The sequence below is a fragment of the Bacillus mycoides genome (genome assembly GCF_001757995.1).
Taxonomy (GTDB): domain Bacteria; phylum Bacillota; class Bacilli; order Bacillales; family Bacillaceae_G; genus Bacillus_A; species Bacillus_A mycoides_B.
In genome coordinates this window covers 1-57,671 of the sequence record NZ_LXLV01000062.1, presented here as the reverse complement: position 1 = coordinate 57,671, position 57,671 = coordinate 1, and the positions used below count along the sequence as shown (strand labels likewise).

At 33.9% G+C, this 57,671-nt stretch carries 58 protein-coding genes (1 of these 58 running past the window's edge); 51 read left to right on the top strand and 7 right to left on the bottom strand.

What is annotated here, in order from left to right; translation table 11 throughout:
- Positions 1-598, bottom strand: the 5' portion of a protein-coding gene (locus BWGOE10_RS18665) for a formate/nitrite transporter family protein (RefSeq protein WP_070144512.1). 218 nt of this gene lie to the left of the window's left edge; 598 of the gene's 816 nt are visible here — the first part of the coding sequence; it begins with the start codon at positions 596-598; its stop codon lies beyond the left edge, outside the window.
- A 196-nt stretch (positions 599-794) separates the two neighbouring features.
- Between BWGOE10_RS18665 and BWGOE10_RS18660 the strand changes: the two genes are divergently transcribed.
- The 8 genes from BWGOE10_RS18660 (at position 795) to entD (ending at position 9,370) form a co-directional block, all read left to right on the top strand.
- Complete coding sequence (locus BWGOE10_RS18660; RefSeq protein WP_070144511.1) at positions 795-1,688, top strand: metallophosphoesterase; 894 nt, start codon at positions 795-797, stop codon at positions 1,686-1,688.
- A 197-nt stretch (positions 1,689-1,885) separates the two neighbouring features.
- Positions 1,886-2,224 (top strand): hypothetical protein, encoded by a 339-nt coding sequence (locus tag BWGOE10_RS18655; protein WP_070144510.1) that lies wholly within the window; start codon positions 1,886-1,888, stop codon positions 2,222-2,224.
- A 317-nt stretch (positions 2,225-2,541) separates the two neighbouring features.
- A complete protein-coding gene (locus BWGOE10_RS18650; RefSeq protein WP_000228315.1) occupies positions 2,542-3,084 on the top strand; it encodes a DUF420 domain-containing protein in 543 nt (180 codons plus the stop codon).
- 116 nt (positions 3,085-3,200) lie between these two features.
- On the top strand, positions 3,201-4,364 hold the full coding sequence (locus tag BWGOE10_RS18645; protein WP_070144509.1) for an iron-containing alcohol dehydrogenase: 1,164 nt from the start codon (positions 3,201-3,203) through the stop codon (positions 4,362-4,364).
- 158 nt (positions 4,365-4,522) lie between these two features.
- Positions 4,523-5,275: a DeoR/GlpR family DNA-binding transcription regulator gene (locus BWGOE10_RS18640; RefSeq protein ID WP_070144508.1), complete on the top strand. Its 753-nt coding sequence runs from the start codon at positions 4,523-4,525 to the stop codon at positions 5,273-5,275.
- Complete coding sequence (gene pfkB / locus BWGOE10_RS18635) at positions 5,272-6,183, top strand: 1-phosphofructokinase (protein WP_070144507.1); 912 nt, start codon at positions 5,272-5,274, stop codon at positions 6,181-6,183. Before BWGOE10_RS18640 ends, pfkB begins: the two co-directional genes overlap by 4 nt.
- A gap of 13 nt (positions 6,184-6,196) precedes the next feature.
- Entirely contained in the window at positions 6,197-8,053 is a 1,857-nt protein-coding gene (locus tag BWGOE10_RS18630) for a PTS fructose transporter subunit IIABC (RefSeq protein WP_070144506.1), read from the top strand.
- A gap of 348 nt (positions 8,054-8,401) precedes the next feature.
- Complete coding sequence (entD, locus tag BWGOE10_RS18625) at positions 8,402-9,370, top strand: cell wall-binding protein EntD (RefSeq protein ID WP_070144505.1); 969 nt, start codon at positions 8,402-8,404, stop codon at positions 9,368-9,370.
- 61 nt (positions 9,371-9,431) lie between these two features.
- Here the strand turns inward: entD and BWGOE10_RS18620 are convergent, their stop codons facing one another.
- Positions 9,432-9,677: a hypothetical protein gene (locus BWGOE10_RS18620; RefSeq protein WP_002199601.1), complete on the bottom strand. Its 246-nt coding sequence runs from the start codon at positions 9,675-9,677 to the stop codon at positions 9,432-9,434.
- A 182-nt stretch (positions 9,678-9,859) separates the two neighbouring features.
- Here BWGOE10_RS18620 and miaA point away from each other — a divergent pair, with 182 nt between their 5' ends.
- Complete coding sequence (miaA, locus tag BWGOE10_RS18615) at positions 9,860-10,813, top strand: tRNA (adenosine(37)-N6)-dimethylallyltransferase MiaA (protein ID WP_070144504.1); 954 nt, start codon at positions 9,860-9,862, stop codon at positions 10,811-10,813.
- A 21-nt stretch (positions 10,814-10,834) separates the two neighbouring features.
- Complete coding sequence (hfq, locus tag BWGOE10_RS18610; protein WP_000813896.1) at positions 10,835-11,059, top strand: RNA chaperone Hfq; 225 nt, start codon at positions 10,835-10,837, stop codon at positions 11,057-11,059.
- An 80-nt stretch (positions 11,060-11,139) separates the two neighbouring features.
- Here the strand turns inward: hfq and BWGOE10_RS18605 are convergent, their stop codons facing one another.
- Together BWGOE10_RS18605 and BWGOE10_RS18600 are read right to left on the bottom strand one after the other, a co-directional pair.
- Positions 11,140-12,954, bottom strand: coding sequence for a Gly-Xaa-Xaa repeat protein (locus tag BWGOE10_RS18605; RefSeq protein WP_070168351.1), 1,815 nt, complete (start codon positions 12,952-12,954; stop codon positions 11,140-11,142).
- 116 nt (positions 12,955-13,070) lie between these two features.
- Entirely contained in the window at positions 13,071-14,033 is a 963-nt protein-coding gene (locus tag BWGOE10_RS18600; RefSeq protein WP_070144464.1) for a tyrosine-type recombinase/integrase, read from the bottom strand.
- A gap of 113 nt (positions 14,034-14,146) precedes the next feature.
- Here BWGOE10_RS18600 and spoVK point away from each other — a divergent pair, with 113 nt between their 5' ends.
- Positions 14,147-15,103, top strand: coding sequence for a stage V sporulation protein K (gene spoVK, locus BWGOE10_RS18595; RefSeq protein WP_070144463.1), 957 nt, complete (start codon positions 14,147-14,149; stop codon positions 15,101-15,103).
- A gap of 32 nt (positions 15,104-15,135) precedes the next feature.
- On the opposite strand, the gene BWGOE10_RS32945 is transcribed toward spoVK, so the two are convergent.
- Complete coding sequence (locus BWGOE10_RS32945; protein ID WP_171903129.1) at positions 15,136-15,273, bottom strand: hypothetical protein; 138 nt, start codon at positions 15,271-15,273, stop codon at positions 15,136-15,138.
- A 99-nt stretch (positions 15,274-15,372) separates the two neighbouring features.
- A complete protein-coding gene (locus BWGOE10_RS18590) occupies positions 15,373-15,996 on the bottom strand; it encodes a trimeric intracellular cation channel family protein (protein WP_070144462.1) in 624 nt (207 codons plus the stop codon).
- 92 nt (positions 15,997-16,088) lie between these two features.
- Here BWGOE10_RS18590 and hflX point away from each other — a divergent pair, with 92 nt between their 5' ends.
- The 38 genes from hflX (at position 16,089) to BWGOE10_RS18415 (ending at position 55,615) form a co-directional block, all read left to right on the top strand.
- Complete coding sequence (gene hflX / locus BWGOE10_RS18585) at positions 16,089-17,363, top strand: GTPase HflX (RefSeq protein WP_070144461.1); 1,275 nt, start codon at positions 16,089-16,091, stop codon at positions 17,361-17,363.
- A complete protein-coding gene (locus BWGOE10_RS18580; RefSeq protein ID WP_070144460.1) occupies positions 17,356-18,627 on the top strand; it encodes an aminotransferase class I/II-fold pyridoxal phosphate-dependent enzyme in 1,272 nt (423 codons plus the stop codon). The genes hflX and BWGOE10_RS18580 overlap by 8 nt, the downstream gene beginning before the upstream one ends.
- A 175-nt stretch (positions 18,628-18,802) precedes the next feature.
- Positions 18,803-19,192, top strand: a complete 390-nt coding sequence (glnR, locus tag BWGOE10_RS18575) for a transcriptional repressor GlnR (protein ID WP_002014475.1) — start codon at positions 18,803-18,805, stop codon at positions 19,190-19,192.
- A 48-nt stretch (positions 19,193-19,240) separates the two neighbouring features.
- Positions 19,241-20,575 (top strand): type I glutamate--ammonia ligase, encoded by a 1,335-nt coding sequence (gene glnA / locus BWGOE10_RS18570; RefSeq protein ID WP_070144459.1) that lies wholly within the window; start codon positions 19,241-19,243, stop codon positions 20,573-20,575.
- Between the two features lie 268 nt (positions 20,576-20,843).
- Positions 20,844-21,584: a YveK family protein gene (locus BWGOE10_RS18565; protein ID WP_070144458.1), complete on the top strand. Its 741-nt coding sequence runs from the start codon at positions 20,844-20,846 to the stop codon at positions 21,582-21,584.
- Positions 21,533-22,195, top strand: coding sequence for a CpsD/CapB family tyrosine-protein kinase (locus tag BWGOE10_RS18560; protein WP_070144457.1), 663 nt, complete (start codon positions 21,533-21,535; stop codon positions 22,193-22,195). Before BWGOE10_RS18565 ends, BWGOE10_RS18560 begins: the two co-directional genes overlap by 52 nt.
- Positions 22,196-22,498: 303 nt before the next feature.
- Positions 22,499-24,325 (top strand): polysaccharide biosynthesis protein, encoded by a 1,827-nt coding sequence (locus tag BWGOE10_RS18555; RefSeq protein WP_070144456.1) that lies wholly within the window; start codon positions 22,499-22,501, stop codon positions 24,323-24,325.
- A 33-nt stretch (positions 24,326-24,358) separates the two neighbouring features.
- Positions 24,359-25,516 (top strand): glycosyltransferase family 4 protein, encoded by a 1,158-nt coding sequence (locus tag BWGOE10_RS18550; RefSeq protein ID WP_070144455.1) that lies wholly within the window; start codon positions 24,359-24,361, stop codon positions 25,514-25,516.
- A complete protein-coding gene (locus BWGOE10_RS18545) occupies positions 25,501-26,610 on the top strand; it encodes a glycosyltransferase family 1 protein (RefSeq protein WP_070144454.1) in 1,110 nt (369 codons plus the stop codon). The genes BWGOE10_RS18550 and BWGOE10_RS18545 overlap by 16 nt, the downstream gene beginning before the upstream one ends.
- A 5-nt stretch (positions 26,611-26,615) precedes the next feature.
- Positions 26,616-27,509 (top strand): glycosyltransferase family 2 protein, encoded by an 894-nt coding sequence (locus BWGOE10_RS18540; protein WP_070144453.1) that lies wholly within the window; start codon positions 26,616-26,618, stop codon positions 27,507-27,509.
- Positions 27,510-27,544: 35 nt separating this feature from the next.
- Entirely contained in the window at positions 27,545-28,606 is a 1,062-nt protein-coding gene (locus BWGOE10_RS18535) for an EpsG family protein (protein WP_070144452.1), read from the top strand.
- Between the two features lie 42 nt (positions 28,607-28,648).
- Entirely contained in the window at positions 28,649-29,416 is a 768-nt protein-coding gene (locus tag BWGOE10_RS18530; RefSeq protein WP_070144451.1) for a glycosyltransferase family 32 protein, read from the top strand.
- A gap of 219 nt (positions 29,417-29,635) precedes the next feature.
- Positions 29,636-30,025 (top strand): acyltransferase, encoded by a 390-nt coding sequence (locus tag BWGOE10_RS33555; RefSeq protein WP_236736040.1) that lies wholly within the window; start codon positions 29,636-29,638, stop codon positions 30,023-30,025.
- 43 nt (positions 30,026-30,068) lie between these two features.
- Positions 30,069-31,238: a glycosyltransferase gene (locus tag BWGOE10_RS18520; RefSeq protein WP_070144450.1), complete on the top strand. Its 1,170-nt coding sequence runs from the start codon at positions 30,069-30,071 to the stop codon at positions 31,236-31,238.
- A 56-nt stretch (positions 31,239-31,294) separates the two neighbouring features.
- A complete protein-coding gene (locus BWGOE10_RS33550; protein ID WP_236735994.1) occupies positions 31,295-31,621 on the top strand; it encodes a glycosyltransferase in 327 nt (108 codons plus the stop codon).
- A 39-nt stretch (positions 31,622-31,660) separates the two neighbouring features.
- Positions 31,661-32,326 (top strand): hypothetical protein, encoded by a 666-nt coding sequence (locus tag BWGOE10_RS33545; protein ID WP_236735993.1) that lies wholly within the window; start codon positions 31,661-31,663, stop codon positions 32,324-32,326.
- Between the two features lie 16 nt (positions 32,327-32,342).
- Positions 32,343-33,503, top strand: coding sequence for a polysaccharide pyruvyl transferase family protein (locus BWGOE10_RS18510; protein WP_070144449.1), 1,161 nt, complete (start codon positions 32,343-32,345; stop codon positions 33,501-33,503).
- A 13-nt stretch (positions 33,504-33,516) separates the two neighbouring features.
- Entirely contained in the window at positions 33,517-34,707 is a 1,191-nt protein-coding gene (locus BWGOE10_RS18505; protein WP_070144448.1) for a glycosyltransferase, read from the top strand.
- Positions 34,708-34,719: 12 nt separating this feature from the next.
- Entirely contained in the window at positions 34,720-35,913 is a 1,194-nt protein-coding gene (locus BWGOE10_RS18500; RefSeq protein ID WP_070144447.1) for a glycosyltransferase, read from the top strand.
- Between the two features lie 131 nt (positions 35,914-36,044).
- Positions 36,045-37,241, top strand: a complete 1,197-nt coding sequence (locus BWGOE10_RS18495; RefSeq protein WP_070144446.1) for a glycoside hydrolase family 88 protein — start codon at positions 36,045-36,047, stop codon at positions 37,239-37,241.
- Positions 37,238-37,741 carry a glycosyltransferase family 2 protein gene (locus BWGOE10_RS33540; RefSeq protein WP_236735992.1) on the top strand — a complete coding sequence of 168 codons (504 nt, stop codon included), beginning with the start codon at positions 37,238-37,240 and terminating at the stop codon, positions 37,739-37,741. Before BWGOE10_RS18495 ends, BWGOE10_RS33540 begins: the two co-directional genes overlap by 4 nt.
- A gap of 105 nt (positions 37,742-37,846) precedes the next feature.
- Positions 37,847-38,170, top strand: a complete 324-nt coding sequence (locus BWGOE10_RS33535; protein WP_236735991.1) for a hypothetical protein — start codon at positions 37,847-37,849, stop codon at positions 38,168-38,170.
- Between the two features lie 121 nt (positions 38,171-38,291).
- Positions 38,292-39,845 carry a lipopolysaccharide biosynthesis protein gene (locus BWGOE10_RS18485; protein ID WP_070144445.1) on the top strand — a complete coding sequence of 518 codons (1,554 nt, stop codon included), beginning with the start codon at positions 38,292-38,294 and terminating at the stop codon, positions 39,843-39,845.
- A 244-nt stretch (positions 39,846-40,089) separates the two neighbouring features.
- Positions 40,090-42,522, top strand: coding sequence for a right-handed parallel beta-helix repeat-containing protein (locus BWGOE10_RS18480; protein WP_070144444.1), 2,433 nt, complete (start codon positions 40,090-40,092; stop codon positions 42,520-42,522).
- Positions 42,523-43,063: 541 nt separating this feature from the next.
- Positions 43,064-43,669, top strand: coding sequence for a sugar transferase (locus BWGOE10_RS18475; protein ID WP_070144443.1), 606 nt, complete (start codon positions 43,064-43,066; stop codon positions 43,667-43,669).
- Positions 43,656-44,633, top strand: coding sequence for an ATP-grasp domain-containing protein (locus BWGOE10_RS18470; protein ID WP_070144442.1), 978 nt, complete (start codon positions 43,656-43,658; stop codon positions 44,631-44,633). The genes BWGOE10_RS18475 and BWGOE10_RS18470 overlap by 14 nt, the downstream gene beginning before the upstream one ends.
- A 1-nt stretch (position 44,634) precedes the next feature.
- A complete protein-coding gene (locus BWGOE10_RS18465; RefSeq protein WP_070144441.1) occupies positions 44,635-45,330 on the top strand; it encodes an HAD family hydrolase in 696 nt (231 codons plus the stop codon).
- A gap of 30 nt (positions 45,331-45,360) precedes the next feature.
- On the top strand, positions 45,361-46,524 hold the full coding sequence (locus BWGOE10_RS18460) for an aminotransferase class I/II-fold pyridoxal phosphate-dependent enzyme (RefSeq protein WP_070144440.1): 1,164 nt from the start codon (positions 45,361-45,363) through the stop codon (positions 46,522-46,524).
- 292 nt (positions 46,525-46,816) lie between these two features.
- Positions 46,817-48,754 (top strand): lasso peptide isopeptide bond-forming cyclase, encoded by a 1,938-nt coding sequence (locus BWGOE10_RS18455; protein WP_070144439.1) that lies wholly within the window; start codon positions 46,817-46,819, stop codon positions 48,752-48,754.
- A gap of 15 nt (positions 48,755-48,769) precedes the next feature.
- A complete protein-coding gene (locus BWGOE10_RS32445) occupies positions 48,770-48,895 on the top strand; it encodes a paeninodin family lasso peptide (protein ID WP_000712621.1) in 126 nt (41 codons plus the stop codon).
- Between the two features lie 76 nt (positions 48,896-48,971).
- Positions 48,972-49,943: an HPr kinase/phosphorylase gene (locus BWGOE10_RS18450; RefSeq protein WP_070144438.1), complete on the top strand. Its 972-nt coding sequence runs from the start codon at positions 48,972-48,974 to the stop codon at positions 49,941-49,943.
- Positions 49,906-50,214: a lasso peptide biosynthesis PqqD family chaperone gene (locus BWGOE10_RS18445; RefSeq protein WP_002111222.1), complete on the top strand. Its 309-nt coding sequence runs from the start codon at positions 49,906-49,908 to the stop codon at positions 50,212-50,214. The genes BWGOE10_RS18450 and BWGOE10_RS18445 overlap by 38 nt, the downstream gene beginning before the upstream one ends.
- 36 nt (positions 50,215-50,250) lie before the next feature.
- The gene (locus BWGOE10_RS18440; RefSeq protein ID WP_070144437.1) at positions 50,251-50,724 is read left to right on the top strand and encodes a lasso peptide biosynthesis B2 protein; all 474 of its coding nucleotides are present in this window, start codon (positions 50,251-50,253) and stop codon (positions 50,722-50,724) included.
- A gap of 1 nt (position 50,725) precedes the next feature.
- On the top strand, positions 50,726-51,913 hold the full coding sequence (locus BWGOE10_RS18435) for a nucleotidyltransferase family protein (RefSeq protein WP_070144436.1): 1,188 nt from the start codon (positions 50,726-50,728) through the stop codon (positions 51,911-51,913).
- An 11-nt stretch (positions 51,914-51,924) separates the two neighbouring features.
- Positions 51,925-53,724, top strand: a complete 1,800-nt coding sequence (locus BWGOE10_RS18430; protein WP_070144435.1) for an ABC transporter ATP-binding protein — start codon at positions 51,925-51,927, stop codon at positions 53,722-53,724.
- Between the two features lie 228 nt (positions 53,725-53,952).
- The gene (locus BWGOE10_RS18425) at positions 53,953-54,276 is read left to right on the top strand and encodes a PadR family transcriptional regulator (RefSeq protein WP_070144434.1); all 324 of its coding nucleotides are present in this window, start codon (positions 53,953-53,955) and stop codon (positions 54,274-54,276) included.
- Complete coding sequence (locus BWGOE10_RS18420; protein ID WP_070144433.1) at positions 54,269-54,811, top strand: DUF1700 domain-containing protein; 543 nt, start codon at positions 54,269-54,271, stop codon at positions 54,809-54,811. The genes BWGOE10_RS18425 and BWGOE10_RS18420 overlap by 8 nt, the downstream gene beginning before the upstream one ends.
- On the top strand, positions 54,812-55,615 hold the full coding sequence (locus BWGOE10_RS18415) for a DUF4097 family beta strand repeat-containing protein (RefSeq protein WP_070144432.1): 804 nt from the start codon (positions 54,812-54,814) through the stop codon (positions 55,613-55,615).
- 103 nt (positions 55,616-55,718) lie between these two features.
- On the opposite strand, the gene lexA is transcribed toward BWGOE10_RS18415, so the two are convergent.
- Complete coding sequence (lexA, locus tag BWGOE10_RS18410; protein ID WP_070144431.1) at positions 55,719-56,339, bottom strand: transcriptional repressor LexA; 621 nt, start codon at positions 56,337-56,339, stop codon at positions 55,719-55,721.
- A 141-nt stretch (positions 56,340-56,480) separates the two neighbouring features.
- Between lexA and BWGOE10_RS18405 the strand changes: the two genes are divergently transcribed.
- Both BWGOE10_RS18405 and BWGOE10_RS18400 read left to right on the top strand, forming a co-directional pair.
- A complete protein-coding gene (locus BWGOE10_RS18405) occupies positions 56,481-57,137 on the top strand; it encodes a recombinase family protein (protein ID WP_070144430.1) in 657 nt (218 codons plus the stop codon).
- A 45-nt stretch (positions 57,138-57,182) separates the two neighbouring features.
- Complete coding sequence (locus BWGOE10_RS18400) at positions 57,183-57,422, top strand: DUF896 domain-containing protein (protein ID WP_001139098.1); 240 nt, start codon at positions 57,183-57,185, stop codon at positions 57,420-57,422.
- Positions 57,423-57,671: the final 249 nt, after the last annotated feature.

Genomic DNA, 57,671 nt, shown 5'->3' with positions numbered 1-57,671 from the left:
ATCCAATCGCAACAAAAGTCATAACAGGGAACCAAATACCGACAATCTTTCCGATAAATTCTTTACTTCCCATACTGATCCAAACAGCTAAACAAACGAGCCAATTACACCCGATTGCAGAAATGAAGGCTTGTAGTGGTGTATCTTGTAGTTTAGCTTGTGCAATAGAAACTGTTTTTGCTAAAAAAGCTCCCTCCATTAAGCCGACGATATGACCAAAAAAATAAGCGACGAATATAGCACCTATGAAGTTGCTAAACGTAACAATAACTAAATTTCGTATGAAGTGAAATAAGTCGATTTTTTTGTGAAGCCATGCCATTGAAATGGTCATCATGTTGCCAGTTACTAATTCACCGCCTGCAAGGATAACGAGTATAAGACCGATAGGGAATACGGCAGCACCTAGAAAACTAGTAAATGATCCCCAAGATTTTGGCATTGTTCCGATAACATGGATATCAAGTAAATATCCTAATGCTATGAAAGCACCACCAAAAAAACCGAGAATTAGCATAGGGAGCAATGATAAATGAGCTTTTTTTCTTCCAGAATTAGCAGCAAGTTCCGTAATTTCTTCTGGTGTAAATACAGACATAAATAACCTCTCCTTAATAAAATGATGGAATAAACAGAAGGAATATTTTAAATAATCTATGTATTATAAAAATACGTTATGACTTCTGTATAAATTTATCAAAGTGAGTGGGGATAAAATTGGATATAACGAACATTGTTCATGTTGTCACATTAATGTAACAATAAGGCTTTAAAGTAATTTTAGAGGTGAAAACATGAATACGCATCATGTAAAAAAAGAACGGAAAAAATCAATCGTAAAGATATTTATTATTAGTTTCATAAGTATATTAATGATACCAGTAAGTTTGTATTTCTATGCGACTGAAATAGAAAGAAGACTAGTAACAGTTACGTGGAATGAAATAGAAGCTCCTACAATTCCTAAAGAGTTTAATAATAAAAAAATATTGCAGTTCTCAGATGTACATTTAGGACCAGATTTTACATTGAAACAACTAGAAAATTTGGTGGAGAAGATGAATGAATTACATCCAGATATAGTAGTTTTTACAGGAGATTTAATAGATAAGTTTGGATCTTATAATGCGGAAAGGGAAGAAGCGAACGGTATTTTGCAGAAAATCCATGCCCCCCTAGGAAAATATGCTGTGTTTGGGAATCATGATAGAGGTGGGGGCGGTAGTTTATTTTACAAAAAGTATATGGAGGAAGCTGGTTTTTCTGTGTTAGTAAATGAAGTGCAGAAAGTTAAAGCGGAAAACGGCAAGTATATTACAATATCAGGTTTGGATGATTTTTTATTAGGGAAGCCACAAATAGACTCGACTTTAAAAAACTTACGACAACAAGATTTCAATATGCTATTAATACATGAGCCGGATGTTGTAGATAAAGTATCTCGTTATCCAGTCGATTTTCAAATGTCAGGACATAGTCACGGAGGACAAGTTCAGATTCCTTTTGTAGGTCCTTTAATTACTACAAAATTAGCTGAGAGCTATGTTGAAGGTATGTATGAATTAGAAGGGAAGAGTAAGCCGTTACATTTATATGTAAATCGAGGTATTGGAACGACTCGAATGCCTGTCAGGTTTTGGAGTGTACCTGAACTTTCAGTTTTTGTATTGAAGCAAAGTAGTAATTAGAATAGAAAGAAAAATAATACGGTTAGGATTTCTGAAAATAGGAATAAAGAATCAGTTTGACTCGAGTCTCTTGTTTACAAAGAAAATCACATCCAATCATTGCTAGAAAAGATTCATATATAAGTAAAAACAAGTAATTACTATTAGCATAGTGAAAATAAACTTTTTTCTTGACTTTTTATATGAAGGAGAGCAAAATGATAAAAAAGGAAGGGGGGATGATGATGGAAGAGTACGTATTAGAGCTGTATAATCTGTTATATACGACAGAATGGCAAGATATTGTTTCGTTTCTTGGGATAGTATTTTGTATGAAAATTGTAATCGTATATATGGAAGAGCAAGGTATGTTCTATTCCTTCTCATCTCCGTTCGATTTGCAACGAGAGCCGTTGCTAAACTATGCCAATATAAATGATGAACAAATTCCTTTTGTTATATTCTTTATGATTCGCTTTATAACGGCGATTGTGAAGAAGAAAGAAAGTGATGAAGAAGAGTGCCACTTAACTTGTAAGATAGCTAATGTTTTTTAAGCTAAATACAAGGAGGAGATTTATATGTGGTTTCGATTTCTTATGATTGGTTTCTTTTCATTAACAGCAATTACATTAATGGGATATCAAGTGTCTGAAATTTTTCAAGCATATAGCAATACGTTTTTTAACAAAAACTAATCGCATTGCTATTTGAATAATAAAGCGATAAAATCCTTCTTAAGAAGCATTGTTAAGAAGGGTTTTTTTCTTTGCCCCGTCTTACTGTGTCAAACTATTGTCACATTTACACTGTGAATAATATGTTAAAATAGTGAGGTTACGTATACATATTTGAAAGAAGAGGAGTGACCATATTGGTGGATCAATCAACAAATCAGAAAAGCTATGCTCCTATTGTGATAACGCTTTCTGTAATTGTAAATGCGATTATTTTATTTTTGTTCTTTGGACCTGTTGGCTATGAAGGAGAAGTACATTTTGATGTAACTATCTTACCAATGTTAAATGCAATTTTTAATAGTTTTACGTTTGTATTTTTATTAGCAGCTTTATTCTCTATCATTAAAAAGAATGTGAAAATGCACCGTGGCTTTATTCTTGCAGCATTTACAACGACTTTACTATTTTGTGTTTCATATTTATCGTATCATTACTTGGCGCCAGCCACACATTTCGGTGGAGAAGGATTCATTAAGTATGTGTATTTCATCATTTTAATTACACATATTATCCTTGCGGCGATTATTGTGCCACTTGCATTGTTCGCACTTGTATTTGGTTTTACGAATCAATTAACACGTCATCGTAAAATTGTACGTTGGACGATGCCGATTTGGTTATATGTAAGTTTATCTGGTGTTATTGTTTACTTAATGATCTCACCTTATTATCAATAAAAAATCTCAGCCTAAAGGCTGGGATTTTTTTGTTAAGCAAATTTGTTTGTGAAATTAAAAAAGTGTGGTATACAAAAGTATAGTTGCTTTTTATATGGAAGGGATGGTAAAGGTATATGCAAAATTTTGTATTTCGTAATCCAACAAAACTTATTTTTGGTAAAGGACAATTAGAGCAGTTAAAAACTGAAATTCCACAGTTCGGTAAAAAGGTTCTTCTCGTATATGGAGGAGGAAGTATTAAAAGAAACGGTATTTATGATAATGTAATTTCTATTTTAAAGGATATAAATGCGGAAGTGTTTGAGTTGACAGGTGTTGAACCGAATCCTCGTGTATCAACTGTAAAGAAAGGGGTTCAAATTTGTAAAGATAATGGAATCGACTTTATTTTAGCAGTTGGTGGAGGAAGTGTAATTGACTGTACGAAAGCGATTGCTGCTGGTAGTAAGTACGATGGAGATGTGTGGGATATTGTAACGAAAAAAGCATTTGCTAGTGAGGCATTACCATTTGGTACTGTGCTTACTCTTGCGGCAACAGGATCTGAAATGAATGCTGGTTCTGTAATTACAAACTGGGAAACGAATGAAAAATATGGCTGGGGTAGCCCGGTTACTTTCCCGCAGTTTTCGATTTTAGATCCAGTTCATACTGCGTCTGTACCGAAAGATCAAACAATTTACGGTATGGTAGATATTATGTCACATGTATTAGAGCAATATTTCCATCATGGAATAAATACAGAATTACAAGATCGTTATTGTGAATCTGTTTTAAAAACAGTAATTGAGACAGCTCCTAAGCTTTTAAGTGATCTAGAAAATTATGAGCATAGAGAAACCATTTTATATTGCGGTACTATGGCGTTAAACGGCATTTTAGCGATGGGAGTAAAAGGAGACTGGGCAACTCATAATATTGAACATGCAGTTTCAGCTGTTCATGATATACCGCATGGAGGCGGTTTAGCAATTCTATTCCCGAACTGGATGAAGCATGTTGTAGACGAAAATGTAAGTCGTTTTAAACAGTTCGCTATTCGCGTATTTAATGTAGAAACAGATGGAAAGACTGATCGAGAAGTAGCGTTAGAAGGAATTGAGGCGTTACGTCAATTTTGGACTTCAATTGAAGCGCCGGTAACATTAGCGGATTATGCTATTGGAGAAAATGAAATTGATTTAATGGCGGATAAAGCGATGGCTTATGGTGAATTTGGTAACTTTAAAAAATTAAATAAAGATGATGTTCTTGAAATTTATAAAGCTTCTTTATAAGTGAATTGAGAGTAGAAACCTATTTGATTATAATGTCAAATAGGTTTCTTTTTGGTTATTTATAATTGAATTTGGATGTTTGTGATTATATGTGGTTGTTTATGGTTGATTTTTGTGATCGTTTTCATTATACTGTAATCAAAGAAGAGGTGAATAAGATGTTAACTCCTGAACGTCATCAAATGATACTACAACTTGTGAAAGAACAAAAAGTGGTTAAATTACAGCAATTAGTGGAAAGAACAGAAAGCTCTGAATCGACAATTCGTCGTGATTTAGCACAATTGGAAAAACAAAGGTTATTAAAAAGAGTTCATGGTGGTGCTTCTGTTTTAACAGGAAAAGGACAGGAGCCAACGATGATTGAAAAATCATCCAAAAACATTCAAATAAAACAACAAATTGCCAAGTATGCGGCTAGTATTGTTGAACAAGGGGATTGCGTTTATTTAGATGCAGGAAGTACAACATTTGAAATGATTCCATTTTTAATAAATAAAGATGTTACTGTCGTAACGAATGGACTTATGCACATTGAAGCTTTAGTTGAAAATAATATTCGTGCGTATTTACTAGGTGGGATGATGAAGAGTAGGACGAAAGCTTTAATTGGTGCTATGGCACAGGAAAGTATGCAGAAGTATCGATTTGATAAATGTTTTTTAGGAGCTAATGGTGTACATGAACAGTTAGGGTATACAACGCCAGATCCAGAAGAAGCACTCTTGAAACAAATGGCATTAACATTAGCGAACGAAGGGTATTTCTTAATTGATGAAAGTAAATTTTCAGAAGTTGCGTTTGCGAAAATTGCAAATGTTGAAGATGCAAGCATTATTACAAATCATTTAGAAATTGATTTAGAAAAATATAAAAGACAAACCAATGTAATTGAGGCTGATAAACAATGATCTATACAGTTACTTTAAACCCATCTATTGATTATGTAGTACAAGTTAATTCTTTCGATTTAGGAACAGTAAACCGAGCAGAGAAAGATATGAAGTTTCCAGGAGGAAAAGGGATTAATGTTTCTCGTGTTCTTCATCGTTTAGGTGTTGAAAATGTAGCGCTTGGATTTACGGGTGGATTTACTGGTCAATTTATTAAAGATGTATTGCATGATGAAGGTGTAACAACAAACTTCGTCCAAGTAGATGGAGATTCTCGAATTAATGTGAAAATAAAAGGGCAAGAAGAAACAGAGTTAAATGGACAAGGTCCTATTGTGACAAATGAGCAATTTGAACAATTGATGAAAAAAATCGAAAGTATGCAACCTGGAGATAGTGTTGTACTAGCTGGAAGTGTACCTTCTTCTATTCCAACTACCTTTTATGAATCAATCGCAGCGTTTGGAGCCGAAAAAGGTATTCGTGTAGTAGTAGATGCAAGTGGAAGTGCGTTAAAACATGTAATTAAAAACAATCCATTTTTAATAAAGCCAAATCATCATGAACTTGGTGAATTATTCGGAGTAGAGCTTTCAACAGTAGAAGACATTTTACCGTATGGAAGAAAGTTAATTGAACAAGGTGTAGGACATGTCATCGTTTCAATGGCAGGAGATGGAGCTTTATTATTTACAGCAGAAGGTATATATGAAGCAACTGTTCCGAAAGGTGTCGTTATTAATTCGGTTGGGGCAGGAGATTCCCTCGTTGCTGGGTTTGTAGGTAAATATGAACAGACAAAAGATATTGAAAAAGCATTTCAATATGGTGTTGCAACAGGGAGTGCAACAGCATTTTCAGCGGATTTATGTGAAAAGGGAAAAGTAGAAGAATTATTGTCGCAAGTAATTGTAGCTAAGCGATAGGGGGAAGTAACATATGAAAATTACAGAACTATTAAAAAGGGATACAGTCATTATGAATTTGACAGCTTCAAATAAAGAAGCTGTCATAGATGAATTAGTTGAGAAATTAAACGCAGCAAATCGTTTAAATAATAAAGCTGAATTTAAAGAAGCTATTGTAAAGCGAGAGTCACAAAGTACAACAGGAATTGGTGAAGGTATTGCTATACCTCATGCGAAGACGAATGCCGTTAAACAACCATCGATTTGTTTTGGTAGAAGTGTAAGCGGTATCAACTATGAATCACTTGATGGACAGCCCGCACATTTATTCTTTATGATTGCTGCAAGTGAAGGGGCGAATAATACTCATTTAGAAACGTTGTCTCGTCTATCTACATTATTAATGGATGATGGTTTTCGTAAACAATTATTAGAAGCAAAGGATGAAGAGGAACTTCTTCGTTTATTTGATGAAAAAGAGAGTGAAAAAGAAGAAGAAGTTGAAGTAGCAAAGCCAGAAGGGAATGAACCATACGTATTAGCTGTTACAGCTTGTCCAACTGGTATCGCTCACACATATATGGCTGCGGATAGTTTAAAAGCAAAAGCAGCAGAGTTAGGAATAGCGATTAAAGTTGAAACGAATGGATCAACAGGTGTTAAAAACGATTTAACGAAAGAGGATATTGAACGCGCAACAGCGATTATTGTTGCGGCAGATAAACAAGTAGAAATGAACCGTTTTGCTGGAAAACATGTCATTCAAGTGCCAGTCGCTGATGGGATTAGAAAAACTGAAATCCTTCTCAATAGAGCTGTAAAACAAGATGCACCAATCTTTAAGGGTGTAAATGAGGATGGGAAGGAAGAAAATGTAGAGAAAGAAAAGAGGCTGGGAATTTATAAGCATTTAATGAGCGGTGTAAGTAATATGCTTCCGTTCGTTGTTGGTGGCGGGATTTTAATAGCGCTAGCGTTTTTGTTTGGTGGTATAAAGGCGGAAGGACCTTTAGCTGAATTATTCATGTCTATTGGGGGAGGAAAAACAGGTGCGTTTTTATTCCTTGTGCCAATTTTAGCTGGATTTATTGCGAGTTCTATTGCTGATCGTCCTGGTTTTATGCCTGGTGTTGTCGGTGGATTTTTAGCAGCACATGCGAATGCTGGATTTTTAGGTGGATTAATTGCTGGTTTCTTAGCTGGATATGTTGTTTTAGGATTGAAAAGATTATTTTCAGGATTACCAGTACAGTTAGAAGGAATTAAACCTGTTTTGTTATATCCCGTCTTTGGGTTATTGATTACAGGAGTTGTAATGCAAAAAGTAGTAAACCCGCCTGTAGTAGCATTAAATGAAATGTTAACAGGATGGTTAAATGGTTTGAACGGTACGAATGCTATATTATTAGGTCTTATTTTAGGTGGTATGATGGCAATTGATATGGGTGGTCCAATTAATAAAGCGGCATTTACATTTGGTATTGCTGCAATAGAAGCACAGAATTTTGGAGTGCATTCTGCTGTTATGGCTGGTGGTATGGTACCGCCACTTGCGATTGCATTCGCAACCACATTCTTTAAAACAAAATTTACAGAAGCGGAACGTAAATCTGGTTTAACAAATTATATTATGGGAGCGTCGTTTATTACAGAAGGTGCGATTCCGTTTGCGGCTGCCGATCCAGTTCGAGTAATAGTAAGTTGTGTTGTTGGTTCAAGTATCGCGGGTGCCTTATCTATGTTATTCCAAATTACATTGCCGGCACCGCATGGTGGATTGTTTGTTATCGCATTAGTGAATAAACCGTTGCTATACATTTTCTCTATATTAATTGGGACGATTGTTTCAGCTATTATGATAGGTGTTTGGAAGAAGAAAGTTAAATAAAAGATAAAAAGGGACAGCTAATAGGAGTTGTTCCTTTTTCATTACAAAAAGTAATTTAATAATTGGATTATGATGGATTTTGGTAAAAGATGTAATGAAAAGTGATTTTTTTGTAACAAAAAAGTAATACTGTAATTTTTTCTGGAAAAAAATTCTTATACTAATTTGTGAGAAATATATGAAAACTATTGCTAATTTTGGTAGAAATGCAATTCTTTAATATGGAAATTTATGTTACAAATCATTAATCGTTTATTACGAATGCTTTGTAATTGTGTGATTTTCGAAATTCTACAAAAAACTGTTGTTATAATGAGAACACGAAAACAAAGCAAATGGAGGCTATTCATGAAAAAATTATTAGGTATAGCAACAGCAGCAGTTTTTGGTCTTGGGATTTTTGCAGGTTCTGCTAAAGCGGAAACGATTGTAACAACAGATGTATTAAACGTTAGAGAAAACCCAACTGTAGAATCAAAGCTTGTAGGTAAAATGTTAAGTGGAAATAAATTAGATGTTATAAATACAGAAAACGGATGGTCCAAAATTAAATTAGATGGCAAAGAGGCGTTTGTAAGTGCTGAGTTTACGAAAGGCACTTATTATGTAACAGCAAACGTATTAAACGTTCGTGCTGGAGCGAATACTGATTCAGAAGTTCTTGGCACGCTTAAAAAAGATGACTTGATTGAAACGACAAATCAAGTACAAAACGAATGGTTACAATTCGAATATGGTGGGAAAGCGGCGTATGTTCACGTACCATTTTTAACAGGTACAGCACCTGTTGTTGAAAGAAAAGAAGTTCCAGTTCAAGATGAAGCACCAACTAAGGTGAAAACGGCGGTTAAAAATGATACATCAGTTAAGGAGAAAACTCCGGCCAAAAATGATACGGAAGTTAACGGAAAAGAATCTGTTAAAAGTGGAGCATCAAGTAAACCAGTAGCGCAAGCGAAGCCGGCAGCTAAACCAGTGACGAAATCTACTGAAACAAGTGCACCTGCTGGTGGTCGTGAAATAACAGTAGAAGCGACAGCTTACACAGCTAATCCGAATGAAAATGGCACATATGGTGGTCGTGTGTTAACTGCGATGGGGCATGATTTAACAGCGAATCCAAATATGAAAGTTATTGCTGTTGATCCGAAAGTAATTCCTCTTGGATCAAAAGTGTGGGTGGAAGGATATGGAGAAGCAATTGCTGGAGATACTGGTGGCGCGATTAAAGGAAATCGTATTGATGTTTTAGTTGGTTCAGATAGCACTGCTGATAGTTGGGGTCGTAAATCCGTTAAAGTGAAAGTTATAAAATAATGTATTAAAATAAAAAACGGCTGCTTGAAAATGTCTAAGCAGCCGTTTTTTTATATAAGAATTATTGAAAAGGGTAAATTGTTTTACCTGTAATAATTTTATATGCGGTGCAAAATTGAGTTTGCATATACTCTGTATTTTTATTTTCTGGATGTAACGCTGTTTCTTGAAGAGTAGAATGAAAGGAACGTAGTAAACAATTTAGTGCGAAGTATAATTCTTCTTGTGAACAATTTTGTTCTTTTGTAGCAGTAGCTAAAATAAGGTCTTTTATTAATAATGGAAAATCGATAGTCGCTTGTTTCATAGTCATTGCACCCTCTCCGAGCTATTTTTTATCATGTATATGCAGAATTGGACAAGCTATGCTCTTTTTTTATGTATAATTTCATGTACTGGATTCAAAGAACTTGCAATCATGCCGTTAAAATTGGTAAGATTGGGTATAATCAATAGATGGAGTATATTACATAAAGAGAGTTGAATGATATGGGAGAAGTGCAACGTGAAAAAGTTGCTGTCATCATTGGGCCAACTGCTGTCGGAAAGACGAAATTAAGTATCGATCTTGCAAAAGCGTTGAATGGTGAGATTATTAGTGGTGATTCCATGCAAATTTATCGTACGATGGATATCGGGACTGCAAAGGTGAAGACAGATGAGATGGACGGAATTCCGCATTATATGATTGATATAAAAAATCCGGAAGATTCATTTTCTGTGGCGGAATTTCAAGAACGTGTCCGTAAGTGCATTCGAGAAATTACAGAGCGTGGGAAATTACCAATTATTGTTGGTGGAACCGGTCTCTATATACAATCTGTTCTATTCGATTACCAGTTTACAGATGAGGCTGGGGACGCTACATACCGAGAACAGATGGAAAAGTTATCATTAGAACGCGGTGCGGAATATGTACATAAAAAGTTGCAAGAAGTAGATCCAGAAAGTGCGGAGCGTATTCATGCAAATAATGTAAGGCGTGTTATTCGGGCGTTAGAAATTTTTCATACTACAGGTGAAAAAATGAGCAATCAGCTCGAAAAACAAGAAAATGAGTTGCTATACGATATTTCGTTAATTGGCTTGACAATGGATCGAGAAATGCTATACGATCGCATTAACTTACGTGTTAACCTAATGATTGAACAAGGATTATTAGAAGAAGTAAAAGGTCTACATGAAAGAGGAGTGCGAGATTGTCAATCTATTCAAGCGATTGGTTATAAAGAGATATATGATTATTTTGAGAATCGTGTCTCTTTAGAAGAAGCGGTATCACAATTAAAGACGAATTCACGCCGTTATGCCAAACGTCAATTAACGTGGTTCCGTAATAAGATGGATGTCACGTGGTTCGATGTTACTGATGGTGAAAAAACGTCAGAAATTTTACGATACATAGAAGGAAAGCTACAACTAAAGTCGAATAATAGTAAGTAGAGAAAAAGAGGAGGATTCGACATGAAGCAATCAATCAATATTCAAGATCAGTTTTTAAATCAACTCCGTAAAGAGAATACGTTCGTTACGCTGTACTTATTAAATGGTTTCCAGCTTCGTGGATTAATTAAAGGATTTGATAACTTTACAGTCCTACTGGAAACAGAAGGTAAGCAACAGCTTATTTATAAGCATGCAATTTCTACATTTGTGCCTCAAAAAAATGTTTCAATTGAATTAGAGTAGTAATGAATTACTGTACATAACAAAGAAAGAGCGAGTTTCTCGCTCTTTTTTTATTTGTCATAAACGATCAATAGTGAAATTTAAGCGATTCTAAATACAGTAAGTCGGATGTTAGTGTTGCCTGTTTCGGGAATTGTAATTTCGCTAAGGGTAGATTTGACAGAAATATTTGTGCCAGCTGCTAACGTTTCAATTGTAGTAAATGAAAGTGAGTCGCCTATTAGATTTGAAGAGAAGTTGTCAGTTGCGACTGCTCCATTTATTGAAATTCCTACTCCGAGCGGAGCACATCCTGGTGCAGTTGTAGAGATGGATACGCTAATTACATAAATACCAGCGTTGATAACAGTAACTGTATCTGTGCCGTTGAAGATAATATTGTTTGCGTTAAATGCTGTATGAAAAATGAAGTTGTTAAATTGGAGTACAGTTTGTTGAATGTTGTTTGTTACAACGATTGTCGCTACTGGGAAGCTAGGTCCAGTAGGTCCGGTAACTCCTATACCAGTAGCACCCGTTGGTCCTTGAACACCTTGAGGTCCAGTAGCGCCAGTAGCACCTGCTGGTCCTTGAGCACCTTGAGGTCCAGTGGCACCTGTGTTACCTTGAGCACCTTGAGGTCCAGTGGCACCGGTAGCACCTGTGTTACCTTGAACACCTTGAGGTCCAGTGGCACCGATAGCACCCGTGTTACCTTGAACACCTTGAGGTCCAGTAGGTCCAGGAGGCCCACCAGAAGGTCCAGTAGGTCCGGTGACTCCTATACCAGTAGCACCTGTGTTACCTCGAGGTCCAGTGGCACCAGTAGCACCTGTGTTACCTTGAGCACCTTGAGGTCCAGTGGCACCAGTAGCACCTGTGTTACCTTGAACACCTTGAGGACCAGTAGCACCAGTAGCGCCTGTGTTACCTCTAGGACCAGTAGCACCAGTAGCACCCGTGTTACCTTGAGCACCTTGAGGACCAGTGGCACCAGTAGCACCTGTGTTACCTCTAGGACCAGTGGCACCAGTAGCACCTGTGTTACCTTGAACACCTCTAGGACCGGTAGCACCAGTAGCACCAGTAGCACCAGTAGCGCCTGTGTTACCTCTAGGACCAGTGGCACCAGTAGCACCTGTGTTACCTCTAGGACCAGTGGCACCAGTAGCACCTGTGTTACCTCTAGGACCAGTGGCACCAGTAGCACCTGTGTTACCTCTAGGACCGGTAGCGCCAGTAGCGCCTGTGTTACCTCTAGGACCGGTAGCACCAGTAGCGCCTGTGTTACCTCTAGGACCGGTAGCACCAGTAGCGCCTGTGTTACCTCTAGGACCGGTAGCACCAGTAGCGCCTGTGTTACCTCTAGGACCGGTAGCGCCTGTGTTACCTCTAGGACCAGTGGCACCAGTAGCGCCCGTATTACCTTGAGGTCCAGTAGGTCCTCGACCGAACGAAGCTGAATTAACTAGGGTAGTTTGTAATTCGGCTATTAGTTTAAGGAGTTCTTGGAGTGTACACGGGTCAATTCGGAATAGTTTGGTAATGTATAGTAAATAATTAATTAGGTTTTGAAGTTCAATAAATACAGCACTTGCTACGAAGGTCGGATTTTTTAATATAGTTATTAAGTTTTTGATAATGGCGAATCCTTGTGCTTTCAGAGCGGAAGTAGCGTCTAGTAAACAAATGAATTTGCTTAGTAGGTGCAATGTATCTATTAGATCTTCTATGTTTTTTTGGGATGGATTGGCGAAAAGTTTAGGGATTATTTTTATTAAATCGTTAATGATTGCGCGGAATATTCTAATTTGTGCTTTAGTAATTGGTATCGTTGGATTAGTTGGGATTCGTCCAGCACTAGTTGGAAAGCATGGCTTGGTGTATTTGTTTTGATTGTCGTTAAAACGAGACATTAAATCTCTCCTTTCTAATGAGGATGTAAACGAAACTCATCATAGTAGATGCAGGGAATAGTTAAATGGTCATAGTAAAATTGATTGTTTCGAGAAAAAATAAAAAAAACGCCTTATTATAGGGCGTTTTTTTTATTTTCAGCGTATTGATAATATCGCTTTAGTGAAATTTTTGATTTGAAGCCAACTAATTTTATGATCTCTGGCTCTGGGGTTTGTTTTTTTATTAGGCGTAAAATAAACGTGTTTCGGAAATGTTGTCCAGAAATGCCTTTACGTAAATTCGCTCTTGCTACTTCAAGTCGGATCATTTTTTGAATAGCGATTTCTGTTAGTGCTTTTGGTGCGTCGTTTTCATATACCCATCTGAAAGTTCCGCGGTTAAAATCGAATGCAACAAACAACGGGTCATTACTATGGTATTTAGGACGAACTGGTTCTGGAATACTTTTATAATATGTGTACAGTTGTTTTTTGTCTTCGGTTGCTAATGTGATTGTTCTTTCTACGCCTGCGGTTGCTGGAATAGAAAGTGTATTAGTTTCAAAATGAACGTGATGCATAGTTAATGCTGTAAGTTCCTGTAAGGATAGTCCGTAATCGATTAATAGACTTAAAATGGCGATATTACGATCCATTAATAACGGACGAACAGGACGTTGTTTTTCTGAAAGTCCTTCTAATGAAGTGACTATATGCTTTAATCTTTTTTCTTCATCGTATGAAATGAAATCTTCATTACGCAATGCACGGTTTGGTTGAATAGTAATTTCCATATTCTTTAATGGATTTGGAATGTTAAGAAAATGATGCATTCTATTTAATACAATAAATACACGATGCATTGTTTTCTCAGAGTAGTGTCGATTCTTTTTTAAGTCTGAAAAGTAATCTTCATAGTCTTTTGTACAAAGTGTTGCCCATATATTACTGGAAGGGAGCTTTTTGTTTTTTTCTAACCAATGTCCAAAATCTTCAATGTCATAAACATAACGTTTAATGGTTGAAGACTTTCGGCCTTTATTCAATAAAAAAATAGAAAAGGCTTGTATTGTATCATGGAATTCCGTTGTTTCCATAGTCCCACCACCTTAATTATTTCTTATATTATAGCAAACTTTTCTGAAAATAGGCATTTGCAAGAGGGACTGGAATAATAATATTTGGTGAGTGGATAAAATGAGGTGATTGTATGGAACAATCGATGCGTAAGAAAAATAACAATCAAATTAATATTGTATTAAACCATCGAAAGAAAATTTCGTTACCGGCATCAGAAAATCAAACGGTAATTTCAAGTGAAACCACTACTAAACATGAGATGTTGCAGAGAATTGAAGAAGAGATGGGAAAACTTGTTGGAATGGATGATATAAAAAAGATAATAAAAGAAATTTATGCTTGGATTTATGTAAATAAAAAAAGGCAAGAGGTGGGGTTGAAGTCTGAGAAGCAAGTACTTCACATGTTATTTAGGGGGAATCCCGGTACTGGGAAGACAACCGTTGCTAGAATGATAGGGAAATTGTTGTTTGAGATGAATATTTTATCGAAGGGGCATTTAGTTGAAGCTGAACGTGCTGATCTAGTAGGTGAGTATATCGGTCATACAGCGCAAAAGACAAGAGATTTAATAAAGAAGGCTATGGGAGGGATTTTATTTATTGATGAAGCGTATTCATTAGCTCGGGGTGGAGAGAAGGATTTTGGGAAGGAAGCTATTGATACACTTGTGAAGCATATGGAAGATAAGCAACACGGTTTTGTATTAATTTTAGCTGGATATTCAAGAGAGATGAATCATTTTCTTTCATTAAATCCAGGATTACAATCTCGTTTTCCGTTTATTATTGAATTTGCGGATTACTCGGTAAATCAGTTGTTGGAAATTGGAAAGAGAATGTATGAAGAGCGTGAATATCAGTTGTCAAAAGAAGCGGAGTGGAAATTTAGAGATCATTTACACGCGGTAAAGTATTCGTCACAAATTACATCGTTTAGTAATGGGCGATACGTACGGAATATTGTTGAAAAATCAATTCGCACACAAGCTATGCGATTGTTACAAGAGGATACGTATGATAAATATGATTTAATTGGGATATCAAGTATGGATTTAATGCTTGAAGAGGAGACGCACAGTACGTAAACTGTGCGTCTGTTTTTTGATGTATAAGTACGTTACTCTTTTTTCGCTTTTTCTTGGTAAGATTTATGGAAGTGTTCCATTTTAGCGCTTTTTTCGTGTGCTGAATTAGGATCGTGTGTAATTTGGCCCACTGAGCTTTTTTGAGCGCCTTTATTAACATGGTTTGTCATTTGTATTCACCTCGCTTTAAAAATTAGTATAAACATTATGTAAAGAAAAACTCATTAGAAAAGAAAAACCTCTTTACGATATGTAAAGAGGTTAGAGTGCTATTTATGCATTGAACGTTCACTTGTATCGATACGTCTATGCGGTAAATGCCATTTGTAATGAATAGAAATCATGCGGAAGCAAACAATTAAAATGAATAAGGTGTATAGAGCCCAATCGCTAACGATAATTCGAGCGCCAATTAAGAATCCTGCTAAAATCGTCCAAAATGCATATACGTCAGCTCGGAGGACGAGAGGTTTTCTGCGAGCTAAAAGGTCGCGAATAATACCGCCGCCGATGCCTGTTAAAACAGCAGCTACGATTGTAGCGCTAATTGGTAAATCTAGTTTTTGAGCATATAGTGCTCCTTGTACAGCGAATGCTGATAAACCGATGGCGTCCGTGATGTTTTCCCACTTTTTCCAATGTCTAATTAATTTATTTGGAAAAAGAAAAATAATCGTCATTGATAATAGTGCGATTTGGAATAACATGTCTTGTTGCCAAAATGCGACGATTGGATAACCGATTAATAAATTACGAAGGGCACCTCCCCCAAATGCGGTTGCCATTCCTAAAATATATACCCCGAAAATATCATAATCTTCTTCCATTGCAACAATGGCTCCGCTTAGTGCGAAGGCGATTGTGCCTATGATGCTAAAAATCTCCCATGCCATGAATTTTCTCCCCCGCTAACTAGATGAAATATGCTTCCTCTGCTATTATATTAGAAGGTTTAAATTTCGAAAAGGATGAGTGAACATATTTGATGGAAGAAAAAGAAAAAGTCATATTAGTTGGCTGTCAATTGTCGCAAGATGATGATGAAAAATTTATGCATTCCATGAAAGAGCTTGTATCGCTAGCGAAGACTGCGCGAGCGGAAGTGTTAGTATCAACGACGCAAAGACGTCCGAAGTTCCATCCGGCGACTTATATAGGGAAAGGTAAATTAGAAGAGCTTGCGGCTTTAACTGAAGAATTAGAACCAGCTGTTATTATATTTAATAACGAGTTAACACCGAGTCAAATTCGGAATCTATCTTCAGTATTAGATGCAAGAGTAATTGACCGAACGCAATTAATATTAGATATTTTTGCGCAACGTGCGAAATCGAGAGACGGTAAGCTTCAAGTAGAATTAGCTCAGTTGCAATACACGATGCCACGCCTTATGGGGCAAGGTTTGTCTTTATCTCGTCTGGGTGGCGGGATTGGTACAAGAGGACCGGGGGAGACAAAACTTGAAACGGATCGTCGTCATATTCGATCGCGTATTGATGAAATAAAGAAACAACTTGCGGTTGTTGTGGAGCATCGGAAAAGATATCGTGAGAGAAGAAAAGATAATAAAGTATTTCAAGTTTCGTTAATAGGATATACGAATGCAGGGAAATCCACGTTGTTTAATAGGTTAACGGAAGCTGATACGTTTGAAGAAAACCTATTGTTTGCAACGCTAGATCCGACGACGAGAAAGATGCCGTTACCTTCTGGTTATACAGTGCTTTTGACTGATACGGTTGGTTTTATACAAGATTTACCTACGTCATTAATCGCTGCTTTTCGATCTACGTTAGAAGAAGCTGGTGAAGCGGATGTTATTTTACATGTTGTTGATTCGGCAGATCCTAATTATGTAGGGCATGAGCAGACGGTAAAACAATTATTGTCAGATCTTGAAATTAATCATATTCCTATTATTACGTTATATAATAAAAAAGATAAATTGCATCAAAACTTCATTCCGTTTCCGAAAAGTGATTTCTTAATGACTAGTGCTTTTGAAGAAAGTGATTTACTGCGTATAAAAGAAGCGATAGAACTGAAGATGAAGGAAGAAATGGATGATTATCAAGTGGAAATTCCTCCGAGTGAAGGTAGGTTGTTAACGCTTTTAAAGACAGAAACGATATTAACTAAAATGGAGTTTCTAGAAGATAAATTTGTATATGATTGTACAGGGTATATATTTGCTCATTCATCGCTTAATGGGCAATTAAAGAGATTTTTAGTGGAAGAAGGAGAAAATAATAATGTTTGATCGTTTGAAAAATGGAGAAAAAATTGCTCCAATCGTAAAAGAAGTAGAAAGTCAAATTATAGAAGTGCATAAACGTGTGGATGAAGTAATTGAGAGTAATCAATTTCGTGTGCTAGAAAGTTTTCGTAAACATAAAATTAGTGATTCGCATTTTATTCCGACGACAGGTTATGGGTATGATGATATTGGTCGTGACACGTTAGAGAAAGTGTATGCGGATGTATTTGGAGTGGAAGCGGGTCTTGTTCGTCCTCAAATTATTTCCGGTACTCATGCAATTTCAACAGCTTTATTTGGTATTTTACGTCCGGGAGATGAGTTACTATACATAACGGGGAAACCGTATGATACGTTAGAAGAAATCGTTGGTGTGCGCGGGAAAGGTGTAGGTTCTTTTAGAGAATATAATATCGGATATAACGCGGTTCCGCTAACTGGAGCGGGGCTTGTGGATTTTGAAGCTGTTGCAGCTGCGATCCATAGTAATACGAAGATGATTGGTATTCAGCGTTCAAAAGGATATGCTACTCGTCCGTCGTTTACTGTTTCACAAATTAAAGAGATGATTGCGTTTGTGAAAGAGATTAAACCTGATGTTGTTGTATTTGTAGATAACTGCTATGGCGAATTTATTGAAGAAGAAGAGCCATGTCATGTAGGTGCGGACTTAATGGCAGGTTCTCTTATTAAGAATCCTGGCGGGGGAATTGTTAAAACGGGTGGTTACATTGTTGGTAAAGAGCAGTATGTTGAAGCGTGTGCATATCGTTTAACATCTCCAGGAATCGGTGCGGAAGCAGGGGCATCTTTATACAGTTTGCAAGAAATGTATCAAGGTTTCTTCTTGGCACCGCATGTTGCGGGGCAAGCGTTAAAAGGTGCGATTTTTACAGCTGCATTTTTAGAAAAGTTAGGGATGAATACATCACCAGCTTGGAATGCACCAAGAACAGATTTAATTCAGTCTGTTCAATTTGATGATAAAGATCGTATGATTGCTTTCTGTCAAGCGATTCAATATGCATCTCCGATTAATTCTCATTTCACTCCGTATGCAAACTATATGCCGGGTTATGAAGATGATGTAATTATGGCTGCGGGGACGTTTATTCAAGGTGCAAGTATCGAATTGTCGGCTGATGGCCCGATTCGTCCGCCTTATGTTGCTTACGTACAAGGTGGGTTAACTTATTCGCATGTAAAGATTGCGATTTGTTCTGCGATTGATGCGTTAATTGAAAAAAATCTATTAACAATTTCTTAAAGGGAAGCTGTCGATTTCGGCAGCTTTTTTCGTGTGAAAGTAATGATTTGTGCCACTAGAAAAAAGAGTTAAAAAATTTATAAAAAAATCATGTAAGAAAAGCTAACATCTATTGACACTAAACATAACATGGTATAAAATGAGAAACAGTTAAGGCGAAGGAGGAACTGAAACAATGAAAGAAGATAGACGTTCTGCTCCGCTGTTTCCAATTGGTATTGTAATGGATTTAACACAATTATCTGCACGTCAAATTCGCTACTATGAAGAGCATAATCTTATTTTTCCAACCCGTACAAAAGGGAATCGTAGATTATTTTCATTTAACGATGTAGATAAATTGTTGGAAATTAAAGATTTGTTAGATCAAGGCTTAAATATGGCCGGAATTAAACAAGTATTGCAAATGAAAGAAAATCAAACAGAAGCAGTGAAAGTAAAAGAAGAAACGAAAGAAATTTCAAAATCCGAGCTTCGCAAAATTCTTCGAGATGAACTACAACATACAGGTAGATTTAATCGGACTTCATTGCGACAAGGTGACATTTCAAGGTTTTTTCACTAAAGATAACTGATTCTGAAGGTGTTTAGAGGGACTAAGGAGGAATTTATAATGGCTAGGTACACAAAAGAAGATATTTTCCGTTTGGCGAAAGAAGAGAATGTAAAGTATATCCGCTTACAATTCACAGACCTTTTAGGGGTAATTAAAAACGTAGAAATTCCAGTGAGCCAATTAACAAAAGCTCTTGATAACAAAATGATGTTTGATGGATCTTCTATTGAAGGTTTCGTACGTATTGAAGAATCTGATATGTATTTATATCCGGATTTAGATACTTGGGTAATTTTCCCTTGGACAGCTGAAAAAGGTAAAGTAGCTCGTTTAATCTGTGATATTTACAATGCTGATGGTACTCCATTTGATGGCGACCCACGTAACAACTTAAAGCGTGTGTTAAAAGAAATGGAAGCATTAGGATTCTCAGATTTCAATCTTGGACCAGAGCCAGAATTCTTCCTATTTAAAGTTGATGAAAAAGGAAATCCAACACTAGAATTAAACGATAACGGTGGATACTTCGACCTTGCGCCGATGGATCTAGGGGAAAACTGTCGTCGTGATATCGTTCTTGAACTTGAAGAAATGGGCTTTGAAATTGAAGCATCTCACCATGAGGTTGCGCCAGGTCAACATGAAATTGACTTTAAATATGCAAATGCAATTCGCTCATGTGATGACATTCAAACATTCAAGCTTGTTGTAAGAACGATTGCTCGTAAACATGGTTTACACGCAACATTTATGCCGAAACCATTATACGGTGTGAACGGTTCAGGTATGCACTGTAACTTATCATTATTTAAAAATGGTGAGAACGTATTCTTCGATCAAAACGGTGATTTACAATTAAGTGATGATGCTCGTCACTTCATCGCAGGTATTTTAAAACATGCACCAGCATTTACAGCGGTAGCAAACCCAACTGTAAACTCTTACAAGCGTTTAGTACCTGGATATGAAGCTCCTTGTTACGTAGCATGGTCTGCGCAAAACCGTAGCCCATTAGTACGTATCCCTGCATCTCGTGGTATTAGTACACGCGTAGAAGTACGTAGTGTTGACCCAGCTGCAAACCCGTATTTAGTAATGGCTACATTATTAGCAGCAGGTCTTGACGGAATTAAAAACAAATTAACTCCGCCAGCTGCAGTAGATCGTAACATCTATGTAATGACAAAAGAAGAGCGCGAAGAAGCAGGTATTGTTGACTTACCAGCAACATTAGCGCAAGCGTTAGTTACTTTACAATCTAATGAAATCGTATGTGGCGCATTAGGTAATCATTTACTTGAGCACTTCATTGAAGCAAAAGAAATTGAGTGGGATATTTTCCGCACGCAAGTTCACCAATGGGAACGCGATCAATATATGTCTCTATATTAAGAGAGAAAAAAGCCCTAATACTACGGTATTAGGGCTTTTTCGTCATTTATCTACAGTGAAAAAACACGAATATTGTCGCGTTTTTTTTAGTGTCATCAGGAAGTAATTTAGTGAAAATAATTTGTGTTGACTCGTTCTGTATAAAGAACTAAAATGGCATTAACTAGAAATGTTTGTATATTTAAAATAATAAAAATATTGTTTTTTCTTGATGTTTTGATGTCAATTTTAAGTTGAAGCTCATTGGTTTTAAATGAGGAGGGAAGTTATGGATAAGGAAATAAATTTGAAAAATCTATTTACTATTATACGGAAAAGAATTTGGATCATTCTATTATTTACAACTCTCACAACAGTAGCAGGAGCGATGTATAGTATATATGTAAAAACACCATTGTATGCCTCTTCAGCAAGAGTTATTGTTCAAGCTAATGCTGAAATGATGAATACATTGAAAGCGATGGTAAATGAGCCTGTAATATTAGAAAAAGTGGCTGCTGAATTGAATATTAACAGATCTGCAGGTGCATTAAGTGGACAAATAAGTACAGAAAGTGTACAAGGGTCCCAGATTATGAGAATAAATGTAGTGGATATAGATCCTGTGCTTGCTCATAAAATTGCAAATACTACAGCCGCTGTATATAAGAAAGAAGTAGCAAATATACTAAATTTTAATAATGTGAGTATATTACCCGAAGACCCAGTTCAAAAAAAATCTATTCCTATAAATGTAAATCACTTTAAGACGATACTAATTGCATTCTCTATAGGTATGATGCTCAGTATTGGATTCATTTTTTTATTGGATTCACTTGATGAGAGAATCCAATCGGAACGGCGAATTGAACAATTGTTAGATGTTCCTGTTTTGGGCGGAATATCTAAAATGAATAGAAAAAATGCGAAAGACAAATTCAGTAAAAAAAATACGGTATTATTGGGAGAGGGAACGGAGTGGCTTACAAAAATAGACGAAAAACAAATAAAGTTAAAGGAGAAAGTATAATTGTACATACCGCTCCAAGATCGAAAATTTCGGAGCAGTATCGTTCGCTTCGAACAAACCTTCAATTATCTTCATCTATTCATAAAAGCAGAACTATAGTTATTACTTCCCCGAGGTATGGTGAAGGAAAATCAACGATTACAGTTAATTTAGCAGTCTCAATAGCACAAAAAGGTGAAAAAGTATTGGTAATAGATGCAAATTTAAGAACACCAACGATTCATGAAATGTTTGGAGTAGAAAATACAATTGGATTAACTGATATATTGAACGGAAAAACAACTTTAGAGGGCGCTGTGAAAAAAACAGAGATGGAAAGTCTGGATGTATTAACTAGCGGACCGATACCATTCAATCCATCTGAAGTACTTAGTTCAGATGTAATGGATATGTTAATTCAAAAGGCGATGGGATGGTACGACATCATATTATTTGATTCTTCTCCTGTATTAGAAGTAACAGATACGAGTGTATTAGCTGATAAGTGTGAAGGAGTATTATTGGTGATTCGTTATAATCGTACTGTGAACGAAGATGCGCTTGAAACGAAAAGAGCGTTAAGTTTTACGAAAAGTAGAATATTGGGTGCAATTTTGAATGGGAAAGTATGAAGTGTAAATATAATTTAGAATATTTAATGTAAGCTTTGTATATAAAAACGTTCGTTATAAAGAAAATTTAATAGAACTGTGATGTGGTGATGTCTCCTGACCATTATCAATGGAGGCACTCGATTATGCTGTGGGTTGCGAAAACAACCTTAGATGTGAGTCATCAAGAGTGTAATGTGAGGGAGGGTTAGATGCCCATGCTTTATTAAAGTTTCTAATTATATACTTTTAATAAAGAGAATATAATTAGAAACTTTAAATTTGAAAGAGTTATGTATCGAATTGATTAAAGGAGGAAGTTATATGACGTATCGACGGAGGATATCGTTATTGCTTTTAATGGATTCACTGATTGTATTAAGTGCTATTTTTTTTAGTTATTTCTTTGTAAATGCTAGCTTCAGTGTTATCACTTTATCATCAATTATTAGCTCTATCACTTTATTAATCAGTCATCATTTGTTTGCTTTTGTTTATAATTTATACAAAAAAGCTTGGGAATATGCAAGTATAGGTGAATTACTCATTATATGCAAAGTTGTTACATTTTCTATTATCACTACAGCGGTTATGCAACAAATTATAATGCAAAAAATGTATTTTCGATTGTTAGTTGTAACTTGGATGATCCATATTTTATTAATTGGTGGTTCGCGTTTTATATGGAGAATGTATAGAGATACTTATTATGTAAAAAAGGGTGATAAAAAACGAACTTTAATTGTTGGTGCTGGCTCAGCCGGGACAATGGTTGCAAGACAGTTGTTAAAGAATAGTGCTGCCGAATTAATGCCAGTCGCATTCATTGATGATAATGTAAAAAAACATAATCTTGATATTTTAGGAATTTCAGTAATGGGTGGTAGTAATCAAATTGAGTATGTAACCAAAATACTGAATATTGAAAATATTATTTTGGCAATTCCTTCGCTAAACAAAAGTGATAGAAATGCTATTTTAAAAGAATGTTTAAAAACGCAAGTGAAAACTCAAATTCTTCCGATGTTAGAAGATTTAGTAACAGGTAAAGTTTCGGTGAATGAATTCAGGGATGTTCAAGTAGAAGATTTATTAGGGCGGGATCCTGTTGAGCTTGATGTGGATATTATTTCAGATTATATAACGGATAAAGTTATTTTAGTTACTGGTGCAGGTGGCTCAATTGGTTCGGAAATTTGTAGACAGGTTGCAAAATTTAGGCCGAAAAAGTTGATTTTACTAGGGCATGGGGAAAACAGTATATATTCTATAGAAATGGAATTAAACGAAAAATATGGAGATATGAAAGGCACGTTTATTCCTGAAATCGCAGATATACAAGATGAAAAAAAGATGAATTTAATTATGAATAAACATCTTCCAAATGTCGTATATCATGCAGCTGCACATAAACATGTACCTCTAATGGAGAATAATCCTGAAGAGGCTGTTAAAAATAATTTGATTGGGACTATGAATATAGCAGAGGCAGCGAGAGCACATGGAGTGGGAACATTTGTCATGATTTCCTCAGATAAAGCAGTGAATCCAACGAGTGTTATGGGAGCAACGAAAAAATTGGCTGAGATGGTTATTCAGCACAAAGATAAATTAAGTCATACAAAGTTTGTTACTGTACGATTTGGGAATGTCTTAGGAAGTAGGGGCAGTGTTATTCCTTTATTTAAGAAGCAAATTCAAAACGGTGGACCAGTTACAGTTACTCATCCAGATATGATTAGGTATTTTATGACAATTCCAGAGGCATCTAGACTTGTAGTGCAAGCTGGTGCGTTAGCTGAAGGTGGAGAGATTTTTGTGCTGGACATGGGAGAACCAGTAAAAATAGTCGATCTCGCTAAAAATCTTATTCGATTATCAGGAAATTCAGTGGATGAAATAGGAATAGAATTTACTGGTATACGCCCAGGAGAAAAACTTTTTGAAGAATTACTAAAAGAAGATGAAATGAATGAGAAGCAAGTTCACCCAAGAATTTATGTAGGACAAGAAATGAATGTTCGAATAGAAGAAATAGAAGAGTTTATTTCAAATTATACAGATTTAAACGAAGTAGAATTAAGAAAGCGATTGTTAAACTTAGTGAATAAGCGTAAAACTTTAAAACTATTAATACCGGTATCAGGTTAATAGAAAAAATTTAATAAAAGACGGGTGCGTGGAATGGTGTCTAAAAAAGTTCTGTTTTGTGCAACTGTGGATTATCATTTTAAGGCTTTTCATTTACCGTATTTGCAATGGTTTTCAGAACAAGGATGGGAAGTACATGTTGCAGCGAATGGGAATATACATCTTCCGTACGTAACTCGAAAATATAATATTCCTATCCAAAGATCACCTCTCAGCATACAAAACCTTCATGCATATAAAAAACTAAAATCAATTATTCATCAAAATAAATATCACATCATTCATTGCCATACGCCTATGGGAGGAGTAATTACTCGTTTAGCTGCTCGAAAAGCAAGGCGGCAAGGAACGAAAGTCGTATATACAGCACATGGATTTCATTTTTGTAAAGGATCACCATTCATAAATTGGCTTCTATATTATCCAATTGAAAGAAGTTTAGCAATTAATACGGATTGTCTTATAACAATTAACCAAGAAGATTACAATTTAGCAGTTAAACATCGTTTTCAAGCCAAAGATATTAAACTCGTTCATGGTGTAGGGGTAGATATAAAACGATTTGCTCCTGTAACTGAAACTGAGAAACGAGAATTAAAGCTACAATTTGGCTATAATCCACAAGATTTTTTAATGTTTTATGCTGCTGAATTTAATAAGAATAAAAATCAAAGCTTTTTAATCCATGTATTAGCACAATTGAAAAATGAAATGCCACATGCGAAGCTTTTACTTGCTGGCGAAGGACCGTTAATGGAAGAGTGCAAAAAATTAGCGGCTCAACTAGGCGTGAGTAATATGGTTCATTTTCTAGGTTATAGAAGTGATATTGCTTCTTTACTACAAATGTGTGACATTGCAGTTGCATCCAGTTATCGGGAAGGCTTGCCGGTTAATATTATGGAAGCTATGGCTTGTGGAATTCCGGTTATCGCTACTGATAACCGGGGCCATAGGGAGCTAATTATTAGTAATAAAAATGGTTGGATTATAGATCGTGATGACATAAAGACGATGTCTGAAAGAATAAATTCCATTTCTAAAAATACTAAATTACAAGCTCAGTTTGGACAGTGTGGACGTACTATTATTACAAGTGAATATTCAGTTAACGAAGTATTGAAAGAGAAACAAGAAATTTATACAACATATATGGATGAAATGGAGGATTTAAATTGGGCACTCCATTGAGAGTATTACATGTAGTCGTAAATATGAATAGAGGCGGAGCCGAAACTTTAATTATGAATTTGTATCGTAATATAGACCGCTCAAAAGTACAATTTGATTTTTTAACTTGTAAAGAAGGTGTATTTGATGAAGAAATAGTAAAGTTAGGTGGGGAAATTCATAGAATTCCATATATCACAAACATTGGACATAGAGGATATATAAAGGAACTGGATGCTTTCTTTACCTCACATCAAGAATATAGAATTGTACATTCACACATGGATAAAATGAGCGGATTTGTACTTCGTTCTGCTAAGAAGGCGGGAATACCGGTTAGGATTTCACATAGCCATAGTACAAGTAGTGAAGGTGGAACGATAGCGAAGATATATAAATGGTATGCAGGAGCATTTATTGTGCCATGTGCAACACATTTTTTAGCATGTTCACTTACAGCGGCAAAATGGTTGTTTGCTGATAGGGTAAGTACAACTGAAATTTTAAAAAATGGAATTGAATGTGATAAGTTTGCATTTTCTTCAGAAATTAGAGAACAAGTAAGAAAAGAACTGAAACTTCATGAGGATGCTTTTGTAATTGGACATGTCGGAAGGCTTGCATATCCTAAAAATCATACTTTCCTAATAGATATTTTTGTTCGATTAATAGAATCTCGACCAAAATCTATTCTTTTGTTAGTGGGAGATGGTCCCCTTCGATCAGAGATTGAGAAGAAAGTAGAAAAACTGAATATAAAAGGTCGAGTCAAATTCTTGGGGATACGTGATGATATCAATCGCTTGTTGCAGGCATTTGATATGTTTATATTTCCATCTATTTATGAAGGCTTACCAGTTACCCTTATTGAAGCACAGGGAGCAGGTTTACCATGTGTTATATCGGACAATATTACGCAAGAAGTAGATTTGGGGTTGAATTTAGTTGATCAGTGCTCTTTGTTAGACGTAAGAGAGTGGGTAGGGAAATTACAAAGTATAGCAGATAGGAAGGTATCGCGGAGTATTGAACAATATGCATTAGCTGAAAAAGGATACGATATAAAAAATATTACGGGGTTCACTCAAAAATTCTATGTAGCAGTATCGAGGTGAGAAAATTGGAAAAGCTAACGGTTTTTACCCCTACATATAATAGAGCGTACTGTCTTCAGGGGTGTTATGAAAGTTTGAAGCAGCAAACATGTAAAGATTTTATATGGCTTATTATAGATGATGGATCTGATGATTATACAAAGGAGCTAGTGCATTCTTGGATTTCTGAAGATTGCATAGACATACGATATTATTGGCAACCAAATCAAGGGATGCATGGTGCTCATAATACAGCTTATGAAATGATTGATACAGAACTCAATGTATGTATTGATTCAGATGATTCAATGCCGAGTGATGCCGTAGAGAAAATTATTAATTTTTGGAATGAAAATGGAAATGATCAAGTAAGTGGGATAATTGCTCTTGATTTATATAAGGATGGGAAAGTAATTGGTTCAAAGTTACCATTAAATCTTAGATGTTCTACACTTTTTAATCTCTACAATAAACACGGTGTAACTGGAGATAAGAAATTAGTATATCGCACAGAACTAACAAAGAGGTATCCCTATCCGGTTTTTAAAAATGAAAAGTATGTAGGCTTGGCATATAAATATTATATGTTGGATCAGAAATATGAGATGTTACTCATGAACGAAGCTCTTTGCTATGTTGAATATATGCCTGACGGTTCTTCGATGAATATGCTAAATCAATATAGTAAGAATCCAAAAGGTTTTGCTTTTTATCGTAAGGAACTGATGAAGCTACCATTTGCAAATAGGTTATTTAAATATAGGCAAGCTGTACATTATGTATCAAGTAGCTTTATGGCAAGAAATATAAGATTTATAAAAGAGTCACCATGCAAAGTGCTTACACTTTGCGCACTGCCATTTGGAGTTATCCTTTATAGTTATATAACAGTAAAAACAAGAATGAAAGCAAATATATAGAAATCTATTTGGTAGTTAAATGAGAGGGAATAATAATGACTATACTTTGGATGAATCTTTTTATAGTATTTATACTCGCATTTTTTGCAAGATATTTTGCTATGCCGGTAACTACAGGAATTGTGATGTTAAAGCCAAATCGATTATTGATTTTAATGGGGACTACCTCTCTTGTATTAGTATCTGGTTTTAGAAATAATATTGGTGATACGTATTTTTATATGCATGCTTTTAAAGTTACTGATTTTAACTGGGAGAATGTTCAGGATAGCAAGAATATTGGGTTTAGTATTTTGCAAATGATTTTAAAAATGTATACGAATGATCCTCAAGTTCTAATTTTTATAACAGCTCTAATAACAAATATATTAATAGTAGCAGTTCTATATAAATACTCACAAATGATTGAGTTAAGTTTATATGTATATATAGCATCCGGTATGTACTTAGTCTCAATGAATGGAGTGAGACAGTATTTAACGGCAGCTATTATTTTTGCCGCCACAAAATATATTTTAGATGGGAATTGGAAAAAATATTTTTTAATAGTTTTGTTTGCATCTACTTTTCATCAAAGCGCTCTTGTATTGATTCCAATTTTTTTTGTAATTCGAAGAAAAGCTTGGTCGACCATAACATTTATACTTCTCTTTTTTGCAGTGCTTATTGTAATAGGATTTAATCAATTTGCAGAAGTGCTCTTTGCAACTATAGGGGATTCGCAGTATGGTCACTATAAGGATTTTCAAGAAGGTGGAGCTAATATTCTCCGGGTTGCTGTGGAAGCAACGCCGCTCATCCTTGCTTTTATTGGGAGGCATAAACTGAGAGAACTTTTTCCACAAAGTGATTATATCGTAAACATGGCATTATTAGGTCTAGTTTTTATGATTATTTCAACTCAAAATTGGATTTTTGCAAGGTTTTCAATTTATTTTGGATTATATCAATTAATATTAATTTCTTGGGTTGTAAAGTTATTTACAAGGAAGGATCAAAAATTTATTTATTATAGCATCCTAGTATTCTATTTTATTTATTTTATTTATGAACACATCATTACTTTAGGGATTGTTTATAGAAGTAGTTATTTATGAGTGGATGATAGGAAAAAATAAAAAGTGAGTGGAGGAATTAAGGTGGGAAATGCCGAGGAAATCCCGCGCAAAATACATTATTGTTGGTTTGGTGGGAAAGAGAAGCCTAGTATAGTTAAAAAGTGCATTGCGAGTTGGAAGGAAAATTTACCCGGATATGAAATAATAGAATGGAATGAAAAAAATTTTGATATAAATTGTAATTTATATGCAAAAGAAGCGTATGAAAAGGAGAAGTATGCATTTGTAAGTGATTATGCGAGAGTTCATGTTTTATATGATTTTGGTGGGATTTATTTAGATACTGATGTCGAGGTATTTAAATCCTTTGATGATTTATTGCATCACCATTCTTTTTGGGGGTTTGAACAGGAAGATTATATAGCTACAAGTACAATAGGTGCAAGGAAAGGGAATCCACTTATTAAAGTGTTTTTGGATTCTTATAAAGAGAGAAAATTTATAAAAAACAATGGAACTTATGATGATTTGACCAATGTTGCTATTGTAACAAAGATTCTACAGAATTTAGGCTTAAATCCAAATGGAGAGTATCAAGAAATAGAGGATATAGGTGTTTTTTATCCACAAACATATTTTTCTCCATATGATTATATTAATTGTAGAAATTTTATAACTGAAAACACATATGCTATGCATCATTTTTATAAGAGTTGGTTATCACCCGAAATGCGGATTAAAAGCAAAGTGAAATTAGCTTTATCAAAAATTATAGGTGGTGACAATATCGCAAAAATAAGAGGATATGGAAAGAGAAAAGGCGTAACAAAGGAGAAATATTATGATTAGTTTATCGAAAAAAATATTTCAAATGCTAGTTACAGAGGGGCGTAATAGAGGGATATATTTTACTATATTGATGAATATTTCACATTTGATAGGTATTTTAAGAGGTTTTTTTATAAAATTATTTATTTCCGAAATATAAATAGTTCTATCTTTTCACTTCAAGCGAACAGTAGGATAGAAATCTTTAATAAGAAGGCAAAAGTTAACATAGGTAAATTTGTGTTTATTAGAAAAAATGCTAGTTTTAGGATTGATTTTAATGGGGTATTGAATATAGAAGAAAAAGTCTTTATTAATGATAATTGTAATATTAATTGTGTAAATAAGGTATCGATTGGAAAAAATACAAAGATTGCCCCTAATGTATGTATTAATGATCATGATCATAATTATAAAAATCCTGAGGAGTATCACTTAGTAGTGGGTGAAGTCATAATTGGTAAGAACGTTTGGATTGGTTCGAATGTTGTAATTTTAAGAGATACAGTAATAGGGGACAATGTTGTAGTAGCTGCCGGAAGTGTTGTGAAAGGAAATGTTCCTTCAAATACGCTTTTTGTTAATAAAAGAGAGAATATTGCTATTGACTACACTAGTAAAAGTAGTTAGTGAGGGGTTACAGTGAAAAAAAATATTAATCTCTATTTATGATATGGAAATAGGTGGGGTTGAAAGAAGTTTGATTAACATGCTAGAAAGTTTTGATTTTAACAAGTATGATGTGGATTTATTAATATGTAATCATGCAGGGGATTTTATGAATTTAATACCTATGACAGTGAATATATTACCGGAAGTTGATGAATATACTGTATTTAGAAAATCGATTATACAATGTATACGAGAAGGGAATATACGAACTTCAATAATTAGAATATTGAGTAAATTTATAGCGCGTAATAAAGCAAAACGTAGGCATTTTATAGAAGGTTCAGGGTATATTCAGATGCAACTTGTTTCAAAGTATGTATCCTGTTTTTTACCTAAATATACAAAAAAGTATGATGTTGCAATTAGTTATGCATGGCCACATAATATTGTAGCTAGCAGGGTCGATGCAAATAAAAAAATAGCTTGGATTCATACGGATTACAGTACATTAGAAATCGATAATAAAATTGATTTTAATATGTGGAGCAAGTTCGATTACATTGTATCTATATCTGATGAATGTACAAATGCATTCTTAATGAAATATCCATTATTGAAGAGAAAAATTATAATGATAGAAAATATTACATCACCAAAATTTATACAGCAGATGGCCGATGAGACCTTTGTTTTTGATAGAGAAACGGACCGTTCTTTCAATATTGTATCTGTTGGGAGACTGTCATATGCTAAAGGTTTTGATATTGCTATAAAAGCGCTTAGAGTATTACATGATAGAGGGTTTAATAATATAAAATGGTATGTTGTAGGTTATGGTTCGGATGAAGCGATTCTAAGAAAATTAATAGAGGAGCTCAAATTAGAAAATAGTTTTGTATTATTAGGTAAGAAAACGAATCCATATCCGTATATGAAAGCGTGTGATTTATATGTGCAGCCATCTAGGTATGAAGGAAAGGCTGTTACGGTTACGGAGGCTAAAATACTTGGAAAACCTATATTGATTACTAGTTACCCCACTGCTAGTAGTCAAATAGACGATGGGTTTGAAGGGATTATATGTGATTCAAGTGTAGGGGGAGTAGTTGAAGGTATCGGAACTTTATATAGGGATAGTGAGTTAAGGAGAACTTTAATCAACTATTTGCGAAATAGGGAGTATAGTAATGATTATGAGTTGAATAAATTGTATAAGCTTATAGATACATAAATGATAGGGTTATTAAGAATAGGATAAACAATTTCTGATAACGGAGTGATTTTGGAGTGGAAAAAAAAGTGAGTGTAATTATACCAGTTTATAATGCAGAGAAATATATTACTCAGTGTATTGAATCACTTTTGAATCAGACACTCAGAGAGTGTGAGTTTATTTTTATTAATGATGGTTCAACGGACAACAGCGAAAAAATTATTGAGGATTATAAAAAAATTAATGATAGGATCACTCTTATAAATCAAGAAAATCAGGGGGTAAGTATTGCGAGGAATAGGGGGTTAGATGTTTCTACTGGAGAATATGTGGGATTTGTTGATGCTGATGATTATATAGAAAAAGATATGTATGAAATGCTATACAATGCAGCAAAATGAGGTAAGTGTGATGTAGTTATATCGAATTTTAAGAGCGAGATGCAAGGACATGGGATAATTACAAAATATCCATTTATTGTAGATACTGTTCTAAAAAAAAGTTATATAGAGCAAGAACTATTGCCGTATTTCTTAAGAACAGATAATTTAAATACTACTGTGAATAAAATTTATAGAAATAAGGTAATAAAGGGAAATAACGTGAAGTTTCCGGAGAAAGTTGAATTGGGGGAAGATGGGATATTTAATATTAAATTTTTTAGTAATGCAATCAATATGAAGTATATAGACTATATAGGTTATCATTATAGAGAGGTAGTTGGAAGTGCGACAAGAAACATAGTGAAAAAGGATTATTTTAGGAGATCTTTAGAAGTGTATACTATGGAATTACCAAACATTTATACTGATACGAATAGCAGAGCAAAAATGAATCAATTGAAGGCGATAAAATTTATAAGCAGTGTAATGTCTTACATCCATATCTATTTTACACCATCTAAAGATGTGAGCTTTAGTAAAAGGTATATATATGTAAAAAAAATGATACGTAATAAATATGTTACAGAGGCATTATCGCTATGTTATAAAGATATTTATAGCACCCATGGAAGATATGAAAAGTTTTTAATAGACATGATTAAACGAAAGTCTGTTATAGGATTATACTTGGCAACCTCGTATAGTAGATTAAAAAATAGATAAATTGGAGGGTTCCAGAGTGAAGATTATGATGTTTGCTCATGGTGGTAGTTTAAATAGAGGGTGTGAAGCTATAGTCCGATCCTCGACAAATATTATAAAAGAAAAAATATGTGAAGCGAAAGTATACTTAGTATCAGATCGCCCCGAAACAGATAGGGTAATTAATGAGTTAGATGGTATATATGATGGATCTAGTTGTAATATAAAAAAATATTCTTATGATTGGTTACTATCTTCATTGAAAGTGAAATTTTTTAATGATGAATCTTATGCGTTAGGGAAAATTCAACATAATATAATAAAGAATATAGCTGATATGGATGTCTGTTTATCTATAGGTGGTGATAACTATTGTTATGGAGAGCAACCTGGATGGTACGAGGTTGATAATAGAGTAAAAGCGCAGGGGAAAAAGCTAGTATTGTGGGGATGTTCTATAGGAGAGGAGGATATGTCAAAAAGAAAACTAGAAGATTTAAAACAATTTGACTTAATACTAGCGCGTGAAACATTGACTTACAATATGTTGAAAAGTAAGGGACTTAATAATGTCAAATTGTGTGCTGACCCTGCATTCACGATGGAAAAAGAGGAATTAGATTTACCTGAAGGTTGGCTAGAGGGGAATACGATAGGAATTAATTTTAGTCCACTTATATGGGAGAAAAACAAGCTTTCTCAAGTCGCTGTAAGGGACCAAATTCACTATATACTCAATACTACAGATTTAACAATCGCACTTACTCCCCATGTTATACAGGACGGAAATAATGATTATGAAGTTTTATATAAATATTATGAAGAATTTAAGAACACAGGCAGGGTAATTTTATTACCAGATACTTTAAACGCAATGCAATATAAGGGGTATATAGCTAGGATGCGTTTTTTTATAGGAGCTAGAACACACGCAACGATAGCCGCTTATTCAAATTGTGTTCCAACTATGGTGTTGGGGTACAGTGTAAAATCGAAAGGGATTGCTAAAGACTTATTTGGAGAAGAAAAATTAGTGTTAGGTATAGAAGAGATATCTAATAGTGGTAGGTTAAAATCTAAATTTGATGAAATGGTGCAGGAGGAAGAAGAATTGAGACGACAATTAAAGCTGTCTATTCCTAAAATAAAAAAAATGTCATATAGATCTGTAGAGTATCTATATGAATTAGTTGATTAGTTTGAGGTGTAATATGAAAAAAAATCTATTATTTATTATGCCAAGTTTGTCAGCTGGTGGTGGAGAAAAGAGTCTTGTAAATTTACTATCTAACATAGATTATCACTTATATAATGTAGATTTATTTTTGTTTCATCATGAAGGTTTATTTATGGAATTTGTGCCCAAAGAGGTAAGCATTTTAACTATACCAGAGAGATACCGGATATTCACTTTACCTTTGTTTCAATCTATAAAAGAATTAGTAATAAAAAAAGAGATATCATTAGCATATAACAGAATGTTGTTCTCTATAAAGAATTTGATTGTTGAAAATATATCAAGAAAAGAACAATATAATTGGAAACATATTTCAAATTCTTTCAACATACTTGAAAAACAGTATGATGTTGCAATAGGATTTTTAGAGAAAACCTCTACATATTTTTGTGTAGATAAGGTAAAGGCGCACAAAAAAATAGGGTGGGTACACATTGACTATAATGAATTAGGAATGGATCCGAATTTTGATGCATTATATTTTAGAAAACTTGATAACATAGTCACTGTATCGGAAGAATGCGCTAATATTCTAACAAGTATATTCCCTAATAAAAAAGATGAAATAAGGGTTATTCATAATATTGTATCACCAACAACGATACGTGAAATGGTTAATATAGAAAAAAATGATGTTTATAATAGGGAAGATAATAAATTTATTATCCTTTCAATAGGTAGGTTACACTATCAAAAAGGATTTGAGATGGCTATAGAATCCTGCAAGGAGTTGATAGATAAAGGGTATAAAGTAGAATGGAATATTATAGGTGAGGGAGAAGAGAGGGTAAAACTGGAACGTTTAATAAAAGTAAATAGATTAGAGAAAAATGTGAAATTATTGGGGTTAAAATCCAATCCATATCCATATATAAAACAGGCAGATATTTATGTGCAAACATCAAGGTTTGAAGGTAAATCAATAGCGATTGATGAAGCTAAAATATTGAATAAACCTATACTTGTTACTGATTTTAGTACCGCAAAAGATCAAATTGAGAATGGTATAAACGGTCTTATTGTTGGGGGGAATTCAAAAAATATCACAGAAGGAATTGAAAAACTCATACAAGATATAGAATTGAAGGATAAGTTGGTAAATAATCTATCTCAAGAGAAGTTGGGGACTGAAGAAGAAATATACAAGCTATATGAAATCTTTTAACAGGTGAAGCCGATGAAAAAAAATATACTATTTGTAATGAATAATTTAAATTGTGGTGGGGCTGAAAAGGCTCTTATTTCTTTGTTAGAAATTATCGATTATTCAAAATATAATGTAGACTTATTTTTATTTAAGCATGCGGGAATATTTATAAATAAACTACCTAAAGAAATTAATTTATTACCGGAACCTGTAAATTATAAATATTTTGACATGTCTATAACTCAGTCTTTAGCGGAATTAATTAATAAAGGGGATTTCAGAACAGCTTTTTCTAGAGGGATATTGGGTTATTTGGCTAAAACAGAAACGAATGGAGCAATTATTGAACAAAAGCTATGGAGACATATGTCAAGATCAATTGACGAAATAAAAAATGAGTATGATGTAGCTATAGGGTTTCTAGAAAAAAACCCTGTATATTTTTGTGTAGATAAGGTTAAAGCAAAACAAAAGATAGGTTGGATACACACTGATTATAATAAGTTAGGGATTGATTATAGGGCAGAGAAATATTATTTTGGAAAGTTAGATTATATTGTTACTGTATCAGAAGAGTTAGTAAATATTTTAAAGAGGAATTTTCCAGAGTTTGAAGAAAAAATTATGTGTATACACAATATAGTTTCTTCAAAAATGATACAGAAAATGTCATTAGGGAAAGTAGTTTTGAAAGAAGAGGACGACAGAAGTATGTCGTTAATTTCTGTAGGTAGGTTGGCGAAAGAAAAGGGATTAGATATTTCCTTGGAAGCAGTCGATATACTTGTTAAAAGAGGACATAATATTAAATGGTATTTAATAGGAGAAGGAAATGTAAGAGATACATTAGAAAAGTGTATAAGGGAAAGGAAGCTAGAAGACAGAGTCAAGTTATTAGGGCTAAAAACAAATCCATATCCATATATAAAACAATCGGATATATATATACAAACATCGAGATGTGAAGGTAAATCTATTGCAATAGATGAAGCTAAAATACTAGCAAAGCCAATACTAATTACTAATTTTGAAACAGCTAATGATCATATAAAAAATAATATTAATGGGATAATTGCGGAAATGAATCCGCTATCAGTGGCGAACTCTCTTGAACTGTTAATAACGGAAGAAAAATTAAGAAATAAGTTTATTGATAATCTTATGAAAGAAGAATTAGGAACAGAAAATGAAGTCCATTATCTGTATGAATTAATAAATAATTAAATACAATATTCGGACAATTGTTGAGGGTATCATGTGGGAAATATGTATCGAGATACCAAAAAAATGAATACTATGTCGGATATGTTGAATGAATATTTAATTTATTTTAGTGCAGAGAGGGTTATACAGTGATGATATTTCAAAGTTTGAGTTATATTATGGTTTTCATTATTTTAATTGTTATTATGATAGACTTAGTGCCTATAATTAAAGATTGGGTATTGAGAATTCACATAGGTAGATTCGAAAATAAATTTATTTGGGATAAAGCTATAACTAAAAAAGGATCAAGATGGTTACTAAACGCTCCTAAAATAAAGGTAACAGATAATACAAGATTAGTTGTAATAGATATGTTGAAAGGGAATTATACAAACAGTACTATACAGAATTGGCAAGAAGCATCTTTAGTGTTAGGTTTGTCTGAATATTTAAAAAATAGCAATGACGATGATGTAACTAAAAATAAAATAGTAGATTTTTTAGACTTGAAGTTTGATAGTAATGGTCAATGGTTAGAAAAACCTAAATATGTAGATGGAGCTATACTTGCATACTCCATCATGAAGTTAGATTTTATAGATGTAGATAAATACAAAAGCGCATTCGATTATACGTGGGAGATTATTAAGAGTCATATAGGAGAAGAAGGTACAGTAGAATATAGGAGGTTTATGGAAAGTTATAGGTATGTGGATACGATAGGGTTTATATGCCCCTTTTTAGTTTGTTATGGCATTAGATATAAGAAAGATCAGTGTATAGATTTAGCGGTGAAGCAAATTGAAAAATATGAGAAATATGGAATGTTGGATACACATTATATACCATATCATGTGTACAAGATAGAGAATCAAGTACCTCTTGGATTACCTGGATGGGGAAGGGGACTTGGTTGGTTTGCTATAGGTCTTATAGATGCTTGGGATGAATTACCACATAATAATGAGTATAAACTTGCGTTAGAGAAGAGTATCAAAAGGTTTGCAGTAACAGTTATGGATTTGCAGCAAGCTAATGGAAGCTGGAATTGGACTGTAACTCGAAGTGAGAGTAGACCAGATTCTTCTACTACAGCCATGTTAGGGTGGTTTATGTTTAAATCTTCAAAAATAGAGGGGATTTCGAAGAGGGGATTAGAGAGTACGGATAGGGCTATGAGTTATTTAATGAGGGTGACAAGGAGAGATGGTGCAATTGATTTTTCTCAAGGGGATACAAAAGATATAGGGGTGTATTCTATGGTATTTAATGTATTGCCATTTACTCAAGGTTTGTGCATTAGATTGACTAATGCATATCTAAATAAAAAGGATGATTCTAAATGAGAATAACGGTGTTCACTCCAACGTTCAATAGGGCATATACTATAGAAAAGTTATATAGATCATTACAAAAACAAACATATATAGATTTTGAATGGCTAGTAATTGATGATGGCTCAAACGATAATACAGAAGAACTATTTAATTCATGGGTATTAGAGAAGAACGTATTTTCTATAAGGTATTATAAAGTCGAAAATGGTGGAAAACATAGAGCGATTAATAAAGCTATGTATTTAGCTAAAGGGGAATTGTTCTTCATTGTCGATTCTGATGATTATCTCACAAAAAATGCTTTAGAAAGTATAACAAATTGGGAAGGTGGTTTAGAAAATAAGAAGAATTTTTGTGGTGTTTCCGGTAATAAAGGAAGTAGTGATAGAAAATTTTTAGGAACAACATTTGAAGGAGAATGCACGGATGCGACATATCTTGAGCGTACAAAATATAATATAACCGGAGATAAAGCAGAAGTTTTTTATACTAAAATACTAAAATACTAAAATACTAAAATACTAAAATACTAAAATACTAAAATACTAAAGAAATATAAGTTTCATGAATTTAAGGAAGAGAAATTTATTACAGAAGCTACAGTGTGGAATAGAATGGCTGCTGATGGTTATAAAATAAGATGGTTCAATAAAACCATATATATGTGTGAGTACCTTGATGACGGTTTAACTAAAAACATGAAAAACCTTTTTTCTGAAAATCCAAAAGGTACAGCATACTATATAAAACAGCAAATCAAATTTTATAACTGCAATTTAAAAGCGAGATTAGCTTATTATAATTTATATTATGATTTCGTTAAACCTAATGTAGGCTTGGGACAAGCTGCCAAATGTTTAGATCTCAAACCAGCTATATTAATAGTAGCTATGTATTTAATTAAATTCGAGAAACTTTTAATGTTTAAAATGAAATAGAGTTTTTTGGCTATATTTATAGTGTTGTAATACGGTTAATAAATAACATTGAATATACTACTTTTGAAAATGGAATTAGATAGTTTATAAATATTATCAAATCCAAAAGAGTGGAGAGAAGATGAGAACAAAAAATTCGATCATTAATATATCGGCAGGTTTGGCAAATCAGCTTATTATTACAGCACTAAGTTTTATTTCAAGAACGGTATTTATTAATAGTTTAGGCATTGAGTATTTGGGGATAAACGGGTTACTCACGAATATATTAGCGATGTTATCGTTAGCAGAGGCGGGACTGGGTGCTAGTATTATGTACAGTCTGTATAAGCCGGTAGCAGAAAATAATCAAAAAAAAATTAATGTGTTGATGAAATTTTACAGAAACGCATATATAGTCATAGCATTAACTATATTATTTCTAGGATTGTCTCTTATGCCTTTTCTTGAATATTTTATTAAAGATTCAAGTGTTGAGGATATTCATTTGATTTATTTTATATTCTTATTTAATACAGTTTCAACATATTTATTTGTTCACAAAAATTCTTTTTTAAATGTATGTCAAAAGGGCTATGTAGTAACAGGAGTATATTCAATATCATCGATTTTATCCACTTGCCTTAAAATAGGGGTATTAAATTATACACAAAACTATATTTTATACCTAGTTATAGATGGTATTATTACTCTTACTACTACTATTATTTTATCAAATGTAGCAAATAAAATGTATCCATTTTTGAAGAATAAAGTATCTAGTAAGTTAGATAGTGAAACAAAAAGTAATATTACTAAAAATGTCAAAGCTATTGTATTGCAAAATATAGGTAGTTATTTAGTACTTGGTACTGATAATATTATAATTTCTTCATTTATTAGTGTTGCAGCAGTTGGATTATATTCTAATTATAATATGCTAATTGAGATTTGTAGGACGTTTATTAATCAAATTTTTAATAACATTTATCATAGTGTAGGAAATCTAATAGCAAATGAAAGTAAAGAGAAAGTTTATAGTATATATAAGGTGTATAGGTTGCTTAATTTTTGGTTATATTCATTTTTTACTATAGCTTTATATATTATGATAGATCCTTTTATTACCATATGGCTAGGTTCAAGGTTTTTAGTGAGTAAAGAGATACTGATCGTATTAATGGTTATTTTTTATGAAAGAGGAATGAGAAATTCTATAACTACGGTGAAAACAGCATCCGGAATCTTTCATGAAGATAGGTATGCTCCTTTATGTCAAGCTGCTGTGAATCTTATTGTTTCTATTATATTGGTTCAATATATTGGAATGGTAGGTGTTTTTATTGGAACGTTTGTGAGTGTACTAGCCGTTCCGTTTTGGACCACTCCGTATTTAGTGTATAAAAAGGTATTTCATAAGTCTGTTGGGAGTTATTTTGTAAAATATTTTTATTTTATCACAATAGGAATAGGGACGTATTTTCTAACATATTTTGTGTGCAGTTTTATTCTAGTAGGTGATATGGTTAGTCTCATATTAAAGGGAATGGTATGTTTTGTTATCCCAAATTTAGTGTATGTAATTATTTTCTATAAAACAGATGAATTCAAATATTTACTTGGAATTGTTAAGAGTATTACAAGAATGCTACTTGTGAAATTAAAGATAAATAAGAAGGTTAGAAATGTAGGTTGAATAAAGAGTCATCTGTCCATTTGAGTGTAATAATTACAAAAAGAGTTGCAGTAAGTAATTAGTGTAGTTAATTTTTGTAATATTTTTTTGAATTATTTATTTAGCTGAAGTGCTAGATAGAGCTTTCTATTTTAGAAGGTATTGTTTTCGAGTAAATGTGTACTTCATCTGTATGTATATCCAAGCTAATCCATCTTTTATTACATAGTATATATTAAAAATAGTAAAGAGGTGTAATTTTACGATGGCTATCAGAGCTAATCTGGGGGATATCGATGATTTAGATTTAACAAGTAAACTACCTTCTAATAATGATGTGCTGACTTATGATAGTATAAAATCAAGGTGGATTCCAAAATCCCCCGCATTTTTGTTTGCAGCAAATACTCCAAATTCATATGTAATAGAGTTAAATAGATGGAATGTTAAAAATGATGGAACTGATTCTTTTAACACTACTAAGGGGATCAATAATGCGTTGGTTTGGGCGAAATCTCAAGGGTGTAATCATATCGTATTACCTAGTGGCACATATAAGTTGAAGATGGATAATACATCATTTTCATGTATTATCATGAAAAGTGATATGCATTTTGAAATGGCAGATGGATGCAAGTTAGAATTGGAGACTAACACATCACCTTGGTATCGAATATTTGAAGTCAAAGGCCTAAGGAATGTGAAAATTACCGGTGGAAGAATTGTTGGAGATAAAAAAACACATCTTTACGAATTAGGAGTAAAGTTTACGAGAGGTGGCGTAAATAATGATGGTTCATTAAATACAAACCCTAATTTTATTCGAAGTGAAGTAGTGGATAAATATGAAAATCCGGGACTTTTAAAAGTTTTCAGGTTATGGGCTATTCCAGGGGTAACTACTACCGGATATAGTTTTTATCAATATAAGGATACAGTTTCTAGCAACACACTAGTTGGATTTAGGACAAATGGGCAATTTGCTCCAGCAGCTCCAACGGGTAGAGGGTGGTTCGAGTCAATAGAAAAATGTAATAAGATGATTTTCGTTATTGATATTACTGCGACTCCTTTAACCGATACGCAAATTGCACAAATTAATGCGAAAGTAGATAGTCAACACTATACCCATGAGTGGGGACAAGGGATAGAAATACTTGGTTCTAACAATGTTGAGATAAACAATGTGGAAATAAGGGAGTGCACTGGTGACGCTATTTCTACAGGTTGGTTGCAATATAGGTTAAATCCGGCTGAATATACTCAAGAAGAAATGGGTTCTCATATTTACATTTATCGTTGTAATATACACCATTGTAGAAGACAAGGTATCACTCTAGGCGCTTCAAATGATACGTATGTTTTTGAGAATGAAATACATCATATTGGAAAGTCTGATGATGGAAATACATCAGATTTTCGAAATGGGATTGCTCCAATGTTTGGAATAGATATTGAATCTATGGTAGGTGAAAGTAACATTCCCTATAAGTATCCTTATTATAGTCGAGATGGACTGGAAGTGAATTTTAGATTGTATATTTTTAATAATCATGTCTACCAAAATGAACGTGGTCATTTTGTAAACTCAGATGGGAATTACGTAATTGTAGAAAATAACGTATTTGAGGGTTATAATGTTGGGAATATTAGTTCTGATCCTAAAACAATGGGAATAAAATATCTTGCTAATACGTTTATTAACTGTTCATTGATAGCCAAAGGAGATCATTTTGTTAATGGGGCTACTTTTACTAATGGTAATTGTAATTTAATAGATGTTGAAGGAGCATTTGTACAAAATGTGCAAATAAAAACAGGGACATTCTCAGTATCTGGAAATTATGGCTATTTTGGAACTCCTACAGTAAACGCTGTTACTAGTACGTTTACTTATAACAAACCACATGAAATGGGAAATACGGCAAAAGTATGCTTTGAACAATGGATTGGCAAAGTCCCTGCAGGAATTGATGTAAATAAACTATATTATGTTGTAAATAGAACAGATACAAGCTTTCAAGTATCTGAAAAAGAGGGAGGGGCACCTGTCGTTATTACAGATGTAGGGGAACCAGGATTTAATATCAGTCGATATAATTATGGGAGATGCTATCTATCGAATATTTTGGTTGAAAGAGATTGGCGAGTAAATACTACAGTTGATGTTGGTTTTACATTATTTATGGCAGGAGGAGTTGCTAAAAATATCACAGTTAAGAACTATGATGTGGATATTAGACCACCAGCTAATTATGCAGGAAGACCTATAACAGTGGAAGGATTAACTGTTATAGAGGGAGCGGCAAATTTAGAGTGCTGCAATATAAGTAGTGGGAAATTTACAAAAGCGAAAGCGAAGAGAATGGGTGGAGATATAACTTTCGGTTCTAACGACGTAAAGTATACAAGACGAATAAACGCCGGTCAGTGTTTATTTGAAAATGTGGATGTTAACTTTGAAGGGAATGTTGTCATGACTAATAGCACTTTTTCTAAATCGAGTATTGGAAAATCGGCTAGTAGTCTTAAATCGGCTGTTCTTCTCACTAGTTATTTGGAAGATAGTAAAATCAGCTTGTACTGGTTAACTACACCGAATCTTATGACAATAGCGAAATGTATCCTTAATGGTGTTACAATTGCTGCACGAGATGGCGTACGGATGATAGAAAATACGGATATTACAATAGTTTAATTGATTGTTGTGAGGTGTTTTTTCTGTTGTGGTATTTAAGCGTCAATATAAAGGAGTAGTTATCACGATCAGTGATGTATACAAATTATATTAAGGGTTGAAAGAAAAGTCACTATGCGTTTCGCAGTATAGTGACTTTTTTATTACACATTTCAGAGTTAAGAATGATGATTTAATAACATGTGAAGAAATATTTTATGATTTATATACACTTGACAATAATTGGGCGCATAAAAATAGAAAAAGCTAGGGAGTTTTAGTATATCTAGTGGTTGTAAGGCTGAATAAAATGAACTTTTCCGATGAAACCTATGCATATATACAAAAGAGGGCAAGAATGAAAAATGTAGAATTAAATCATTTAATAGAAGAAATTCAATAATAACCAAAGTAAGTTATAAATTTTAAAAAGTAAATCGAAATATTAGTGATTGTTTCTACGGTTAATTGTGAAATGATAGGAATGTATAACGAAAGTTTTTCGTACTATGTATCTGTGAAAAGACATTTGTGAAAAATTTAGTTAGGGGTATGATTCTGAATGAAGCGATTCTTTGATGTGTTTATTTCGTTGACATTATTATTGTGTAGTTCTCTCATTATTCTTTTAGTAGCTTGCATAGTTAGAGTGAAACTAGGTTCACCTATATTGTTTAAACAACAACGTCCAGGTGTACATGGACAGCCTTTTTATCTTTACAAGTTTCGTACGATGACTGATGCTAGAGATAGTAACAATGAACTGCTATCTGATCACGCTAGATTAACTAAATTTGGGGAATTTCTTAGGAAATATAGTTTAGATGAATTACCTCAATTAGTAAATGTGCTAAAAGGTCAATTAAGTTTAGTAGGCCCGCGGCCATTATTAATGGAATATTTACCTTTATATTCGAAAGAACAATCTAAAAGGCATAATGTAAGACCCGGAATCACTGGGTGGGCACAAATTAATGGAAGAAATAGTATCTCATGGGATGAGAAATTTAAATTAGATGTATGGTATGTTGAGAATCAAAGTTTTCTTTTAGACTTAAAAATTTTATATCTAACTTTTAGTAAGGTTTTAAAGTCGGAAGGGATAACAAATGATAATCATGTGACTATGCCAGTTTTTAAGGGAGGAATCGAGCATGGGGGAGAATAAAATGAATATTTTGTTTAATAGCTCAGGTAGGAGGGTCGCCTTAATTGAAAAATTTAAGGAAGCACTTAAACAAGAAGGAATCAAAGGCAAGGTCATTACTGCAGATTTGAAAGAAACTGCACCTACTATTTACTTTAGCGATAAGCATTTTATTGTTCCACATGTAAATGAAGAAGGATACATAAATGAATTATTAAAAATATGTAGATCTGAAATGATAAATCTAATAATTCCGTTAATTGATACGGAATTAATGCTTTTGGCTAATAATGCAAAGATTTTTGAAGGTATCGGTGTAAAAGTACTAGTTTCTAGTATGGAATTAAATAAAATAGCTAATAACAAAAAATACACGTATAACTTTTTTGTATCTAATAATATACCAACGCCTAGAGTATTTAGTGATGAAGAGATTGAAAGAAAAGAATATCAATTTCCACTATTAATTAAACCTTATGATGGCAGTTCTAGTAAAGGTGTAACAAAAATAATGAATGAAAAGGAATTGGAGTTTTTTAAGGATTATATACCTAACGCTATGATACAAGAGTACGTTTCAGGAGAAGAATACACTATAGATGTCATGGTAGATTTCTATGGGAATATAAAAACGATCGTTCCTAGATTGCGTATAGAGACACGAGCAGGTGAGGTAAGTAAAGGTATGACCAAGAAGGATTTTGATATCATCCAAGCAGCAGAAACTGTAATAAAAGCTCTTCCTAATCCTATTGGGTGTATTACTTTACAATGTTTTAAAAAGGAGCATGGACAAATTACGTTTATTGAAATAAACCCTCGTTTTGGAGGAGGAATACCACTATCAATAGAAGCAGGAGCGAATTTTCCACTTTGGACAATTAAAATGTGTCAGGGGGAAGTCTTTATAGATAAGGACTTTAATTGGAGAGAAAATTTAACAATGCTTAGATATGATGAAGCGGTTTTTATGGAGATTGTTTAATATGGTGATTCAAGCAATTGTTTTTGACATGGATGATACTTTATATAAAGAGAAAGATTATGTCGTAAGTGGTTTTAAAGCAGTGGATGATTGGATTAAAGAGAACTATGGGAAAATTGGTTTTTATAATATCGCAATTCGATTATTCAATTCAGGCGAAAGAAAGTTTGTGTTTAATAAAACACTTGAAAAGTTAGACATTGATTATGATGAAAAATTGATTAGTAATTTGATAGAACAGTATAGGTTCCATAAACCAGATATTCAATTATTGGAGGAAGCGGATTGGGTACTAAATAATTTAGTTAATACCGTTAAAATAGGACTTATTTCAGATGGATATTTAGTTGCTCAAGAAAGAAAAATAAATGCATTAAATTTAAAAGAGAGAGTTCATTCAATAATTCTCACTGATAAGCTTGGAAAAGAATGTTGGAAGCCAAGCAAAATTCCTTATGAAAAAATAAGTAAGGAATTACAGGTGCCTCATCAGCAATGTGTCTATATAGGAGATAATTTAAGTAAGGATTTTATAACGGCCAAGAAATTGAAATGGTTAACGATCCATATTAATAGAGAAGATGGAATTTATCATAATCTTATAGTTGAGCAAGCTTATAAAGCACATTATACAATTGATAATTTAAGGAGATTATCTGATATATCTGTATTAAAGCATATGTTTTTAGATACATAGTATTTAAATATGTATAAAGGATGTGTTTACATGCACACAGTTCAGCATAAAAAGCGAATTTACCTTTCCTCTCCGCACATGAGTGGGAATGAACAAAAATATATTCAAAATGCATTCGATACCAACTGGATTGCTCCTCTTGGCCCGAATGTTGATGGATTTGAAAGAGAACTTGCATCTTTTGTAGGGGTTAAGGGCGGGGCTGCAGTTAGTTCGGGTACTGCTGCTATTCATTTAGCTTTGCAATTATTAAATGTTCAAAAGGGAGATAGAGTATTTTGTTCAAGTTTTACTTTTGTAGCGAGTGCGAATCCGATTGTTTATTTGGGAGCTGAACCAGTATTTATTGACTCAGAGCCGGAAACATGGAATATGTCACCGAATGCATTGGCACATGCATTGTATGAAGCTAATAAAGTGGGGAAATTACCAAAGGCTATCATTCTTGTTCATTTATATGGTCAGAGTGCTAAACTAGATGAAATTCTTTCACTTTGTAATCAATATAATGTTCCTATAGTTGAGGATGCAGCAGAATCTCTTGGATCTACATATAAAGGAAAAGCAAGCGGTACATTCGGGAAATTTGGTGTTTATTCATTTAATGGAAATAAAATTATTACAACTTCAGGTGGTGGAATGCTAGTTTCTAATGATGTAGAAGCATTAGAAAGAGCGAGGTTTTTAGCGACACAAGCAAAGGATCCAGCTCCACATTATGAGCATAGTGAGATAGGATATAATTATCGAATGAGTAATATTTTAGCTGGTATTGGTAGAGGACAATTAGAAGTGTTAGAAGATAGGGTGAGAGCTAGAAGATTTATATATAAACGGTATTACGAAGCGCTATCTCACATGCCAGGATTTTATTTTATGCCTGAATTAGAAAATACTCGCTCTAATCGTTGGCTTACTACATTGACAATTGATGAAAAGGAATCCGGGATCTCTATTGGGAAATTGTTGAGAACTTTAGCAGAAGAGAATATTGAAGCGCGTCCTATGTGGAAGCCACTTCATATGCAGTCGCTCTTTAAAGAGAAGAAGTATTATCCGCATAGTAAAAATGAAGATGTGTCGCATTCCTTATTTCAAAGTGGAATTTGTTTGCCTTCAGGATCTAATATGTTAGCTGAAGATCAACAAAGGGTAATTCAAAGCATTTTAAAAGCAGTAGAATGGAAGAATTAAAAGAAAAGTAAGTAAAATTGGAATTAGATTTGTATATGTACCACTATTTGTTCTTTATAGTGAATTTTAAAGGGGATTGTTTGGGAACATTCAGTTTCAATTGATATAAAAAAGGGATGATTATAGGTTTTAAATATTTATATCTTAGTCTGTAAGTAAATTAAAGCATGTAATTGAGAAAGTAATAAAACAAATAATTTTGTTCGTTAAAAAGAATGATAAAGGGGTATGTTTAACGAATTTAATATATAAATAGTATTTGTAGTAACTTTTCATATATTAGGAGGAAGAAATGAGCGCTATAACTGGTATTATTCACTTTACTAATGAACCTGTATCAATTGAACATGGCACACGATTAATGAGTGATTTACAAAAGTACCCTGCTGATGATATTCAAATATGGCACAAAGAAAATGCTTTCCTAGGATGTCACGCACAATGGATTACACCAGAGTCAGTTGGTGAACAATTACCCTTCTATAATTATGAAAAGCAACTGGCAATTACAGCAGATGCTATTATTGATAATCGTCATGAGTTATTTGAAAAATTACAAGTAGATTATGCGGATAGAAAGAATATGACAGATAGTGAATTAATTTTACTCTCTTATCAAAAATGGGGGGAATCGGCTCCAAAATATTTGATAGGCGATTTTGCCTTTATGATTTGGGATGAGAAAAAACAAATTCTTTTTGGTGCTAGAGATTTTTCGGGAAGCCGGACACTTTATTTTTATCGTGGTGAGGAAAAGTTTGCTTTTTGCACTATTATAAATCCGTTATTTACTCTACCATATGTTGATAAAAAATTGAATGAGCAGTGGCTTGCTGAATTTTTAGCTATACCTGTAAATTTCGAATCAGTAGATCCACAGTTAACAGTTTATAAATATATAGAACAGGTGCCTCCATCACACACTATTTTGGTAAAGGAAGGCAAAGTGAAGTTTTCGCGATACTATACACCAACTGCTGGGAAAATGCTTAATTTAAAATCAAATGAAGAGTATGAAGAGGCGTTTCGAGAGGTGTATCAAAGTGCAGTGAAGGCACGTTTACGAACACATCACCAAGTAGGAGCTCATTTGAGCGGAGGGCTAGACTCAGGGTCTGTCGTTAGCTTCGCTGCAAAGGATTTACGTGCTGAAAATAAAAAGTTACATACGTTTAGTTATGTCCCTGTAACAGGATTTGAAGATTGGACACACAAAGGTAGAATGGCTGATGAAAGGCCATTTATTCAATCGACTGTAGAGCATGTAGGGAATATACAGGATTATTATTTAGAATTGCCAGAGAGAAGCCCACTATCGGAAATTGATGATTGGCTGGAAACAATGGAGATGCCATATAAATTTTTTGAGAATACTTTTTGGTTGAGTGGAGTTTATGAAAAAGCATCTCAGCATGGAATAGGAGTACTTCTTAGTGGTCAAAGAGGTAATTGGACAGTATCGTGGGGGCCTATGTTAGATTACCAGGCAATGTTATTGAAAAAGCTACATTGGATTCGTTTTTATCGTGAACTATATTTATATAGTAGAAATATAGGAGTAAAAAAATCACGTGTTTTTGAAGTGGTAAGACGAAAGGCATTTCCATTTTTGCATCAGTTACTTTTTTCAGGAAAACAAGATGCAAATTCCGCAATAATTAATCCGGAATTTGCAAGGGAAATGAATGTTTTTGACAGACTTAGAGAACAAGAAATAGATATAACAGGCACCTCTATTTCTAATGCATATGACATGAAAAGAGAACAGTTTGAAAAACCATATTATTGGAGCATAAATGGCACGTATGAAACGAAATTATCATTACGTTATGCCTTATGGGATCGTGATCCCACAAATGACTTACGATTGATTCAATTTTGTTTGTCAGTCCCAGAAGAACAGTATGTTCAAAATGGTTTAGATCGAGCCCTGATTCGGAGAGCCACAAAGAACTTCCTTCCTGATAAAGTACGATTGAATCAACGGGTTCGAGGTATTCAAGGTGCAGATGGTGTTTATCGTATGGCTCCTTTTTGGAATGAATTTATTGAGGAAGTTGAAGAACTTAGTGTAGACCCAGTAATCTCTGAATTTCTAAATGTAGAGGTAATTAAGAAAGCTATCTCAAAAATTTGTAAAGAACCTCGACCAGAATATGCATTTGATTTAGATTTTAGAGTTTTAATGCGCAGCTTAATCTTCTATCGATTTATAAAAAAAGCAATATGAAAGGAGGTGATACGTATGAAAAAGGAATGGAAACAACCTGTATTAGAAGTACTTAATATTAATATGACTATGGCTGGGCCTGGGCATAAATATCCAGATGCTGTTCAACCTGACCCAGATGACCCAGTGAAGTACAGTTAAGTTATTGGAAAAATAAAGCTCTTATATAGCTTTATTATATAAGAGCTTTCAAAAAATTGACAATGTGGGGGATAGGATGTTTGATTCTATGGGGAATGTGTTATATCAAGCCTTCGGGTTAAAAATAGTAAGTGAAATTCCATTACCCGAATTGTCTCAGCTGAATGAAAAAAAAGAGATGGCAGATGTTCAAGTTGAAATAACGGATTTGTCAGAACAGTGGCGTAAATATAGCGCAGAAAAGAAAAAAACAATTGTAGTGGAGGATGATGTAGTTATGTTTCATGTTCCTCAAACTGCAATATTTTCTATACAAGCCGGCGAGAAAATCACCTTTTCACCTATGGCAGACGCAGAAGAAGATAAAATTCGCCTATATATTCTGGGAACTTGTATGGGGGCGCTTTTAATGCAACGTAAAACACTCCCATTGCATGGGAGTGTAATTGCCATAGATGGAAAAGCATATGCATTGATTGGTGATTCAGGAGCTGGAAAATCAACGTTAGCCTCGGCTTTTTTGAATAAAGGACATCAGCTTTTAAGTGATGATGTAGTTGCTGTGTCTCTTTTGAATAAAAATACTGCAATAGTTCATCCTTCTTACGCACAACAAAAATTATGGCAAGAGAGCATAAATGAGTTAGGAATGGAAGTAGCGCAATTTAGCCCTTTATTTGAAAGGGAAACGAAGTATGCTGTTCCTGTTAATTCTCAATTTTTTCCCGATCCATTACCTCTTGCTGGTGTTATTGAATTAGTAAAAACGCAGGGAGAAGATATTGAGATGACCCGTATTGAAGGTCTCACACGCTTGTGTAAATTATACCAACATACTTTTAGGAATTCTTTGATTTCTAAATTAGGATTGATGGAATGGCATTTTGAAACTTCATCTAATATTGCAAGTGGAATGGAAATGTTTCAATTAAGACGCCCGGCTTCGAGATTTACAGCTCATGAGCTTGTGCAAGTTATTTTAAATACTATACAGAAAGGGAGTATGGCTGATGGTTGTTCATTCGAGAAAAATATCATTAGAACATAATGTTGTACAGAGTGAAGGTAATATAGTAAGCGATATGGATGGAGAAAAAGTTATGTTAAATGTCCAAAAAGGAAATTATTATAACTTAGGTGAAATAGGCGGAGAAATATGGGAGCTTATTGAAAAGCCGATAATAATTAATCAGCTTGTTACTATGTTAGTATCTAACTATGATATTGAACGAAAAGATTGTGAAGAGCAAGTTCTTTCCTTTTTAGAGTGTTTGTTTCAAGAAGGTTTAATTCAAATAAAAGACCACCCTAATAAGTAGATTCATAACTTTAAGAGAATTGTTAGGGAGGGATTAATGAATATTGTGAAAAGGTTAAGGATATTTTTATCATTGAACACAAAAACAAAATTTTTACTTTTTGAGGCTTTTATTTTCTTAGGGTGGGCACGTGTACTAAAAAGTAGTACATTTTCCAAAGTTGCACCTTCTTTAGGAGATTACATGAACGAAACATCATTTACTCACATTCAGCCAAACTGGGATACACTAAATAAGGTGTCCGAAGCTATTTCTGTTATGAGTCGTTATACTTTTTGGGAAAGTCAGTGCCTTGTTAAAGCTATAGCTGGGATGAAAATGCTCGAAAAACGTCATATTGATAGTACTCTTTATTTAGGAACCGCTAAGGATAATAATGGGGAATTAATTGCGCATGCATGGTTACGTAGCGGTTCTTTTTATGTTACTGGATCAGAGGGGATGGAGAAGTTTACTGTCGTTGGATCATTTGCAAAGAGGTTAAGTGAGGACACTATTAAAGGAGAATAAAATGAGGAATGATTTTGATCTTGATGTAGAGTTCATGTCTAAGGAATTGAAATTTCTTTTTGCAATTTTGAAGTTACAAGATGACGAAACACTGCAAACTTACAGTAGGGAATGGTTTGCAGATATTGATTGGGAGGTTTTTCTTGAGCAAGCTATGCATCATCGTGTTTATCCGGTGATTTATCAAAAACTTAAACAGGTAGATGAGGAACGAATTCCTTCACATGTTGTACAAACTTTAAATAGAAAATATAAAAATAATACATTTCAAATGCTTTATTTAAGTGCTGAAATGGAACGAATAAATAAACTTTTTAATGAAAATGGGATTCGTACGATGTTTCTAAAAGGGCCTGTACTATCTCAGGACTTATATGGAGATATTTCTTTGCGAACATCCTGCGATTTGGACGTTCTCATTCCTATTCAAAATTTAGAAAAAGTAGAAAAACTACTTTTAGAGCAAGGATATGTGAAAGATGATTATATTCAAACGATATTAAGTGATTGGAAATGGAGGCATCACCATATAACATTTTTCCATCCAACAAGGCGGATCAAACTTGAAATTCATTGGAGGTTAAATCCCGGACCGGGTAAGGAACCTGGGTTTGAAGAGCTTTGGAAGCGAAAGAGAAAAAGTACACTTACGAGTAATTCGGTATATATGTTAGGAAAGGAAGACTTATTTTTATTTCTTGTATCTCATGGTGCCAGACATGGTTGGTCCAGGTTACGTTGGTTAGTAGACATAAAAAAAATTGTCAATCAAGATCTTAACTGGAATGAGATTCATAAATTAATGAGAAAATACCAAATACTTCATTTAGGAGGACAAGCATTAATTTTGGCATCACAATTGCTAGGTACACGACTAAATGAAAGAATGACGGAATTAGTAGCTAAAAAACATTCGAAGCAGCTAGCACAAGAAGCACTGTTTTATTTCAAGAAAATGATAAACTTGCATTCTGAACCTGTTCCTGAAGAAGTACTTGCTTATCATAGTAGACATTTATTTTCACTGATGTCTAATCAGCAAAAAATTATATTTATTTTGAGCCAACTTTATCCTTATCCAATTGATGCAAAAACATTACCGTTACCTAAATCGCTTCATTTTTTATATTTTCCTTTACGTCCGTTTCTATGTCTTTGGAGGAAAACAAAGGAGCTTGCTTTGTTATAGGGGGAACATCGATGAATCATATTATATATTTTATGAAGAAATTATATTCTTCTGCAGGGAAAATTCTGTATGTGAATTTGTTTGGTATGGTTTTAATAAGTTTACTTGAAGGGATAGGTATTATTTTATTAATTCCTATGATAAGTATGACTGGAATAATCAATGTAGGTGAGGAGACTGCTTTTATTGCACCTGTCTATAGAATTTTACAGGATTTCCCTAAAACAATAAGTCTAATTTCTATTTTAGGTATATATATACTAATAGTGTTAGGTCAAAATCTACTACAAAGAAACATAGCGCTAAGGGATGCGAGAACGCAACAAGCTTTTGTACGAGAATTAAGAATAGAAACATATAGTATGATTCTAAAAGCGAAGTGGAGTTTTTTTTTAGAGAAAAGGAAAACAAATCTAATAAATATATTAACTACAGAATTAGCTCGCGTAAGTTATGGGGTTAATTTAATTTTACAATTGTTAGCTGCTATTCTGTTTACATTCATACAGGTGGGGATTGCGTTTTTATTATCTCCCCAAATAACTATATTTGTTTTGGTCTTTGGCTTATTATTCTTGGTAGCTTCTCGTGTTTTTATAAAAAAAGCACGAATACTAGGCGGTAAGACCTCAAAATTAGCACAAAGCTATCTTTCTGGTATAACAGATCATTTTAATGGAATTAAAGATATAAAGAGTAATACTTTGGAAGCATCACGTTTAGATTGGTTACAATCTATAACAGAAAAGATGAGTAATGAACAAATGGAGTATATGAGAATAAGGTCGAACTCTCAATTGTTTTATAAAGTTTCAATGGCTATTTTAATTGCATTTTTTATATTATTATCAGTAAGTATATTTAAAGCTCAACCGGCCCAATTACTATTAATCATACTCATCTTTTCGAGACTATGGCCACGATTTATGACAATTCAGTCTAATTTAGAACAGCTTGCTGCAAGCATTCCTGCTTTTAAGTCATTATGGGAATTACAAGGGGAATGTAATGAAGCGATTGAAATGCAGGATATACATCAGCAAAAACATATAAAGCCGATTTGTATAGAACAGGGTATTGAATGTAAGGATATTTATTTTCGGTATAATAAGAAGGAGCATTTGTATGCACTTAAAAATATTAATATGAAAATACCAATCAATAGTATGACGGCTATTGTGGGACATTCGGGAGCTGGAAAGAGTACATTAATCGATGTTTTAATGGGATTGATTCAGCCAGAGAAAGGTCAAGTATTAATAGATGGAACTCCTCTTACAAGTGAAAATTTATTGTCATTGAGACGGGCTATTAGTTATGTGCCACAAGATCCTTTTTTATTTAATGCAAGCATAAGAGAAAATTTATTGATGATTGAGCCGAATGCGAGCGAAGAACAAATTTGGACTGCATTAGATTTTGCGGCGGCAGCTGAATTTGTACGAATGCTTCCAAAAGGGCTTGATACTCTCATTGGAGATCGTGGAGTGAGACTTTCAGGTGGTGAACGTCAACGACTTGTACTAGCTCGAGCTATTTTAAGACAACCATCCATTTTAGTATTAGATGAAGCTACGAGTGCATTAGATACTGAAAATGAAGTAAAGATCCAATCAGCGATAGAAAGATTGAAAGGAACGATGACTATTGTTGTTATTGCGCATCGGTTATCTACGATCCGCAATGCAGATCAAGTTATTGTTTTAGGAAAAGGGGAAATTGTTCAAAAAGGTGAATTTAATCAATTGGCTAAGGAGAGAAAAGGTGTGTTTCGAAATTTATTGGGCTCACAAATGGAAGTTGGTTCTTAGAGGAGCAAGAGTGAATGAAATCGTGTATGAATGTAATTCGAATTGAATAAAAGCCCGAATAATGATCAGCTACAACAGGATCTTATTAGGGCTTTTATTTGTGCGGTTTCTAAATTTTGGGAATAAATATAGTTTAGTACCTTGCAATAAATAGTACCGAGTGGTATATTATGGATAAAACAGGTACCGTGTATTAAACAGTACTAAAATAAGAAAGGGGGATTGTCCTTGAATGTTCAATTTAAAAAAGGTGTGTTAGAACTGTGTGTATTGGCACTTGTAAAACGTAAGGATTGTTATGGATATGAACTTGTTCAGCAAATCTCTAATAAATTTTTAATATCGGAAGGTTCTGTATATCCGTTATTACGCCGTTTAACGAAAGATGGATATTTTCAAACGTATTTAAAAGAATCCACGGAAGGACCGCCCCGTAAATATTACCAACTAACAGAGCAAGGAGAGATGCAACTTACGTTATTAGTAACAGAGTGGCGTGATTTTGCTAAAGGTGTTCAAGAAATTATTGAAGGGGTGGAATGGGATGAGTAAAGAGCAGTTTCTTAAAGAATTATCAAGTCATCTTAGAAAGTTACCAGAAGAAGAGCGACAAGATATTTTATTTGATTATGAAGAGCACTTTCAGTTTGGGATAGAAGAGGGGAAAACTGAATCAGAAATAATAAAGGGACTTGGCTTTCCGAAAGTAATTGCGAAAGATTTGCTTGCTTTGTATCGCTTTGATGAGATGAAAAAGGATCCATCGACTTCGAATATAACAAGAGCTGTCATGGCAGCGATTGGACTTAGTTTGTTTAATTTTATTATTGTGTTAGGCCCGTTAGTTGCAATTATCGGTTTTATATTTTCTTTTTGGGTCGGTGGGATTGCTAGTGTAGTGACACCATTTTTCGTTATTATAAAAGTATTTATGGGCACTTTTATATGGTTGGATCTTTTCGTTAGTATAACGTTTGTTGGAGTAGGTTTGTTGTTATGTATTGTAGCTTATTATAGTACGAGGTGGTTTAAAAGATTATGTGTACGCTATGTAGTATGGAACTTCAAAATGATAAAAGGGGAGTAGATGATGAAAAAGATATTATTAGTAGCTATCGCTTGTATCATTATTGGAGTAATAGGGATTTCGCAAACATATGAAAAAGCAGTACAAACTGCAGAAAAAGGAGATAAAGAGGACGTAATTAAAAACGAAACGCTAAAAAATGTAAAAGTTAAATTAGATGCTGGAGATATTGTTGTCCAAAAATCTCCTGATTCCTCTTTTTATGTAAAGCAAACAGGAGACGTAAGTAAACAGGAGATTCGTATTGCTGAAGATGGTGATACATTAAAAGTCATAGGGGAAATAGAAAAAGGTGTTTCATTTGATTTTTCATTTTACAATTTCGGATTTCAAACACCTACATTGACTATATTAGTACCTGAACGTTCTTATCAAGAGATAAAAGTAAATTCATCCGCTGGACAAATAGAAATAAGTAATGTGAAAAGTGACCGCGTAAGTGTTGAAACACTTGCCGGAGAAGTGGATTTGAAACATGTAACAGCAAAGAGTGTGGAGGGTTCTACAAAAGCTGGTGAAGTGAATTTTAAAAAAGTAATAGGGAAAGCAACAGCAAAAACGGCTAGTGGGGATATAGATATTATTGATCATGATTCTAAATATGATTTAGAGGCAAGTTCAACTGCTGGAGATGTAGATATTACTTTATTGGAAAAACCACAAGATGCAGTTATAATTGGGCAAACCGCTGCTGGAGACGTGACAATTTTTAATGAAGCAAATAAAAATATAACGATTGGTAATGGTAGTAAAAAGATTAGCGGTAAAACTGCTGCTGGAGATGTTACTATTGAAACGCGTTAATAATTAATGAAATAAATTCTTTTGAATGAACGGAAATCTATCAAAATATAAAAAGAAGATAATTCCCTATATAAATAAGGGAATTATCTTCTTTTTATTATTTTTAATGTAAATCACGATATACGCCAATTACTTTTCCAATAACTGACACTTGTTTTAAAATAATAGGTTCTAGTGAAGAGTTTTCCGGTTGTAGACGGAAATGATCTTTTTCTTTGTAGAAACGTTTAACAGTTGCTTCGTTATCTTCTGTTAAAGCAACTACAATTTCACCGTTGTATGCAGACTGTTGTTGGCGAACAACAACTAAATCACCATCAAAGATACCAGCTTCAATCATGCTATCTCCAGAAATGCGTAACATAAACACTTGATCTGCTCCAGAAACGATACTAGCTGGAAGTGGGAAGTGATCTTCTACACTTTCGACTGCTGTAATCGGTAAACCGGCAGTAACTTTTCCGACGATTGGAACTTGAATAATAGATTGTGTTTCTGTTTCCATTCGGTTGTCACCTAAAATTTCAATTGCGCGTGGTTTTGTTGGATCGCGTCGAATATATCCTTTTTCTTCTAGTCGTGACAAATGTCCGTGCACTGTAGAACTAGAAGCGAGGCCGACTGCTTGACCGATTTCACGTACGGAAGGTGGATATCCTTTTTCTTGTACTTTTAGCTTAATAAAGTCGAGAATGTCTTGCTGGCGTTTCGTTAACTTTTCCATGTTTTCTAACACCTCGTTTTCTTTCATTTTTCTTATTATTAAGTATAACATGCGAAAAAACATTCTACAAACATAAGTTCGAACGAAAGGCGAATTTATGATACACTATAAGGAAAATATAGTGAGAAAGAGGGGTTCAAAATGAATGCAATTATTTATGCACGTGTGAGTACAACAAAAGAAGAACAGGAAACATCATTATTGCGTCAAAAAGATGAATTATTGCATTTAGCTGAGCGCTATCAAATGGATGTTACAAAGGTAATTGAGGAGCAGGCTAGCGGTTATACAATTGAACGTGATGGCATATTAGAAATGCTAGATGCAATTCGAGATGGACAAGTTGATGTACTACTTATACAAGATGAAACGCGTCTTGGTAGAGGGAATGCAAAGATTGCATTAATGCATTGTTTACATAAAGAGGGGATAAAAGTTTATACGCACACGCATAGTGGTGAATTACAGCTTTCAGATTCAGATTCGATGGTGCTAAATATAATTGGGATCGTTGAAGAGTATCAAAGAAAGATCCATAATTTAAAAATTAAACGTGGCATGCAAAGGGCGGTAGAGAAAGGATTTCGTCCGGAGAATAATTTGAAAAATCGTCATTTAAGTATAGGACGTGAGAAAAAAGAAGTGCCAATTGAGGAAATTGTACGTTTACGCCGGAATGAATTAACTTTTGAAGAAATTGCAGCAACACTTCGTGGTTTTGGTCATGATGTTTCAAAAGCAACTGTACATCGAAGATATGTAGAATATACAAAGCAATTGCTTGATAAAGAGGACTAACTATTGTATGATAATAATCAGTTTTGAGTAGAAGGGGGATTCGAGATGCCAAGTCACGAACTCATTGAACGCATTAACTTCTTAGCGAAAAAAGCAAAAGCTGAAGGCTTAACTGAAGAAGAACAACGTGAGCGCCAATCGCTACGTGAACAATATTTAAAAGGATTTCGTCAAAATATGTTAAACGAATTAAAAGGAATTAAAGTCGTTAACGAAGAAGGCACGGATGTTACACCGACGAAATTAAAAGCTTTAAAAAAGCAAGATAATGCAAAATTAAATTAAAAGATGGGCATAGCCCGTCTTTTTTGATATTAATAGAAAGATACGTGAGTAATAGCTTTCCAGTTGTAATGCTACTTCAATCGTTTCAATACATAGTGAGTGGTGAATTTAGACATATCAATTGATATTATCCCCTTAAGGTAGACAGTGTAAAAAGACCATGAATACACATGGATGTTACACTTTTACTTGGAGGGGATTTTATTATGGTTAAAAAAGGGGATAAATTTCAAACTTATTCAGATAAAT

What these genes read in the sequence shown, in the direction of transcription:
- BWGOE10_RS18660 (WP_070144511.1), top strand. Translation starts at nt 795, where the DNA reads ATGAATACGCATCATGTAAAAAAAGAACGGAAAAAATCAATCGTAAAG.
- BWGOE10_RS18655 (WP_070144510.1), top strand. Translation starts at nt 1,886, where the DNA reads ATGATAAAAAAGGAAGGGGGGATGATGATGGAAGAGTACGTATTAGAG.
- BWGOE10_RS18645 (WP_070144509.1), top strand. Translation starts at nt 3,201, where the DNA reads ATGCAAAATTTTGTATTTCGTAATCCAACAAAACTTATTTTTGGTAAA.
- BWGOE10_RS18640 (WP_070144508.1), top strand. Translation starts at nt 4,523, where the DNA reads ATGTTAACTCCTGAACGTCATCAAATGATACTACAACTTGTGAAAGAA.
- pfkB (WP_070144507.1), top strand. Translation starts at nt 5,272, where the DNA reads ATGATCTATACAGTTACTTTAAACCCATCTATTGATTATGTAGTACAA.
- BWGOE10_RS18630 (WP_070144506.1), top strand. Translation starts at nt 6,197, where the DNA reads ATGAAAATTACAGAACTATTAAAAAGGGATACAGTCATTATGAATTTG.
- entD (WP_070144505.1), top strand. Translation starts at nt 8,402, where the DNA reads ATGAAAAAATTATTAGGTATAGCAACAGCAGCAGTTTTTGGTCTTGGG.
- BWGOE10_RS18620 (WP_002199601.1), bottom strand. Translation starts at nt 9,677, where the DNA reads ATGAAACAAGCGACTATCGATTTTCCATTATTAATAAAAGACCTTATT.
- miaA (WP_070144504.1), top strand. Translation starts at nt 9,860, where the DNA reads ATGGGAGAAGTGCAACGTGAAAAAGTTGCTGTCATCATTGGGCCAACT.
- hfq (WP_000813896.1), top strand. Translation starts at nt 10,835, where the DNA reads ATGAAGCAATCAATCAATATTCAAGATCAGTTTTTAAATCAACTCCGT.
- BWGOE10_RS18605 (WP_070168351.1), bottom strand. Translation starts at nt 12,954, where the DNA reads ATGTCTCGTTTTAACGACAATCAAAACAAATACACCAAGCCATGCTTT.
- BWGOE10_RS18600 (WP_070144464.1), bottom strand. Translation starts at nt 14,033, where the DNA reads ATGGAAACAACGGAATTCCATGATACAATACAAGCCTTTTCTATTTTT.
- spoVK (WP_070144463.1), top strand. Translation starts at nt 14,147, where the DNA reads ATGGAACAATCGATGCGTAAGAAAAATAACAATCAAATTAATATTGTA.
- BWGOE10_RS32945 (WP_171903129.1), bottom strand. Translation starts at nt 15,273, where the DNA reads ATGACAAACCATGTTAATAAAGGCGCTCAAAAAAGCTCAGTGGGCCAA.
- BWGOE10_RS18590 (WP_070144462.1), bottom strand. Translation starts at nt 15,996, where the DNA reads ATGGCATGGGAGATTTTTAGCATCATAGGCACAATCGCCTTCGCACTA.
- hflX (WP_070144461.1), top strand. Translation starts at nt 16,089, where the DNA reads ATGGAAGAAAAAGAAAAAGTCATATTAGTTGGCTGTCAATTGTCGCAA.
- BWGOE10_RS18580 (WP_070144460.1), top strand. Translation starts at nt 17,356, where the DNA reads ATGTTTGATCGTTTGAAAAATGGAGAAAAAATTGCTCCAATCGTAAAA.
- glnR (WP_002014475.1), top strand. Translation starts at nt 18,803, where the DNA reads ATGAAAGAAGATAGACGTTCTGCTCCGCTGTTTCCAATTGGTATTGTA.
- glnA (WP_070144459.1), top strand. Translation starts at nt 19,241, where the DNA reads ATGGCTAGGTACACAAAAGAAGATATTTTCCGTTTGGCGAAAGAAGAG.
- BWGOE10_RS18565 (WP_070144458.1), top strand. Translation starts at nt 20,844, where the DNA reads ATGGATAAGGAAATAAATTTGAAAAATCTATTTACTATTATACGGAAA.
- BWGOE10_RS18555 (WP_070144456.1), top strand. Translation starts at nt 22,499, where the DNA reads ATGACGTATCGACGGAGGATATCGTTATTGCTTTTAATGGATTCACTG.
- BWGOE10_RS18550 (WP_070144455.1), top strand. Translation starts at nt 24,359, where the DNA reads ATGGTGTCTAAAAAAGTTCTGTTTTGTGCAACTGTGGATTATCATTTT.
- BWGOE10_RS18535 (WP_070144452.1), top strand. Translation starts at nt 27,545, where the DNA reads ATGACTATACTTTGGATGAATCTTTTTATAGTATTTATACTCGCATTT.
- BWGOE10_RS18520 (WP_070144450.1), top strand. Translation starts at nt 30,069, where the DNA reads ATGGAAATAGGTGGGGTTGAAAGAAGTTTGATTAACATGCTAGAAAGT.
- BWGOE10_RS33545 (WP_236735993.1), top strand. Translation starts at nt 31,661, where the DNA reads ATGCAAGGACATGGGATAATTACAAAATATCCATTTATTGTAGATACT.
- BWGOE10_RS18505 (WP_070144448.1), top strand. Translation starts at nt 33,517, where the DNA reads ATGAAAAAAAATCTATTATTTATTATGCCAAGTTTGTCAGCTGGTGGT.
- BWGOE10_RS18500 (WP_070144447.1), top strand. Translation starts at nt 34,720, where the DNA reads ATGAAAAAAAATATACTATTTGTAATGAATAATTTAAATTGTGGTGGG.
- BWGOE10_RS18495 (WP_070144446.1), top strand. Translation starts at nt 36,045, where the DNA reads ATGATATTTCAAAGTTTGAGTTATATTATGGTTTTCATTATTTTAATT.
- BWGOE10_RS33540 (WP_236735992.1), top strand. Translation starts at nt 37,238, where the DNA reads ATGAGAATAACGGTGTTCACTCCAACGTTCAATAGGGCATATACTATA.
- BWGOE10_RS33535 (WP_236735991.1), top strand. Translation starts at nt 37,847, where the DNA reads ATGGCTGCTGATGGTTATAAAATAAGATGGTTCAATAAAACCATATAT.
- BWGOE10_RS18485 (WP_070144445.1), top strand. Translation starts at nt 38,292, where the DNA reads ATGAGAACAAAAAATTCGATCATTAATATATCGGCAGGTTTGGCAAAT.
- BWGOE10_RS18480 (WP_070144444.1), top strand. Translation starts at nt 40,090, where the DNA reads ATGGCTATCAGAGCTAATCTGGGGGATATCGATGATTTAGATTTAACA.
- BWGOE10_RS18475 (WP_070144443.1), top strand. Translation starts at nt 43,064, where the DNA reads ATGAAGCGATTCTTTGATGTGTTTATTTCGTTGACATTATTATTGTGT.
- BWGOE10_RS18470 (WP_070144442.1), top strand. Translation starts at nt 43,656, where the DNA reads ATGGGGGAGAATAAAATGAATATTTTGTTTAATAGCTCAGGTAGGAGG.
- BWGOE10_RS18465 (WP_070144441.1), top strand. Translation starts at nt 44,635, where the DNA reads ATGGTGATTCAAGCAATTGTTTTTGACATGGATGATACTTTATATAAA.
- BWGOE10_RS18460 (WP_070144440.1), top strand. Translation starts at nt 45,361, where the DNA reads ATGCACACAGTTCAGCATAAAAAGCGAATTTACCTTTCCTCTCCGCAC.
- BWGOE10_RS18455 (WP_070144439.1), top strand. Translation starts at nt 46,817, where the DNA reads ATGAGCGCTATAACTGGTATTATTCACTTTACTAATGAACCTGTATCA.
- BWGOE10_RS32445 (WP_000712621.1), top strand. Translation starts at nt 48,770, where the DNA reads ATGAAAAAGGAATGGAAACAACCTGTATTAGAAGTACTTAATATTAAT.
- BWGOE10_RS18450 (WP_070144438.1), top strand. Translation starts at nt 48,972, where the DNA reads ATGTTTGATTCTATGGGGAATGTGTTATATCAAGCCTTCGGGTTAAAA.
- BWGOE10_RS18445 (WP_002111222.1), top strand. Translation starts at nt 49,906, where the DNA reads ATGGTTGTTCATTCGAGAAAAATATCATTAGAACATAATGTTGTACAG.
- BWGOE10_RS18440 (WP_070144437.1), top strand. Translation starts at nt 50,251, where the DNA reads ATGAATATTGTGAAAAGGTTAAGGATATTTTTATCATTGAACACAAAA.
- BWGOE10_RS18435 (WP_070144436.1), top strand. Translation starts at nt 50,726, where the DNA reads ATGAGGAATGATTTTGATCTTGATGTAGAGTTCATGTCTAAGGAATTG.
- BWGOE10_RS18430 (WP_070144435.1), top strand. Translation starts at nt 51,925, where the DNA reads ATGAATCATATTATATATTTTATGAAGAAATTATATTCTTCTGCAGGG.
- BWGOE10_RS18420 (WP_070144433.1), top strand. Translation starts at nt 54,269, where the DNA reads ATGAGTAAAGAGCAGTTTCTTAAAGAATTATCAAGTCATCTTAGAAAG.
- BWGOE10_RS18415 (WP_070144432.1), top strand. Translation starts at nt 54,812, where the DNA reads ATGATGAAAAAGATATTATTAGTAGCTATCGCTTGTATCATTATTGGA.
- lexA (WP_070144431.1), bottom strand. Translation starts at nt 56,339, where the DNA reads ATGGAAAAGTTAACGAAACGCCAGCAAGACATTCTCGACTTTATTAAG.
- BWGOE10_RS18405 (WP_070144430.1), top strand. Translation starts at nt 56,481, where the DNA reads ATGAATGCAATTATTTATGCACGTGTGAGTACAACAAAAGAAGAACAG.
- BWGOE10_RS18400 (WP_001139098.1), top strand. Translation starts at nt 57,183, where the DNA reads ATGCCAAGTCACGAACTCATTGAACGCATTAACTTCTTAGCGAAAAAA.